We start from the raw sequence: 53,076 nt of genomic DNA on the forward strand, positions 1-53,076 counted from the left end.
GCCTGCTGGCCGAGGAAACCGGCCTGCCGGTGCTGGTGGCCGAAGACCCGCTGACCTGCGTGGTGCGCGGCTGCGGGATCGCCCTCGAGCGCATGGACCGCCTCGGGAGCATCTTCACCAGCGAGTGAAGGTCTGGCGGAGCCGGATCCGCCGCAATCCCCTTCAACCCTTCAAACAGCGCAGCTCTCGTGGCATAACGCGTCATGCCGCTCGGCACCCTGGACCGCACCGCTCCGCCCCTCTTCAACCAGGGGCCGTCGGCGCTGAGCAAGCTGATCTTCTTCAGCGCGCTGGCGCTGTTCCTGATGGTGGCCGATGCGCGCCTCCATATCGTGCAGCCGATCCGCCTCGCGATCGGCGCGGTGCTCTACCCGGTGCAATGGCTGGCCCTGAAGCCGGTGCAGCTGGTGGCCGCAGGTGGCCGCTACCTCGAAGACCTGCAGCTTGCGCAGGACCAGGAGGCCGCTGCCCGCAAGGCGCTCGCGCTTCAGTCCGAGCGCGCCAGCCAGGCCGACACGCTGGCCCAGGAGAACGCCCGGCTGCGCTCGCTGCTCGAACTGCGCCAGACCACTCAGACGCCGGGCCGGGCGGCCGAGGTGCTGTACGACGCCGCCGACCCCTACACCCGCAAGCTCGTGATCGACCAGGGCCTCGCGAACGGCATCGCGCCCGGCTCGCCGGTGATCGACGAGCACGGCGTGCTCGGCCAGGTGACGCAGGTGCAGCCCTTCTCGAGCGAGATCACGCTGGTGATCGACCGCGACCTCGCGATCCCGGTGCAGAACGTGCGCACCGGCGCCCGCAGCGTGGCTTTCGGCGACGCCAGCGCCCATGGCGGCGGGCTCGAACTGCGCTTCATGCAGGCCAATTCGGATGTGCAAGAGGGCGACGTGCTGACCACCAGCGGCGTCGACGGCGTCTATCCGCCGGGCCTGCCGGTGGCGAAGATCGATCGCATCGAGCGCCGCGCCGACTCCGCGTTCGCACGCATCCACTGCCAGCCGCTGGCGCACGTGAGCGCGGCGCGCTACGTGCTCGTGCTGGCGCCCAGCGGCTCGCAGGCGGTGCCCAAGCCGACGCCGCCCAACACGCCCTCGGCGGTCGCGGCCAAAAAGAAGGCCGACAAGGCGGATGCCAAGGCCGACGCCAAGGCCGAAGCCAAGGCCAGCAAGAAGACCGACAAGAAAGAGGCGGCCCCGCGATGATCATGCGTCCCGGCCAGCAGCAGCTCCTGCTGCCCGTCAGCCCGCTTTTCATGTGGGCCAGCCTGATCGTGGCGCTGCTGTTCAACATGGTGCCGCTGGGCCGCGCCGCCTGGACGCCCGACCTGCTGGCGCTGGTGATCGTGTTCTGGAGCGTCCACCAGCCGGCGCGCATCGGCATCGGCGCGGCCTTCGCGTTCGGCCTGCTGATGGACGTGCACCAGGCCGCGCTCCTCGGGCAGCACGCCCTGTCCTACACCACGCTGGGCTTCCTCGCGACCATGATCCACCGGCGGCTGCTGTGGTTCCCGCTGTTCTCGCAGGCGCTGCAGGTGCTGCCGCTGTTCGCGCTCTCGCACCTGATCGAGCTGGCCATCCGCATGATCGGCGGCGGCGTCTTCCCGGGCTGGTCGCTGCTGCTGGCCCCGGCGCTGGAGGCGGCCCTGTGGCCGCTGGTCAGCCTGGTTCTTTTGGCGCCGCAGCGCCGAACCCCGGAACCTGACGCCAACAGACCACTCTGACAGCGGCCCGCCCGCCCGACAGGCCCATTGCCTGCGGGCTTCGTGCGGCCTTAAGCTTCGCCCCCAATGACAGAGATCCGCAACGTCGCCGCCGACCTCTCCCGCTTCAGGCGGCGGGTGATCGTGATCGGCCTGGTCGTGCTCACGGCCTTCGGGCTGCTCTGCGCGCGGCTGGTCTACCTGCAGGTAGTGCGCCACGAGGACCTGGCCGAGCAGGCCGAGAGCAACCGCACGGCGATCGTGCCGGTGGTGCCCAACCGCGGCCTCATCCTCGACCGCAACGGCATCACGCTGGCCTCCAACTACTCGGCCTACACCCTCGAGATCACGCCTTCCAAGGCCGGCAACCTCGAGGAGACCATCGACGCCCTGACCGAAGTGCTCGAGATCTCGCCGCGCGACCGCCGCCGCTTCAAGCGGCTGCGCGAAGACTCCCGCAGTTTCGACTCGGTGCCGATCCGCACCCGCCTGAGCGATGAGGAAGTGGCCCGCTTCGCGGCCCAGCGCTACCGCTTCCCGGGCGTCGAGATCAAGGCCCGGCTGTTCCGCAACTACCCCCATGGCGAGCTCGCCAGCCACGTGCTGGGCTACATCGGCCGCATCAACCAGGCCGAGAAGACGGCCATGGAAGACTGGGAAGACGAAGACCTCGCCAACTACAAGGGCACCGAGTACATCGGCAAGCTCGGGATCGAGCAGAGCTACGAGAAGACGCTGCACGGCCAGACCGGCGTCGAGCAGATGGAGACCTCCGCCGGCGGCCGAGCGGTGCGCCGCCTCGCGGCCCATCCGGCGACACCCGGCAACACCGTCATGCTGTCGCTCGACATCAAGCTGCAGAAGCTGGTCGAGGACATGTACGGCGAGCGTCGCGGCGCCCTGGTCGCCTTCGATCCCAAGACCGGCGAGATCCTGGCTTTCGTCAGCAAGCCCACCTTCGACCCCAACCTGTTCGTCGAGGGCATCGACAGCGAGAGCTGGAAGGAACTCAGCGAGTCGCTCGACAAGCCGCTGCTCAACCGCGCGCTGCGCGGCACCTATCCGCCGGGCTCGACCTACAAGCCCTTCATGGCGCTGGCGGCACTGCAGACCGGCAAGCGCGGGCCCAGCGTGGTGGTCAACGATCCGGGCTACTTCAACTTCGGCGGCCACCGCTTCGGCAGTCCCGAAGGCAACATCGGCGGCGTCGACATGCGGCGCTCGATCCAGCTGTCGAGCAACATCTACTACTACTCGCTGGCCAACGAGATGGGCGTCGACCTGATCCACGATTCGATGAAGCCGCTGGGCTTCGGCCAGATCACCGGCATCGACATCAACGGCGAGGTGCGCGGCGTGCTGCCCAGCACCGAATGGAAGCGCAACGCCTACCGCCGGCCCGAGCAGAAGAAGTGGTATGCCGGCGAGACCATCTCGCTGGGCATCGGCCAGGGCTACAACACCTTCACGATGCTGCAGCTGGCGCAGGCGACCGCGATCGTGGCCGACGGCGGCATCAAGCACCGGCCGCACCTGGTGCTGGCGATCCGCGACACGGTCACGGGCGAAATCAAGCCGGTGGTGCAGCCGCCGGGCGAGAACCTCGGCTACAAGCCTTCCGACGTCGCCGTGATCCGCGAGGGCCTGACCGCGGTGGTCACCAGCGGCACGGCGCGCGGCGTGTTCGCGGGCGCCGGCTACCAGGCGGCCGGCAAGACCGGCACCGCGCAGGCGGTGGGGATGGCGCAGAACACCAAGTACAACGCCAAGGCGCTCGAGGAGCACCAGCGCGACCATGCGCTGTTCATGGCTTTCGCGCCAGCCAGCGATCCCAAGATCGCGGTGGCGCTGATCGTCGAGAACGCCGGCTGGGGCGCCGGCGCCGCGGCCCCGATCGCACGCCGCGTGTTCGACTACTGGCTCATGAACCAGTATCCGAGCGAGGCCGACATGGCGGCGATCCAGATCGGCAAGGCGACAGCGCCGATCGGCAAGCCGCGAGTCGCCAGCGAGGTCGCGTGGCCGCCCGCCGGCACGGCGGCGCAGGCCGCGGCCGCCCCCTAGCCTTCAGCGAAAGAACGCGTCGTAGGCGGTCTTCAGGATGAGGGCGCCGACGACGACGATGAACACCTTGCGCACGAAGACCGCGCCGTGCCTGATGGCGACGCGGGCGCCGATCACGCTGCCGGCCACGTTGGCGACCGCCATGGTCAGCGCCAGCGGCCACAGCACATGGCCCTTGAGCCCGAACAGCAGCAGCGCGCCGAGGTTCGTCATGGTGTTGAGCAGCTTGGCCGAGCCGGCCGCATTGAGGAAGTCGTAGCCCAGCCAGCGCACGAACAGGAACACGAAGAAGCTGCCGGTGCCGGGCCCGAAGAAGCCGTCGTAGAGGCCGAGCAGGACGCCGATCGAGCAGGTGGCCAGCAGTTCGGCGCGGCCGCTGAAGCGCGGCGCATGGTGGTGGCCGAGGTCCTTGCGTGCCAGCGTGTAGAGCAGCAGGGCGACCAGCACCAGCGGCAGCAGCTTGCGCAGGAAATCCCCCGGCACCACGGTCACGGCCCAGGCGCCCGCCAGCGAGCCCGCGAAGGCCAGGGCGCCGGCCGGCAGCAGGGTATGCCAGCGCAGCCCGACGCGATGGTGGAACTGGGCCGCGGCCGCGGCGGTGCCCCATACCGAGGCGCTCTTGTTGGTGCCCAGCAGGGTGGCGGGGGCGGTGCCCGGCAGCACGCTGAACAGCGCCGGCACCAGGATCAGGCCGCCGCCGCCGACGATGGAATCGATGAAACCCGCGAACAGCGAGGCGAGGGTCAGCACCAGAACTTCCATGGGGGCTGGATTGTCTCATTCCGGCTTGCTATCCATTTGATAGCGCTACCCCGGCGCCCCCGCTGGTGGATCGCCCAAAAGAAAAGGCGCCGACTTGCGGCGCCTTGTCAAAAAAACGGCATCTCGATCGGATGCCTTGTCTAGCTTGTTCTGGTTCTTGGAAAGATGTCTCCTCGGTCCCCCGCGCTGCGGGCAGGCCCGTTTGCGAGTGCCGAGACTTTAATTCGGCGCACCGTGCCAGTGCATCGGGGATTACCCGCCAACCAACACGAATTGATACATCACAGAGTCACAGTGCTGCTTCGCGCACCCATTCGGACGCCTTCTCGGCCAGCATCAAGGTCGGGCTGTTGGTGTTGCCGCTGGTGATCGTCGGCATGGCGCCGGCATCGACCACCCGCAGGCCCTGGATGCCGCGCACCCGCAGGCGCGAATCCAGCACCGCCATCGGATCGCCGTCGGCGCCCATCCGGGTGGTGCCCACCGGATGGAAGATGGTGGTCGCGATGTCGCCCGCCAGCCGCGCCAGTTCCTCGTCGCTCTGGTATTGCACGCCGGGCTTCCATTCCTCGGGCGCGTACTTCGCCAGCGCGGGCTGGGCCGCGATGCGGCGCGTGACGCGCAGCGAATCGGCCGCCACCTTGCGGTCCTCGTCGGTGCTCAGGTAGTTGGGCGCGATCGCCGGCGCGTCGCCGAACTTGCCGCTCTTGATGCGCACCGTGCCGCGGCTGGTCGGGTTCAGGTTGCAGACGCTGGCGGTGAAGGCCGGGAAGCTGTGCAGCGGCTCGCCGAAGGCGTCGAGCGACAGCGGCTGCACGTGGTACTCGAGGTTCGGCCATTCGAGTTCCGGCGAGCTGCGCGTGAAGGCGCCGAGCTGCGAGGGCGCCATGCTCATCGGCCCGCTGCGCTTGAACAGGTACTCCATGCCGATCTTCGCCTTGCCGTAGAGCGAGGAGGCCAGCACGTTGAGGGTCGGCGCGTCCTTGATCTTGTAGACCGCGCGGATCTGCAAGTGGTCCTGCAGGTTGGCGCCGACGCCCGGCAGGTCGGCCACCACCTCGATGCCATGCTGCGCGAGCAGGTCGGCCGGGCCGATGCCCGAGAGCTGCAGCAGCTGCGGCGAGCCGATGCTGCCGGCGCACAGCAGCACCTCGCGCGTGGCGTGCGCCGTGACCATCTCGTGGCCGTCCCAGACCTGCACGCCGGTGCAGCGCCGCGAGCCGTCGGGCTGGGTCTCGACGATCAGCTTCGTCACGTGGGCGTTGACCCACATCTCGAAGTTGGGCCGGCCATAGCAGGTCGGGCGCAGGAAGGCCTTGGCGGTGTTCCAGCGCCAGCCGTCCTTCTGGTTGACCTGGAAGTAGCCCACGCCCTCGTTGCTGCCGCGGTTGAAGTCGGTGCTGTGCGGGATGCCGGCCTCCTGCGCGGCCTGCGCGAAGGCATCGAGGATGTCCCAGCGCAGGCGCTGCTTCTCGACCCGCCATTCGCCGCCGGCGCCGTGCATCTCGTCGGCGCCGAGGTAGTAGTCCTCGTGCTTCTTGAAGGCCGGCAGCACGTTGCTCCAGCGCCAGGTGTCGTCGCCGGTGAGCGCGGCCCAGTTCTCGTAGTCGCGCGACTGGCCGCGCATGTAGATCATGCCGTTGATGCTCGAGCAGCCGCCCAGCGTCTTGCCGCGCGGGTAGCGCAGCGTGCGGCCGTTGAGCCCCGCGTCGGGCTCGGTGCTGTAGAGCCAGTCGGTGCGCGGATTGCCGATGCAGTACAGGTAGCCCACCGGGATGTGGATCCAGTGGTAGTCGTCCTTGCGGCCGGCCTCGATCAGCAGCGTGCGCTGCTGCTTGCTGCGGGTCAGGCGGTTGCACATCAGCGCGCCGGCAGTGCCGCCGCCGATCACGATGTAGTCGAAGGTGGTGTCGCTCATTCGGGTCTTGCTTGTCTCTTGTCGTTGTGGGTGATCGGCCACCGGATTGTGGCAAACCCCGGGGGATGCGCGGATCGCCTACGTCCGGGGGCGGTAATCCGGAGGGCCGGCGCAGACGCACCCGGTTACGATGTTGCGCTCGTTTTGCTTCACGACCCCTGCGCCGCCCTCATGCCGACCGATCTGCCGATGCCCGCCGAAGCGCCAGAAGCGCGGGGCGCGCAACCGCGCGTCGACGAACGCGAGCAGGAGGGCGGGCGATGGGCGGTCGCCAGCGGCCGCTGGACCGTGCTGGCGATGTCGTCGGCGCCGGCCTGGGCCGCACTGGCCGACAGCCTGAAGGGCGTCCCGGCGCGGAACGACCGGCCCTGGGACCTGCGGCCGATCGACCAGCTCGATCACATCGGCGCCCAGCTGCTCTGGAACCACTGGGGACAGGCCTGGCCGGCGCGGCTCGAAATGGACTCGCAGCACAAGGCGGTGCTCGACCAGGTCGCGCTGTACACCTGCAGTGCACCGGTCGAACCCCCGGTCACGCTGGCGCAGCGCTTCAAGGCCTTCGCCCACAACGGGCCGCGGATGATGATCGTGGCGCGCGATTTCCTGGCGCTCATCGGCCAGCTCACGCTCGACCTCGGCAAGCTGCTGCGCGCACCGCACCGCGGCCCCTGGCGCGACTTCTCCGGCCAGATCTACCAGTTCGGCACCACCGCGCTGCCGATCACCGCGCTGGTCGGGCTGCTGATCGGCGTCGTGCTGGCCTACCTGACCTCGCAGCAGCTGCGCCAGTACGGCGCCGAGACCTTCATCGTCAACATCCTGGGCCTGTCGCTGATCCGCGAGCTCGGGCCGGTGCTGGCGGCGGTGCTGATCGCCGGCCGCTCGGGCTCGGCGATCACGGCGCAGATCGGCGTCATGCGGGTCACCGAGGAACTCGACGCGATGCGCGTGATGGGCATCCCGCACGGCTTCCGGCTGGTGATGCCACGCGTGCTGGCGCTGGCGATCACGATGCCGCTGATCAGCATGTGGACCTCGATGGCGGCGCTGTTCGGCGGCATGATCGCGGCCGACCTGGCGCTCGACATCTCGCCGGCCTATTTCATCTCGGCGCTGCCGCGCGCGGTGCCGATGTCGAACCTGTACCTCGCGTTGTCCAAGTCGGCGGTGTTCGGCGTGCTGATCGCGCTGATCGGCTGCTACTTCGGCATGAAGGTCAAGCCCAACACCGAGAGCCTCGGCCGCGGCACCACCTCGTCGGTGGTGACCTCGATCACGGTGGTGATCCTGGTCGATGCGCTGTTCGCGGTGCTGTTCAAGGGCGTGGGGCTGCGCTGATGAGCGCCGCGCCGGGCCGCCCCAAGCAAGCTCGCGCCCCCTCGGGGGGCAGCGAGGACACGAAGTGCCGAGCGTGGGGGATCCAATGAACCACGAGTTCCCACCGGATGCCGAGCGCGTGGTCGAGATCCGCAAGCTCTGGACCGTCTTCAAGTCGCCCGACGGCGACCAGGTGGTGCACCGCGACCTCGATCTCACGATCGTGCGCGGCGAGGTGCTGTCGCTGGTGGGCGGCTCGGGCACCGGCAAGACCGTGCTGCTGCGCCAGATCCTCGGGCTCGAGCATCCGACGCGGGGCGAGGTCACGGTGCTCGGCCGGCCGCCGACGCAGCTCAGCGCGGCGGGCGCCGCCAACGTGGGCATGCTGTTCCAGCACGGCGCGCTGTTCTCGGCCTTCAGCGTGCTCGACAACATCGCCTTCCCGCTGCGCGAACTCAAGCTCCTGCCCGACGACCTGATCCGCGATGCCGCGCTGGTCAAGCTGCAGATGGTCGGGCTGAGTCCGCAGCAGGCGACCAAGAGCCCGGCCGATCTCTCGGGCGGCATGATCAAGCGGGTCGCGCTGGCGCGCGCGCTGATCATGGACCCGCCCCTGCTGCTGCTCGACGAGCCCACCGCCGGCCTCGATCCGGACAGCGCCGACGGCTTCTGCGACCTGCTGCGCGGCCTGCACCGCGAGCTCGGCCTGACGGTGGTGATGATCACGCACGACCTCGACACGCTGTTCGACCTCAGCAGCCGGATCGCGGTGCTGGCCGACCACAAGGTGATCGTCTCGGGGACCACGCGCGAGGTGATCGCCTATCCGCATCCGTTCATCCACGATTACTTCCTCGGCGGCCGCGGCCAGCGCGCCATGGAAGCACTGCACGAAGGGACGGCCAGCCGGCCGGCCCCGCTGTCTGAAAGGTAGCCGCCATGGAAAACAAGTCCCATGCCCTCGCCGCCGGAGCCTTCGTGCTCGGCCTGGTCGCGGTGCTGATCGCGCTGGTGGTCTGGCTCACGCGCGACAGCACCGTGCGCAACATCTACGAGCTTTCGACCCGCGACGCGGTGAGCGGCCTGCAGCCGCAGGCGATGGTGCGCTACCGCGGCATCGCGGTCGGCCGGGTCAGCTCGATCGACTTCGATCCCAAGGTGAAGGGCAATGTGCGGGTGCGCATCTCGGTCGACGAGAAGGTGCCGCTCACCACCTCGACCTTCGCGACACTGAGCTACCAGGGCGTGACGGGCCTGGCCTTCATCGCGCTCGACGACAAGGGCGAGTCGCAGGTCTCGCTGGTGCCCGACAACGACAATCCGCCGCGCATCCCGCTCAAGCCTTCGCTGCTGGCCCAGCTGCAGGACCGCGGCGAAATCATCATCGGCCGCGTCGAAGAGGTCACCAAGCGGGTCAACGCGGTGCTCGGCGACGACAACCAGAAGCGCATCGCCGACGCGCTCGAGAACATCTCGGCCGCCGCGGCGGGCGCCAACCAGCTCACGAAGTCGCTCGACAACACGGTCAAGACCGGGCTCAATCCGGCGCTCAAGGCGCTGCCGCCGCTGATCGACCGCACGCGCGAGACCATGGTCGCGGTCAAGGGCGCGGCCACGGATGTCTCGCGCGTATCCAACAACCTCAACGGCACCGTGACCCGCCTGAACGCCAAGGACGGTCCGCTCGACCGCCTCGGCGACGGCACCAAGGCGCTGTCGCAGGCGGTCGATTCGTTCAACAACGCGACGCTGCCGCGCGTGAACCGGGTCGCCGACGACACCTCGCGCGCGGTGCGCCGCCTCGGCCGCGCGGCCGACGGCATCAGCGACAACCCGCAGTCGCTGCTGTTCGGCAACGGCGGCGTGGTCGCAGGTCCCGGCGAAGCCGGCTTCTCTGCGCCGGCGGCCTCTGCAAGTCCGTGAAGGCCCATTCCATGATGTCAATGAACGCTCTCAAGCACTCCCTCGCCGGCCTGGCCGCCGCGCTGCTGCTGGCGGGTTGCGGCGCACTGCCCGACAAGCCGGCGCGCGCCGCCCTCTACGATTTCGGCCCCGGCAGCACGCCGACCGCGACCGCGGGAGCGGCGGCGCCGCGCGCGCTGCCGATGATCGCGCTGGCCGAGGTCGATGCCAACTCGCGGCTCGACGGCACCCAGCTGCTGTACCGGCTTGGCTATGCGGATTCGAACGAGCTGCGGCCCTACGGCCAGTCGCGCTGGAGCCAGCCGCCGGCGCAGCTGCTGCGCCAGCGCCTGCGCGAGGCGCTCTCGGCCGGCCACACGGTGCTCGGCCCGGAGGAGAGCGCCACCATCGCCCGTACCGAGGGCCGGCTGCCCGACACCTTGCGCGTCACGCTCGAGGAGTTCAGCCAGTACTTCGAGGCGCCCGACCGCAGCGTCGGCCTGGTGCGCGTGAGCGCCACGCTGACCCGCAGCCAGCCTGGCGGCGACAAAGTGCTGGCGCAGCGCAGCTTCACCGCGCGCAAGCCGGCGCCGACGCAGGACGGGCCCGGCGGCGTCAAGGCGCTGGCCGCATCCAGCGATGCGGTGGTGGCCGAGCTGGTGGCCTGGGTCGACCAGGCCCGCTGAACCCCGAGCCGTCGGCGACCGCATGCGCATCGGCGTGATCTCCGACACCCACGGGCTGCTGCGGCCCGAGGCGCTGGCCTTCCTGCAGGGCAGCGACCGGATCGTGCATGGCGGCGACATCGGCGGGCCCGAGATCCTCGACGCCCTGTCGGCGATCGCGCCGCTGACCGTGGTCCGCGGCAACAACGACGGCGCCGCCTGGGCCGATGGCGTGCCGGACACGGCGCTGCTGGAAGTGGGTGGCCTGCGGCTGTTCGCGATCCACGACTTGGCGCAGCTGCGCATCGACCCGGTCGCCGCAGGCATCCGCGTCGTGGTCAGCGGCCATTCGCACCGCCCGCTGGCCGAGCAGCGCGGCCCGGTGCTCTACCTCAATCCGGGCAGCGCCGGTCCGCGCCGCTTCAAGCTGCCGATCTCGGTCGCCGAACTGCGCATCGAGGGCGACGCGATCACGCCGCGGCTGGTCGCGCTGTAGTGTTTCAGTGCTCCACCGCGCGGTGCGGGACCACGACCTGTGAAACCGGCGCGGCCAAGGCCAGGGATTCCGCGGATCTGGCTTCGCCAGGCCGCTGGTATCGCCCCCCTCGAGGGGGGAAGCGCCGCAGGCGCTTCGGGGGGTGTTTCAATTCCCCCGGTGCAGCACCGGGAACAGGGTGCCCAGTCCGTCGGCCATCACCTCGACCGCCAGCGCCGCGAGGATCAGCCCCATCAGGCGCGTCATGACGTTGATGCCGGTCTTGCCGAGCACGCGCGCGATCGGCTCGGCCAGCGAGAAGGTGACGCCGGTCGCCAGGCCGATCACGATGCCGTAGCCGACCAGGATCGCCAGCTCCCAGACATGCTGCGTGCGGTCGGCGAAGATGACCACCGTCGACATAGTGGCCGGGCCGGTCAGCAGCGGGATCGTCAGCGGCACCACCGCGATCGAGGCGCCGAGCGAGGCCTTCACCTCGGTGGCGCGGATCTCGTCCTTGTTGGTCTTCGACTCGGCCGGCTCGGCGTTCAGCATCGCCAGCGAGCTGATCAGCAGCAGCATGCCGCCGCCGACCTGGAAGCTCGCGATCGAGATGCCGAAGAAGGACAGCAGCTGCAGCCCCAGCAGGGCGCTGACCGCGATCACCACGAAGGCGCTGAAGGCCGACACCCAGGCCGTGCGCTTGCGCTGGTGGTCGGTGCAGCCTTGCGTGTAGTGGATGAAGAAAGGCACGATCGCCAGCGGATTCACGATGGCCAGCAGCGTGATCAGCGGCTTGATCAGGTCCATCGTGGGTGTCGCCATCAGCGTCCGCCCGTGACGTCGAGGAAGGTGCCCGTGACGTAGCCGGCCTCGGCAGAGAGCAGCCAGATGATGCCGCTGGCCACTTCATCGGCCGTGCCGGTGCGCTTCATGGGCACGGTCGAGGCCAGCTGGAAGGCGCGGTCGGGCAGGCCGCCGGAGGCGTGGATCTCGGTGTCGATCAGGCCCGGGCGCACCGCGTTGACGCGGATGCCTTCGCCGGCCACCTCCTTGGCCAGTCCGACCGTGAAGCTCTCGATCGCGCCCTTGCTGGCGGCGTAGTCCACGTACTGGCCGGGCGAGCCGAGCCGCGCGGCCGCGCTCGACAGATTGACGATCGCGCCGCCGCTGCCGCCGTGCCTGGTGCTCATGCGCCGGACCGCCTCGCGGGCGCAGACGAAGCTGCCGATGACGTTGATGCGCAGCATGCGCTCGAGCCGCGCCACGCCGATCTCGTCGACCCGGGCCTGCATGTCGACCACGCCGGCGTTGTTGACCAGCCCCGTGAGGCGCCCCAGCTTGGCGTCGACCTTCTCGAACATCGCCAGCACCTGGGCCTCGTCGCCGACATCGGCCTGGACCGTGATCGCGGTGCCGCCGGCGGCGCGGATGCTGCGCACCACCTCGTCGGCGGCCAGCGAGTTGCTGGCGTAGTTGACCGCCACCGCCCAGCCGCGCCGCGCCGCCTGCAGCGCCGTCGCGGCGCCGATCCCGCGGCTGCCGCCGGTAATCAGGAGAACCTGGTCCAAATCCCACCTCCTGCACGAAAGCCGTGCCTCAGTTAAAACCGTCCGGGTCGGATTACATCATCGAGGAGACGCTCTTGAGCCGCACCATCGACTACTACTTCACGCCGCAAAGCCCCTGGACCTACCTCGGGCACGCGCGCTTCGCCGCCATCGCCAAAGCCGCGGGCGCCACGGTGCGCGTGCGGCCGATCGACTTCGGCGCCGTGTTCCCGGTTTCGGGCGGCCTGCCGCTCGGCAAGCGGGCGCCGCAGCGGCAGGCCTATCGCCTGGTCGACCTGGCCCGCTTCTCGAAGCACCTCGACATCGAACTCAATCCCAAGCCCAAGTTCTTCCCGGTCGCCAGCGACGATGCCGCGCGCCTCATCATCGCGGCCGACCTGCGCGACGGCAACGAGGCCGCGATGAAACTGTGCGGCGCGGTGTTCGCGGCGGTCTGGGTCCAGGAGCGCAACATTGCCGACCCGAAGGTGCTCGAGGCGTTGGCGGCAGAATGCGGGCTCGACGCCCGCCGCTGCGACCAGGCCCAGAGCCAGACCGTGCAGGAGCGCTACGAGGACTACACCCAGCAGGCCATCGACTGCAAGGTCTTCGGCGCCCCGAGCTACGTGATCGACGGCGAGATCTTCTGGGGCCAGGACCGGCTCGATTTCGTCGAACGCGCATTGAAGCAACAACCAATTCACCAAGGAGCATGACCATGGGTCAAGTTATCGATCTCACCGCCAAAGACGGTTTCACCTTTCCCGCCTACGTCGCCGAACCGGCGGGCAAGCCCAGGGGCGCGGTGGTCGTGGTGCAGGAGATCTTCGGCGTCAATTCGCACATCCGCTCGGTGGCCGACGGCTACGCGGCCGAGGGCTACCTGGCGGTCGCGCCGGCCACCTTCCACCGCGTGAAGCAGGGCGTCGAACTGGGTTACACCGATGACGACATGAAAGCCGGCTTCGCGCTCAAGACCGCGGTCGAGGCGCTGCCGGCGCCGGGCGTGCTGCAGGATATCCAGGCCGCGGTCGACTACGCGGCGCGCGCCGGCAAGGTCGGCATCGTGGGCTACTGCTGGGGCGGGCTCCTGACCTGGCGGGCGGCGGCCGAGGTGTCGGGCCTGGCGGCGGCCGCGCCCTATTACGGCGGCGGCATGACGACGCCGGAAGAAAGCGCGCGCCAGCCCAAGGTGCCGGTGCTGGTCCATTTCGGCAACAACGACCACTGGATTCCGCTCGATACGGTCGATGCCTTCAAGAAGGCGCACCCGGAGGTCGAGGTCCATGTCTACGAATGCGGCCACGGCTTCAACTGCGACCAGCGCGGTTCCTACGACGCGGCGGCCGCCAAGCTCGCCAAGGAGCGCACGCTGGCCTTCTTCGGCAAGCACGTCGGCTGAGCCGGGCGCCGTGGCGGCCGTTCGCCGGCGCATCGTCGCTGCCGCGCTGAGCGCGCTGGCCGCGATGCCCCTTGCCTGGTCGGCCGACTACGCCGGCCCGCTGTTCGACACCCACCTGCACTACAACCAGGAGGCCTGGGACGGCAACACCGGGCCCTATCCGCCGGCCGAAGCGCTGGCGCGGATGCAGCGCAACGGCGTCAAGGCGATCGTCGCCAACTCGCGCCCCAACGCCGGCACGCAGACGCTCGCGGCCGCCCGCGAAGCGCGCGATGCCGGCGTGGCAGTGGTGCCCTTCGTGCGGCTCTACCGCAATCGCGACGACTACGACAACTGGTTCCGCGACGACACCATCTACGAGATGGTGCTGGCCGAACTGGCCCGCGGCACCGCCAGCGGGCCCTACAAGGGGCTGGGCGAGTTCCACCTCTACGACAGCGCCAATGCGAACGGGCCGGTGGCCAGGAAGCTGATCGCGCTCGCCGACCAGAAGCAGCTCGCGGTGCTCGCGCACGTGGACGACAGGGCGATCGACCTGCTGATGGCGCATGCGCCGTCCCAGGGCAGGGCGCTGCGCCTGATCTGGGCCCACACCGGCATCGGCGGCCCCTCGATCGAGCGGGTCCAGGCGCTGCTGGAGCGCTACCCGCAGCTGATGGGCGAGCTGTCGTACCGGCCGGGGCTCACCTGCGAAGGCGGCAAGCTGTGCCCCGAATGGCGCGCGCTGATCCTCAAGTACCCGGGACGCTTCCTGGTGGGCTCCGACACCTGGGTGAACCAGCGCTGGAGCGCCTACGACGAGATCATGCGCGGCTACCGCGCGTGGCTGGGCGACCTGCCGCCGGAGGTCGCCCAGCGCGTTGCCTGGGGCAACGCGGCGGCGCTGTTCGGAATCAACTGACCGGCTCGGGGTCCCGCACCCGCGCCTCGAGAAAGTCCAGCAGGGCCCGCAGCGCCGCGCTGTTGTGGCGGCGCTGCGAATAAGCCGCATACAGCCACAGGTCGCGCGGCATGAACTCCCTCAGCACCGGCACCAGCGCGCCACGCTCGATGTGCGACTGCGCCATGATCATCGGCACGCAGACCGCCCCCAGCCCGGCCAGCGCCACCCCGACCAGCGGCGCCGCGTCGTTGGCGTCCATGCGGCTGGTGACCGGCACGCTGTAGGGCTGGCCGTCGACCTCGAACGGCAGTTGCGGCCCGCCGCCCGCCAGCGAGTACGTCAGGACATCGTGCCGGCGCATGTCGTCGGGCTTCTTCGGCATGCCGCGCCGGGCCCAGTAGGCCGGCGTCGCGCACAGGGCCAGGTCCATCAGGCGCAGCCGGCGCACGATCACGTTCTCGTCGCGGATGCGGCCCAGCCGCAAGGCCACGTCGACCCCTTCCTCGACCAGGTCGATCACCCGGTTGCTCAGGTGCAGGCTCACGTGCACGTCGGGGTAGGTGATCATGAACTCGCCGATCAGGCCCGCGAAACTGCTCTGGCCCAGCCCGTGCGGTGCCGTGACGCGCAGCCGTCCGCGCGGGTGTCCGGCGTGCCCCTGCAACTCCGATTCGGTCCGCTCGATCATCTCCAGCAAGGGCTTGCTGCGCTCCAGCAGCAGGTGGCCGGCGTCGGTCAGGCTGACCGAGCGCGTGGAGCGGTTCAGGAGGCGGACGCCGAAGCGGGTCTCGAGCAGCGCCACGTACTTGCTGGCGTTGGCCTTGGACATCCCGAGCGAGTTGGCGGCGCGGGAGAAGCTGCCGCGCAAGGCAACTTCACGAAAGGTTTTGAGCAGTTCCAGACCGTCCATGGCACTCCATTGTTTCCATTTGATGAACACCTTGGTTCTTTTTCCTAGGGTTTTTACCTAGAAATCCGAGGCAAACTCTATCCCACTGAGCCTCCTCACCAGACAACCAAAGGACATCCCAATGAAGACCTCGAAGATCATCGCCGCCGCCGCCCTCTCGATCCTGGCCGCCGCCGGTGCCCAGGCCGAGACCTACGAAGGCGTGCACGCTCCGGTCTCGACCCAGAGCCGGGCCGAAGTCAACGCCCAGGCCGTGGCCGCTGCCCGCAGCGAGAACCCCTACGCAGAAGGCGTGTCCTCGCGCGTCGCCCCGGCGCTGACCGCCTCGGCCGACCGTTCGGTGATCCGCTCGCAAGCCGTCGCCACCGCCCATGAAGCCAACCAGAACCTGGACCGCAAGGCGTTCGTGAACAGCGTGGTGCCCGCGCAGTACAACATCGCCCGCCCGGTGACGCAGCGCGCCGGCCTCTGATCCGGGTCTTGCGGCACGAAGAGCCGGCCGCGCGAAAGCGCGGGCCGGCTTCTTCTTTACGGGCTGTGGGAAAGCTCATTGTTTCGCTCCAGGAAACGCGGTGTCTCTTTTCTCGGTGTTTTCCCCTAGGGTTTTCGTTCGACACTCGCTCGCACAGGCCAGCGACCGCGAGCCTGGTTCGAAACCAACTCCGAAGAAATCAAAGGAACTGACATGAAGACCTCCCGCATCCTCGCCGCTGCCGCACTCTCCCTCCTCGCAGCCGCTGGCGCCCATGCCGAAAGCTATGACGGCGTCCACAGCAGCGTTTCGGCCAAGAGCCGCGACGAAGTTAACGCCGAAGCCGTCCGTACCGCCTCGGCGCCGAACCAGAACGTGACCCGCGGTTCGCGCGGCGCCGAGCCTTTCAACTCGGTCGCCAACCCGGAAGCCGTGCGCGCCCAGGCCATCGCCACCGCCAACGCACCCGACCAGAACGTGGTCGGCGGTTCGCGCGTCAACAGCCGCGTGATCTCGACCATGAACAAGGCCGAACCGCGCGTGCAAGCCCAGAAGGACGGCGCCGCCACGGCCAAGTAAGCCGGGCGCTGCCCGAAAGGAAGCCGGAAGGTGCGCGAGCGCCTTCCGGCTTTTTCATTGGGGGAGCGGGTCAGCGGGTGCGGGCCAGGTAGCGCTTGCGCCAGAAGACGACGATCAGGATCGCCGCAATCACCCCCATCGACCCCATGGCGATCCAGAAACCGTCGGCCTTGTGCACCAGCGGGATGAACTCGAAGTTCATGCCGAAGATGCCGGCGATCAGGTTCAGCGGCAGGAACACCGCGGTCAGCGCGGTCAGCACCCGCATGATGTCGTTGGCGCGGTGGCCCTGGACGCTGAAATGCATCTGGACCGCGGTCTCGGCGTTCTGCTCGAGGCGGCGCACGTGATGCACCACGCGCTCGATGTGCTCGAGCACGTCGCGGCTGCGCACCATGACGAGTTCCCGCTCGCGTTGCTCGGCGGCGCCGGTCGGCGTGGGCTGGGTCTCGAGCGAATCGATCCAGTCCTGGATCGCCCCGCGCTGGTCCTCGCAGATTTCGTCCAGGTGGTAGAGCGACTGGCGGGATTCCATCAGCGCGCTCCAGTTGGTGAAGCGGCTGTGCGGGTCGATCAGCTCGGCCTGCCAGTGGTCGAGCTGGCGGGTCAGGTCGCGCCGCAGGTCGAGGTAGGCGTCGACGATCTGGTTGATCACGCGCAGCATGAGGTCCGACGGGCCCGAGGGGATTCTCGAAGAGACCGCGCGCACGTCGAGCGCCGGGTCGGCGCTGCGGCCGCGCTCGCCCGGCGCCGCGGCGGCGAGCAGCTTGGCGGCGAAGGCGTCGCGCACCGTGCCGTCCTCGGGATGGACCGACAGCAGCACCCGGTCGAAGACCGCGAAGCCCACGGGCCGGGTGTCGACCCGGCGCAGCACGCTCGGACCGCCGCGGGCGGGGCCTTCGGCCTTGGGATGCGGCCCCTTGCCGTTGGATGCGGCCAGCCGCCGGAACACCAGCAGGTCGTACTGAGAGGTGTAGTCGTAGCGCGAGGGCAGCTGGTCGTTGAGCAGGTCGCTCACGTGCAGGTCGAGCAGCAGCGTGCCGCAGAGCGACTGCAGGACTTCCTGCACCTGCGCCAGCGAGGCCTGGAGCTCCGCGCGGGTCAGCGAAAGCCACAGGTAGCCGCGCTCGCAGGCGCCTGGCGCCGCCATCGGCGCCAGGGCGTCGTGCTCGGAGACCTGGGGGCCGTCGATCTTGAAGATGCGCATAGGGCGCGAGATTCCTTTAGTTCTTGTCTGTCCCGCAAGGTCTCACGCATTCAACAGCTTGGCGGCGTCCAGCGCGAAATAGGTGAGGATGCCGTCGGCCCCGGCGCGCTTGAAGGCCAGCAGGCTCTCGAGCATCACGGCGTCGTGGTCCAGCCAGCCGTTCTGCGCCGCCGCCTTCAGCATCGCGTATTCGCCGCTGACCTGGTAGGCGAAGGTCGGCACCCGGAACTCGTCCTTCACCCGCCGCACGATGTCCAGATAGGGCATGCCGGGCTTCACCATCACCATGTCGGCGCCCTCGGCGATGTCGATCCCGACCTCGCGCAGCGCTTCGTCGCTGTTGCCAGGGTCCATCTGGTAGACCTTCTTGTTGCTCTTGCCGAGGTTGGCGGACGAGCCGACCGCGTCGCGGAACGGGCCGTAGAACGCGCTCGCGTACTTGGCGCTGTAGGCCATGATGCGCGTATGGACGTCTCCGCGCGCTTCGAGCGCGCTGCGGATCGCGCCGATCCGGCCGTCCATCATGTCGCTCGGCGCCACGATGTCGACGCCGGCGCGCGACTGCGCCAGCGCCTGCCTGACCAGCACCTCGACCGTCGGGTCGTTGAGGATGTAGCCGCTGTCGTCGAGCAGCCCGTCCTGGCCGTGGCTGGTGTAGGGGTCCAGCGCCACGTCGGTCATCACGCCGAGTTCGGGAAAGCGCGACTTGAGCGCGGCCACCACGCGAGGAATCAGCCCGTCGGGGTTGAAGGCTTCGTCGCCGGCCGGCGTCTTGAGCCCGGCATCGATGACGGGGAACAGCGCCATCACCGGAATGCCGAGCGCCACGCACTGTTCCGCGACCGGCAGCAGCAGGTCGAGACTCAGCCTTTCCACCCCCGGCATCGAAGCCACGGCGTCGCGGCGCTTCTCGCCCTCCTGGACGAACACGGGATAGATCAGGTCATGGGCAGAGAGCGAATGCTCACGTACCAGGTTGCGCGTGAACGCGTCCCGGCGCAGCCGGCGCGGCCGACCCGCGGGAAAGGGGGCGTGGATGGTCATGTCGAAAATTGTGCCCCAAGAGTGTGCTGCTGCCGGAACGGGCCCGGCGTGGTCTTCGAAGAGTAACCAATCCGTTAGTACTAGGGGTTTTAACCATTAGTTCAAAAAAACGGCTCCGTTGCTTGATAGGTTGTTTTGCCTTTGTTAAATTCTGTCTTGGGCGGCTTGCCGCTCCCCGCTTTTCCTCCCTGAGCGGGTGCCTTGATGTGTGACAGCAAAAGGGCTTCCCAAGCCCGACGTTTTGACGTCGGGCTTTTTTTTGCGCGTCCGCCAGCGCAGCGACCGCGCGCTCGCGGCGTGGACGCGACCACTAAACTGCCGCCATGCTCTGGGTCAAATCGCTGCACATCGTCTTCATCGCCAGCTGGTTCGCCGGGCTGTTCTATCTGCCGCGCATCTTCGTCAACCTGGCGATGGTCGCCCCCGAATCGGTCGCCGAACGCAGTCGCCTGCTCCTGATGGCGCGCAAGCTCTTCCGCTTCACCACCTTCCTGGCGCTGCCGGCGCTCGGCTTCGGGCTCTGGCTCTGGCTCGGCTATGGCATCGGGCGCGGGCCGGGCAACGGCTGGATGCATGCCAAGCTGGCCCTGGTGCTGGTGGCGATCGGCTATCACCACGGTTGCGGCGTGCTGCTGCGCCGCTTCGTGGCCGGCACCGATCGCCGCAGCCATCGCTTCTACCGCTGGTTCAACGAGCTGCCGGTGCTGCTGCTGCTCGCGATCGTGGTGCTCGTGGTGGTCAAGCCGTTTTGAATGCGGTGGCCACCCAGCACAAGTCCATCGCCTTGCCCCTGGCGCTCGCCTATGCGGCCCTGATCGTCTACGCCAGCCTTTATCCCTTCGCCGACTGGCGCGACCAGGGGATCGCGCCCTGGGCCTACCTGGCGGCGCCCTGGCCCAAGTACTGGACCGCCTTCGACCTGGGCATCAATGTCGTCGGCTACATGCCGCTGGGCTTCCTGGCCGCGATCGCGGTGATTCGCAACCGTCCGGCGGTCGGCGTCGTGCACGCCGTGCTGCGCGCCACCGCGGTCGGGGCGGCGATCGCGTTCGCCATGGAAACGCTGCAAAGCTACCTGCCTGCGCGCATCCCTTCCAACGTCGACCTCGGGCTCAACATCGCCGGCGCACTCGCGGGCGCGGTGCTGGCGGCCGTGCTCGAACGGCTGGGCGCGGTGGCGCACTGGCACCGGACGCGCTCCAACTGGTTCGTCGACGATTCGCGCGGCGGCCTGGTGCTGCTGGCCCTGTGGCCGATCGCGCTGCTCTTCCCGGCGGCCGTGAGCTTCGGACTGGGCCAGGTGTTCGAACGGCTCGAGGCCGGCATCGCCGACTGGCTGGTCGACACGCCCTTCATCGACTGGATGCCGGTGCGCGAGTTCGAACTCGAGCCGCTGGTGCCGGGGGTCGAACTGCTTTGCGTCATGCTGGGCGCGCTGGTGCCCTGCCTGCTGGGCTTCCTGGTCACCCGTTCGGTCGCCCGGCGCGCGATCCTGCTGCCGACGATCCTGCTGGCGGGGGTGGCGGCTTCGGCCTTGTCGGCGGCGCTGAGCTACGGTCCGCCGCACGCCTGGGCCTGGCTCAGCCTGCCGGTGCAGATCGGGATCGCGGCGGCATTGTTCATCGGCGTGCTGCTGCTGGGCGCGCCCCGGCGCTTCTGCGCGGCCCTGCTGCTCATCGCGCTGGTGGTGCACCTGAGCCTGTTGAACCAGGCGCCCGAGAGCGCCTACTTTGCGCAGACGCTGGCGACCTGGGAGCAGGGGCGTTTCATCCGCTTCCACGGCCTGGCCCAATGGCTGGGCTGGGTCTGGCCTTTTGCAACCCTTGCTTACGTGCTGGCCGTGCTGTCGCGCAGGGCGCCGGCGGCGCCGGCTCAATAGAATGAGCCGATGTCGAGTTCCAGCATTCCCACGCCGGCGGGCTACTACGGCCGCCACATCTTCTTCTGCCTGAACGAACGCAAGGGCGACGAGGACTCCTGCTCCAAGCACGAGGCGCAGGCCGGCTTCGACCGCTGCAAATCGCGCGTGAGGGAGGCTGGACTGGCCGGGCCCGGCAAAGTCCGGGTCAACAAGGCCGGCTGCCTCGACCGCTGCGCGGGCGGACCGGTCGCCGTGGTCTATCCGGAGGCGGTCTGGTACACCTTCTTCGATGCCGACGACATCGACGAGATCGTCGAATCGCACCTGAAGAACGGCCAGGTGGTCGAGCGCCTGCTGCTGCCGCCCGATGTCGGCCGCTGAGGGTCGGTGCCCATGAATTCCCAGACCGAGAAGATCCAGATCAAGGGCGCGGCCGGCACCATCGACGTGCTGCGCGACCGCGCCGCGCAAGGCACGCCGGCGCTCGGCGTGGCCGTGATCGCGCATCCGCATCCGCTGTTCGGCGGCACCATGGACAACAAGGTGGTGCAGACGCTGGCGCGCGCCTTCGTCGCCTGCGGCTGGACCGCCGTGCGTTTCAACTTCCGCGGCGTCGGTGCCAGCGAGGGCGTGCACGATGAAGGGCGCGGCGAATGCGAGGACATGCGCGCGGTGGTCGAACAGCTGGCGCCCGAGGGGCCGCTGGCGATCGCCGGCTTTTCCTTCGGCGCCTTCGTCGCCAGCTGCGCGATCGAAAAACTCTGGGCCGTGCGCGACATCCGCCATGTGGTGCTGATCGGCACCGCGGCGGCACGCTTCTCGGTCGCGACGCTGCCCCTGGAAGCCCACGAGCGCGCGCTGGTGGTGCACGGCGAGCACGACGACACGGTCCCGCTGGCCGCGGTGATGGACTGGGCCCGCCCGCAGTCACTTCCTGTCACAGTCGTCCCCGGAGGCGGCCATTTCTTTCACGGACAATTGCCCCTCCTCAAGAATCTCGTGGTCCGCCATCTGCGCGCGGGCTAGTCTTTTCCGTCTTCTCGCTCCCCCATGAATCGTTTCGTCGAAGCGCTGCGCGCGTTCGCCGTGGCCGCAGCCGCATCTTTCTGCCTTGCCGCCGGGGCCCAGGTCCCGTCGCCGCCCGAGATCGCCGCCCGCAGCTTCCTGCTCATGGACATCACGGCCAACCAGATGCTGGCGCAGAAGGACATCGACAGCCAGGTCGAACCGGCCTCGCTGACCAAGCTGATGTCGGCCTACCTGGTGTTCGACGCCCTGCGCGCCAAGAAGATCACCCTGACGCAGACCCTGCCGGTCAGCACCCGGGCCTGGAAGATGCCCGGCTCGCGGATGTTCATCGATCCCAAGATGCAGGTGCCGGTCGAGGACCTGATCAAGGGCCTGATCGTGCAGTCGGGCAACGACGCCACGGTGGCCCTGGCCGAAGGCGTGGGCGGCACGGTCGAGCATTTCGTCGAACTCATGAACGAGCAGGCCAAGGCGCTCGGCATGAAGAACACGACCTACAAGAATCCGGAGGGCCTGACCGAACCGGGCCACACCACCACGGCGCGCGACCTGAGCATCCTGGCGACGCGCCTGATGCGCGACTTCCCCGAGTTCGTGCACTACTACGCGATCAAGAAGTACCGCTTTCCCGGCACGCCGTCGACCAACGACACCAACCGCAACCTGCTGCTGTTCCGCGACCCGACCGTCGACGGCCTGAAGACCGGCCACACCCAGGCGGCCGGCTACTGCATGATCGTCACCGCCAAGCGCGATTTCCCGAACCTGACGGGCGGCCGCCGCCTGCTGTCGATCGTGCTCGGTGCGTCCAGCGAGAACGTGCGCGCCAACGAGTCGCAGAAGCTCCTGAACTGGGGCTACACGGCCTTCGACGCGGTCCGCCTGTTCGAGGCCAACCAGGCCGTGGCGACGCCGGCGGTCTGGAAGGGCAAGGAGAACACCGTCAAGCTGGGCCGGCCCGAGGCCATCGTGGTCGCCGTCCCCGCCGGCTCGGCCAGCAAGATCAAGACCCAGGTGGTGCGCCCCGACCCGCTGGTCGCGCCCTTCACCAAGTTCCAGCCGATCGGCGCGCTGAAGATCACGCTGGGCGAGGAGCCCGTGACCGAGGTGCCGCTGGTGGCGCTGGATGCGGTGCAGCAGGCCGGTGTCCTCGGCCGCGCCTGGGACGCCGTCCGGCTCTGGATCAAGTAGCACCGGGTCGGGCTCATAAAGTTGGCCCAACCTGGCGGCGAGTGTTGTATACTCGTGGGCTTTTCGGAAATTCCGAAGGGATTCACGTTTTCGACCAATTCTTGGTCGTTTCCCCGTCCGGCCGGTTCACGCCTAGGGCCTTCGGGGCAGTTTTGGGACTTATTCATTCATGCCAACCATCAATCAACTGGTGCGTCAGGGTCGGACGGTCGAAAAGATCAATTCGAAGAGCCCTGCCATGCAGAACTCGCCGCAACGTCGCGGTGTCTGCACCCGGGTCTACACCACGACCCCGAAAAAGCCGAACTCGGCGCTGCGAAAGGTCGCCAAGGTGCGCCTGACCAACGGCTTCGAAGTCATTTCCTACATCGGCGGCGAAGGCCACAACCTGCAGGAACACAGCGTCGTGCTGGTTCGCGGCGGTCGTGTCAAGGACTTGCCCGGTGTTCGCTACCACATCGTGCGCGGTTCGCTCGACTTGCAAGGCGTGAAAGACCGCAAGCAGTCGCGTTCCAAGTACGGCGCGAAGCGTCCCAAGAAGGCCTAAGGCTTTCTGCAATTCATTCAGCGGTGTTCGGGTGCCCTGGCCGGCGCATCGAACGAAGTGACCCGATATTGGGTCGAGTAAGTGAGAGTTCTTGTTGGCTCTCGCGGTGCCTGCAAAGGCGCCAACTGAAGCAAAGAGGTTAGAAAAATGCCACGTCGTCGCGAAGTCCCCAAACGTGAAATCCTGCCGGATCCCAAGTACGGCAATGTCGAGCTGTCGAAGTTCATGAACGTGATCATGGAAGGCGGCAAGAAGGCTGTTGCCGAGCGCATCATCTATGGTGCGCTCGACCAGATCGAGAAGAAGAACCCGGGCAAGGACCCGCTGGAAGCTTTCACCATCGCCATCAACAACGTGAAGCCGATGGTCGAAGTGAAGTCGCGCCGCGTCGGTGGCGCGAACTACCAGGTGCCGGTCGAAGTCCGCCCGGTCCGTCGTCTGGCGCTGTCGATGCGCTGGATCAAGGAAGCCGCTCGCAAGCGCGGCGAAAAGTCGATGGCCCTGCGTCTGGCCAACGAACTCATGGAAGCCACGGAAGGCCGTGGCGGCGCCATGAAGAAGCGCGATGAAGTGCACCGCATGGCCGAGGCCAACAAGGCCTTCAGCCACTTCCGCTTCTAAGAGCTCGTCCCCCCAAATCAGACAGGCTGGAAGCCCGACCCACCGAGAGCGGTGGGCGGGCTTTCATCCGTTAACGGAGTAAATTTCATGGCACGCAAGACCCCCATCGAGCGCTACCGCAATATCGGTATCTCGGCGCACATCGACGCCGGCAAAACGACCACGACCGAACGCATCCTGTTCTACACCGGCGTGACCCACAAGCTGGGCGAGGTGCATGACGGCGCCGCGACCACCGACTGGATGGAGCAGGAACAAGAGCGCGGCATCACGATCACCTCGGCGGCCGTGACCTGCTTCTGGAAGGGCATGGACCACTCGATGCCCGAGCACCGCATCAACATCATCGACACCCCGGGCCACGTGGACTTCACGATTGAAGTCGAGCGCTCGATGCGCGTGCTCGACGGCGCCGTGATGGTGTACGACTCGGTCGGCGGCGTGCAGCCCCAGTCCGAAACCGTCTGGCGCCAGGCCAACAAGTACCAGGTGCCCCGCCTCGCGTTCGTCAACAAGATGGACCGCGTCGGCGCCAACTTCTTCCGCGTGCGCCAGATGATGGTCGACCGCCTGAAGGCCAACCCCGTGCCGATCGTGATCCCGATCGGTGCCGAAGACAAGTTCCAGGGCGTGGTCGACCTTCGCAAGATGAAGGCCATCTACTGGGATGAAGCCTCGCAAGGCATGAAGTTCGACTACCGCGAAATCCCGGCCGAACTGCTCGAGTCCGCCAAGGAATGGCGCGAGAAGATGGTCGAGAGCGCTGCCGAAGCTTCGGAAGAGCTCATGAACAAGTACCTCGAAGAGGGCGACCTCACCGAGGCAGAGATCACGTTCGGCCTGCGCACCCGCACCATCGCCGGCGAGATCCAGCCGATGATGTGCGGCAGCGCGTTCAAGAACAAGGGCGTGCAGCGCATGCTCGACGCCGTGATCGAGCTGATGCCCTCGCCGATGGACATCCCGCCGGTCGAAGGCACCGACGACGACGAGAAGGAAACCAGCCGCAAGCCCGCCGACGAGGAGAAGTTCTCGGCGCTGGCATTCAAGCTCATGACCGACCCCTACGTCGGCCAGTTGACCTTCGTGCGCGTCTATTCGGGCGTGCTGAGCAAGGGCGACACCGTCTACAACCCGGTCAAGGGCAAGAAGGAACGCATCGGCCGTATCGTGCAGATGCACGCCAACGAGCGCCTTGAAATCGACGAAATCCGCGCCGGCGACATCGCCGCCTGCGTGGGCCTGAAGGACGTCACGACCGGCGAAACGCTGTGCGACCCCGACGCGATCATCACGCTCGAGCGCATGGAATTCCCCGAGCCCGTGATCTCGCAGGCCGTCGAGCCGAAGACCAAGGCCGACCAGGAAAAGATGGGCATCGCGCTGCAGCGCCTGGCTTCCGAAGATCCGTCGTTCCGCGTGCGTTCGGACGAAGAATCCGGCCAGACCATCATCTCCGGCATGGGCGAGCTTCACCTCGAAATCATCGTCGACCGCATGAAGCGCGAGTTCGGCGTCGAAGCCAACGTCGGCAAGCCGCAGGTGGCCTACCGCGAAACCATCCGCAAGACGGTCGAAGATGCCGAAGGCAAGTTCGTTCGCCAGTCGGGCGGCAAGGGCCAGTACGGCCACGTGGTGCTCAAGCTCGAGCCGAACGAAGCCGGCAAGGGCTTCGAGTTCGTCGACGCGATCAAGGGCGGCGTGGTGCCGCGCGAGTACATCCCGGCGGTCGAAAAGGGCGTGATCGAAGCGCTGACGCAAGGCGTGCTGGCCGGCTACCCGGTCGTCGACGTCAAGGTCACGCTGCACTTCGGTTCGTACCACGACGTGGACTCGAACGAAATGGCCTTCAAGATGGCCGCGATCTTCGGTTTCAAGGAAGGCGCCCGCAAGGCTTCGCCGGTGATCCTCGAGCCGATGATGGCCGTGGAAGTCGAAACGCCCGAAGACTACGCCGGCAACGTGATGGGCGACCTCTCGTCGCGTCGCGGCATGGTGCAGGGCATGGACGACATGATCGGCGGCGGCAAGCTCATCAAGGCTGAAGTCCCGCTGTCGGAAATGTTCGGCTACTCGACCACGCTGCGCTCGGCCACGCAAGGCCGCGCCACGTACACGATGGAATTCAAGCACTACTCCGAAGCACCGCGCAACGTGGCCGAAGCCATCGTGGCCTCGCGCTCGAAGTAATCCCGATCTGTCTGCGACCCTGTGCCTCTCGTTGCCCGTGGCGAGAGAAGCAGCAACAGGGTGCAGACGTTAAACCTCACACGGGCAATGCTCTTTCAAGGATAGAAAATGGCAAAAGGAAAATTCACCCGCACGAAGCCGCACGTCAACGTGGGCACGATCGGTCACGTGGACCATGGCAAGACGACGCTGACGGCGGCGATCGCCACCGTGCTGTCGGCCAAGTTCGGCGGCGAAGCGAAGGCCTACGACCAGATCGACGCGGCTCCTGAAGAAAAGGCACGCGGCATCACGATCAACACCGCGCACGTCGAGTACGAAACGGCCAACCGCCACTACGCACACGTCGACTGCCCCGGCCACGCCGACTACGTGAAGAACATGATCACCGGCGCCGCCCAGATGGACGGCGCGATCCTGGTGTGCTCGGCCGCTGACGGCCCGATGCCCCAGACCCGCGAGCACATCCTGCTGGCGCGCCAGGTGGGTGTGGGCTACATCATCGTGTTCCTGAACAAGTGCGACATGGTCGACGACGCCGAACTGCTCGAGCTGGTCGAAATGGAAGTTCGCGAACTCCTCGACAAGTACGAGTTCCCTGGCGACGACACCCCGATCATCCATGGCTCGGCCAAGCTCGCTCTCGAAGGCGACAAGGGTCCCCTGGGCGAACAAGCCATCATGAAGCTGGCCGAAGCGCTGGACACCTACATCCCGACGCCCGAGCGCGCCGTGGACGGTACCTTCCTGATGCCGGTCGAAGACGTGTTCTCGATCTCGGGCCGTGGCACGGTGGTGACGGGCGCGGTCGAACGCGGCGTGATCAAGGTCGGTGAAGAAATCGAAATCGTGGGCATCCGCCCGACGGTCAAGACCACCTGCACCGGCGTGGAAATGTTCCGCAAGCTGCTGGACCAAGGTCAAGCGGGCGACAACGTGGGCGTGCTGCTGCGCGGCACGAAGCGCGAAGAAGTCGAGCGTGGCCAAGTCCTGTGCAAGCCGGGCTCGATCAAGCCGCACACGCACTTCACCGCCGAGGTGTACGTTCTGTCGAAGGACGAAGGCGGCCGTCACACGCCGTTCTTCAACAACTACCGTCCGCAGTTCTACTTCCGCACGACCGACGTCACGGGCGCGATCGAGCTGCCGAAGGACAAGGAAATGGTCATGCCGGGCGACAACGTGTCGATCACGGTCAAGCTGATCAACCCGATCGCGATGGAAGAAGGCCTGCGCTTCGCCATCCGTGAAGGCGGCCGCACCGTGGGTTCGGGCGTCGTGGCAAAGATCCTCGACATCTGATTCGAAGCAGCGAAGGAATCACCATGGCTACCAAGCAAAAAATCCGCATCCGCCTGAAGGCGTTCGACTACAAGCTGATCGACCAGTCGGCAGCCGAGATCGTCGATACCGCCAAGCGCACCGGCGCGATCGTCAAGGGCCCGGTGCCCCTGCCGACCCGCATGAAGCGTTTCGACATCCTGCGTTCGCCGCACGTCAACAAGACCAGCCGCGACCAGTTCGAGATCCGCACGCACCAGCGCCTGATGGACATCGTCGACCCGACCGACAAGACCGTGGACGCGCTGATGAAGCTCGACCTGCCGGCCGGCGTCGACGTCGAGATCAAGCTGCAGTAACGCCTCGTTGCTTCAGGTAAAGCCCGCTCGCAGCAGTGCGAGCGGGCTTTGTTTTTAGGCCGTCTGCTGGCATTCTCGGCGCACGGCACATCGTCGCCGGACTTTGGTGATAGGTACAAGTAAATGCAGGGAACGTGGTTTTGGCGCGGCGTGGGGTCGCTGGGAATCTTGCTGGTGGGCGCGTGTGGCGGTGGTGGCGGAGGCGGCGGCGGGTCCGGCTTCGCGTCAGTGGCCGGTGTTCCCGGCGCGACCACCGTGACACTGAGCGGCACGGCAACCTACGTGTCCATTCCCAATGTCAACGGCGCCCTGCTCTACGCGGCCAGCACGCCCAAGCCGATCCGCGGCGCCAGCGTCGACATCGTCAACAGTGCCACTTCGGCTGTGATCGCGACCGCCAACACCGACGCCAACGGCGCCTATTCGGTGTCCCTGCCTTCGAGTACCCAGATTTTCGTGCGGATCAAGGCGCAGATGGTCCAGGACGGGTCCGGCCCGAGCTGGAACGTGACGGTGCGCGACAACACGCAATCCGACGCCATCCATGCGCTCGAGACGCAGGCCTTCTCCACCGGCGTCGCGGCGGGCACGCGGGACATCCAGGCGCCGTCGGGCTGGGACGGAACCCGCTATGCCTCGACGCGGGTCGCGGCGCCCTTCGCGGTGCTCGACACCGTCTACACGGCGCAGGCGAAGATGCTCTCGGTTGCGCCTGCCACGGTGTTCCCGCCGCTGCGCGTCTACTGGAGCGCCAACAACGTCCCGGCCGCCGGCAATGCCGCGCTCGGGCAGATCGGCACGACGTCGTTCAGCATGGACAGCAACGGCCGCGCCATCTATGTGCTGGGCAAGGAAGGTGTCGACACCGACGAATACGATGCTTCGGTGGTCGCCCATGAATGGGGCCACTACTACCAGTCGGCCTTCAGCCGCGACGACTCTCCGGGCGGCAGCCATGCCACCACCGACCGGCTCGACCGGCGCGTCGCCTTCTCGGAAGGCTGGGGCAACGCCTGGTCCGGCATCGCCCTGGCGCGCAGCAACTACACCGACTCGGTCGGCCCGGGCCAGGGGCCCGGCCTCAACATCGACCTGGCGAGCGACGGCGCCGCGGGTCCCGGATGGTTCCGCGAAGGATCCATTCATTCGATCCTGTGGCGCCTGAACAGCCAGGTCGGCTTCAAGCCGATCAACGACACGCTGACCAGCGCGGCGTTCAAGAATGGCGTGGCCGTGACTTCCATCCATCCCTTCACGGCGGCTTTCGGCACCGCCGCTCCGGGCAGTGCCTCGGCCCTGGCCGGCTTGCTGGCCGAAGCGCAGATCAGCGCCGCGCCCAACGACCCCTTCGGCGCTGCCGAGCTGAACAACGGCGGCATGTCCGGCGTGCTGCCGCTGTACCAGCCGGCGACGGTAGGCGGCACGACGGTCGCCTGCGTGACCAACGCGGCCGGTGCCGGAAACAAGCTCGGCAGCTACGTCTACCTCCGGTTCTCGTTGCCGAGCGCCAGCAGCCACACCATCACGGTCTCCGGTCCGCCGGCGGCCGACCCGGACTTCGCGGTCTATGCCGGCGGCCTGATCGACGAATCCATGGGATTCGGCGCCAGCGAAACCAAAGTTGTCGGCTTGCGGGCCGGCGACAACGTTCTGGTGATCAACGACTACAACAACTCCTCGGCCAACTCATGTTTCAACGTCAGCATCCAGTGAGAATCGCCGCCGCCCTGGCCTGTGCCCTGGCCCTGACCGCTGCTCAGGTGGCGAGCGCAGCCGGCGCCGCGATGGTGACCGCGCCGATGAAGGGCAGTGGCGCCGGCGTCGGGGTGCAGTACCGGGTCGACGGCACGCCCGAGGTGGGCCGACCCGTGTCGGTGCTGCTCAGCTTCGATGGCATCACCGATCCGGCCGGCGCCTCGGTCCGGCTGTCGACCCAGGGCGGCCTGTCGCTCGTGGGCACCGAATCGACCCGCAGCCTGCCGACGGCGCAGACGAGCACCTGGACAGTGCAGGTGGTGCCGGCCGCAGACGGCCTCGGCTACCTGAACGTCTTCACCACCCAGGGCGGCGCGACGAGCGCGACCTCGGTGCCGGTGCCGGTGGGCAAGCCATCGGCCGCCCTGCCGGCCAGCCAGGATCTCAAGCGCTCCGCCGACGGCGAAAAGATCCTGCCGATGCAGGTCAAATAGGCGCCTGGGCCCCCGCCCAGGCGCCTGCTTGCGCCGATCGCGCTTTGCGGGCTATAATCTTCGGCTCTGCCTAACTTGCGTTCAATTTGGACGCACTTGGTGGCGGAACTTTATCAACCCTCGTTCGTGGGCTTTGCAGCGTCAGGCGTGAAAACGCCGAAGCGTGAAGAGGTCCAACGCTGTCGCCAATTGAAGTGGCAGCGGCGGGCGAGGACTTCCATTTTTGGAGAAAACAAATGAGTCTGAGCAACTCCCTCGGGTTGCTGGGCCGCAAGGTGGGGATGATGCGTCTCTTCACCGATGACGGGGACGCAGTTCCTGTCACGGTGGTGGATGTGTCCAACAACCGCGTGACCCAGATCAAAACCCAAGAGACCGATGGCTACGTCGCCCTGCAAGTGACGTTCGGTTCGCGCAAAGCATCGCGCGTGACCAAGCCGGCAGCAGGCCACCTCGCCAAGGCGGGTGTCGAAGCCGGTGAAATCATCCAGGAATTCCGCGTGACCGCCGATACGGCCGGTCAGCACAAGGCCGGTGGCGTCATTGCCGCGGCCAGCGTGTTCGCGGTGGGCCAGAAGGTCGACGTGCAAGGCACCTCGATCGGCAAGGGCTACGCTGGCACCATCAAGCGCCACAACATGTCGTCGCAGCGGGCATCGCACGGTAACAGCCGTTCGCACAATGTCCCCGGCTCGATCGGCATGGCGCAGGATCCCGGTCGCGTGTTCCCCGGCAAGCGCATGACGGGCCACCTCGGCGACGTCACCGTGACGACCCAGAACCTCGACGTGATCCGCATCGACGAAGCACGTCAGCTGCTCCTGATCAAGGGCGCGATCCCCGGCTCGAAGGGTGGCTTCGTCACCGTGCGTCCGGCCGTCAAGGCCAAGCCGCAAGCCGCTGAAGGAGCCAAGTAATGGAACTCGAACTCCTGAACGAACAAGGCCAGGCCGCGTCGAAGTACGACGCCCCCGAGACCGTGTTCGGCCGTGACTACAACGAAGACCTGGTTCACCAGATCGTCGTCGCATTCCAGGCCAACGCCCGCCAAGGCACGCGCGCCCAGAAGGACCGCGAGCAGGTCAAGCACTCGACCAAGAAGCCTTTCAAGCAAAAGGGAACGGGCCGCGCCCGTGCCGGTATGACGTCCTCGCCGCTGTGGCGCGGGGGTGGCCGGATCTTCCCGAACATGCCTGACGAAAACTTCTCGCAGAAGATCAACAAGAAGATGTACCGCGCCGGCATGGCGTCGATCTTCTCGCAGCTCGCTCGCGAAGGCCGTCTGGCCGTGGTCGATTCGTTGACCGTCGATTCGCCCAAGACCAAGGCGCTGGCCGCCAAGTTCAAGGCGATGAACCTCGAGTCCGTGCTCGTGATCGCCGAAGAAGTCGACGAGAACCTGTACCTGGCCTCGCGCAATCTCGTCAACGTGCTCGTGGTCGAACCGCGCTACGCCGATCCGGTGTCGCTGGTCCACTACAAGAAGGTGCTGGTCACCAAGGGTGCGGTCGACAAGCTCAAGGAGATGTTCGCATGAGCCGCATGAACCCTACGCCCAAGCAGCGTCAGTTCGACGAAGGTCGCCTGATGAACGTGCTGGTCGCCCCGGTCGTGTCCGAAAAGGCCACGATGGTCGGCGAGAAGTCCAATGCCGTCACCTTCAAGGTGCTGCAGGACGCCACCAAGCCTGAGATCAAGGCCGCTGTTGAACTGATGTTCAAGGTCGAAGTCAAGGGCGTGTCGGTGCTCAATACCAAGGGCAAGTCCAAGCGCTTCGGCAAGTCCATGGGTCGCCGCGACAACGTTCGCAAGGCCTATGTCACGCTGAAGGCTGGTCAAGAGCTCAACCTCGTCGGGGAAGGCGCTTAATCATGGCCGTCATCAAGATGAAACCCACTTCGCCGGGCCAACGCGGCGCGGTGAAGATCTCGCGGGACCACCTGTACAAGGGTGCTCCTCACGCCCCCCTGCTGGAACCGCAATTCCAGAAGGCCGGCCGCAACAACAACGGTCACATCACGACCCGTCACAAGGGTGGTGGCCACAAGCACCACTACCGCGTGGTGGACTTCGTGCGCAACAAGGACGGCATCCCGGCCAAGGTCGAACGCATCGAGTACGACCCGAACCGCACCGCCCACATCGCGCTCGTGTGCTATGCCGACGGCGAACGCCGCTACATCATCGCCCCGCGCGGTCTTGAAGCCGGTGCAACGCTGCTGAGCGGTTCGGAAGCCCCGATCCGCGCCGGCAACACGCTGCCGATCCGCAACATCCCGGTCGGCTCGACCATCCACTGCATCGAACTGCAACCCGGCAAGGGCGCGCAGATCGCTCGCTCGGCGGGTACGTCCGCAACGCTGCTGGCCCGCGAAGGCGTCTACGCCCAGGTCCGCATGCGCTCGGGTGAAGTGCGCCGCGTGCACGTCGAATGCCGCGCGACCATCGGTGAAGTCGCCAACGAAGAACACAGCCTGCGCCAGCTCGGCAAGGCCGGTGTGAAGCGCTGGATGGGTATCCGCCCGACCGTTCGCGGCGTGGTGATGAACCCGGTCGACCACCCGCACGGTGGCGGCGAAGGCAAGACCGGCGAAGGCCGTCATCCTGTCGACCCATGGGGCAATCTGACCAAGGGTTATCGCACCCGTAACAACAAGCGCACGCAAGTCTTCATCGTGTCGCGTCGCAAGAAGTAAGGGTTAGCACATGACTCGCTCTCTCAAAAAGGGTCCGTTCGTCGACCACCACCTCGTGGCCAAGGCCGACAAGGCCGTGACGACCAAGGACAAGAAGCCGATCAAGACCTGGTCGCGTCGCTCGATGGTCCTGCCCGAGTTCATCGGCCTGACCATTGCCGTGCACAACGGCAAGCAGCACGTGCCCGTGTACATCACCGACCAGATGGTCGGCCACAAGCTCGGCGAATTTGCGCTCACGCGCACGTTCAAGGGGCACCCCGCGGACAAGAAAGTCCAGAAGAAGTAAGGAACGACCATGTCTGAAACACGTGCAGTCCTCCGCGGCGTCCGCCTCTCGGTCGACAAGGGCCGTCTGGTCGCTGACCTGATCCGCGGCAAGAAGGTCGATCAAGCGCTCAACGTTCTGCAGTTCACGCAGAAGAAGGCCGCTGTGATCATCAAGAAGGTGCTCGAGTCGGCGATTGCCAACGCCGAGCACAACGACGGTGCCGACATCGACGAACTGAAGGTCAAGACCATCTACGTCGAGCAAGGCGCCACGCTCAAGCGCTTCACCGCGCGCGCCAAGGGTCGCGGCAATCGCATCAGCAAGCCCACGTGCCATGTGTACGTGACGGTTGGCAATTAAGGCTGGAAGAAATATGGGACAGAAAATCCACCCAACCGGCTTCCGCCTCGCGGTCAGCCGTAACTGGTCCAGCCGCTGGTACGCAAGCAACAAAGACTTCGCCGGCATGCTGGCCGAAGACATCAAGGTGCGCGAGTACCTGAAGAAGAAGCTCAAGAACGCATCGGTTTCGCGCGTGCTGATCGAGCGTCCCGCCAAGAACGCCCGCATCACGATCTACTCGGCACGTCCGGGCGTCGTGATCGGCAAGAAGGGCGAAGACATCGAGAACCTCAAGCGTGAACTCGGCCGCCAGCTCGGCGTGCCGGTCGCGGTCAACATCGAAGAAGTGCGCAAGCCCGAAATCGATGCCCAGCTGATCGCCGACAGCATCACGCAGCAGCTCGAGAAGCGGATCATGTTCCGCCGTGCCATGAAGCGCGCCATGCAGAACGCCATGCGTCTGGGTGCCCTCGGCATCAAGATCATGTCGTCGGGCCGCCTGAACGGCATCGAAATCGCTCGTTGCGAGTGGTACCGCGAAGGTCGCGTGCCGCTTCACACGCTGCGCGCCGACATCGACTACGGCACCTCGGAAGCCAAGACCACCTACGGCGTCATCGGCGTCAAGGTCTGGGTCTACAAGGGCGACACGCTGGGTCGCAACGACCTGCCGGCCGTCGAAACGCCGCGTCCCGACGACGAGCGCCGCCCCCGCGGTCCGCGTCGCGATGGCCGCCCGGGTGGCGACCGTCCGGGTTCGGACCGTCGCGGTCCTGGCCCGCGCGCCGGTGCCCGTGGCCCGATCGGTGGCAACACCGCGCCGGCCGATGGCAGCGACAAGCCCGCAGAAGCCACTGGTGGAGCTCCGGCTCAACCGGGTGCAGACTCGAAACCCGCCGTTAAGCGCGTACGCAAAGCCGCGCCAGCTGCAGCAGCTGACGGTGCCAAGACCGAGTGATCGGTCTTAGAACTACGGAGTAACAAAAATGCTGCAACCTGCACGCAGAAAGTTCCGCAAGGAACAAAAGGGCCGCAACACCGGCATCGCGACGCGCGGCAACGCAGTGTCGTTCGGTGACTTCGGCCTGAAGTCGATCGACCGCGGCCGCCTGACGGCCCGCCAGATCGAAGCCGCACGTCGCGCGATCTCGCGCCACGTCAAGCGCGGTGGCCGCATCTGGATTCGTGTGTTCCCCGACAAGCCGATTTCCCACAAGCCCGCAGAAGTGCGGATGGGTAACGGCAAGGGCAACCCCGAGTACTACGTCGCCGAAATCCAGCCTGGCAAGGTGATCTACGAGATCGTCGGCGTGCCCGAAGAACTCGCTCGCGAGGCCTTCCGTCTGGCCGCTGCCAAACTGCCGCTGCGCACGACCTTCGTCGCACGCCAGCTCGGCGCCTGATCGAGGACAACACCATGGCAACACGTAAAAAGAAGGAAGTCGCGGCTCCGGCCAAGACTTCGAAGGCCGCAGTGCTTCGCGACAAGGACGTCGCCGGCCTGCAAACCGAAATCAAGGACCTGCAGAAGGCCCATTTCGGCCTGCGCATGCAGAAGGCCACGCAACAGCTGTCGAACACCTCGACGCTGCGCGTCACCCGCCGCGACATCGCGCGCGCCAAGACCATTCTTGCTCAGAAGCAGCAAGAAGCCGCCAAGTAAGGAGTGACCATGACGGAAGCTAAAAAATCCCTCAAGCGCACCTTGATCGGCAAGGTGGTCAGCGACAAGCGCCAGAAGACCGTGACCGTGCTGGTCGAGCGTCGTGTCAAGCACGAGCTCTACGGCAAGATCGTGGCCAAGACCAGCAAGTACCACGCCCATGACGAAAATGGCGAGTACAAGCTGGGCGACACCATCGAGATCACCGAAAGCCGGCCGATCTCGAAGTCGAAGAACTGGGTCGTGACCCGCCTGGTGCAGAAGGCCGTTCTGGTCTGATCGCCCCCGGTCGTACCAGCGTGTACGTCCAACCCGAAAGCGGCCCACAATGTGGGCCGTTTTTCTTTTTCTGGAGCACACACATGATCAAAGTCGGCGATTCCCTTCCTTCGGCCACCCTGCAGGAGTATTCCGAGGTGGAAGGCGAGGGCTGCAGCATCGGACCGAACCCGGTCGACGTCACCAAGGCCGCCGCGGGCAAGACCATCGCCTTGTTCGCGCTGCCCGGCGCCTTCACGCCCACCTGCTCGGCCAAGCACGTGCCGGGCTACGTGCAGCACTACGATGACTTCAAGGCCGCCGGCGTCGACGAGATCTGGTGCGTGAGCGTCAACGATGCCTTCGTGATGGGCGCCTGGGCGCGCGACCAGAACACCGGCACCAAGGTCCGGATGCTGGCCGACGGCAGCGCGGCCTTTGCCACCGCCACCGGCCTCACGCTCGACCTGACCTCGCGCGGCATGGGCGTGCGCAGCAACCGCTACTCGATGCTGGTCAAGGACGGCAAGGTCGCGAGCCTCAACGTCGAAGGCCCTGGCAAGTTCGAAGTCAGCGACGCCGACACCCTGCTGGCCCAGGCCAAGGGCTAAAGATCCACCTTGAGGTAGTGCGACCCTGCAATGGGGTTGTGATAGTAGGGCGGTACCTCGGCGAAGCCCAGGTCCTCGTAGAGGGCCCGGGCCGACTCCATGTCGTCCAGGGTGTCGAGCAGCACGCAGGCATAGCCGGCGCCGCGCGCGGCATCCAGGATGGCTTCGGCAAGCTGGCGGCCGAGCCCGACCCCGCGGAACTGGGGCCGCACGTAGAGCCGCTTCATCTCGGCCGCGTTGGGGTAGTCGGCGGTGTCCAGCGGCCGAAGCGCGCAGCAGCCGGCCACATGCGCGAGTTGGCCGTTGGCGCGCTGCAAGGGTGCGGCATCGACCGGGACCGCGACCTCGCCGACGTCCACCAGCGCCAGCAGCAGGACACCGCGCGGCTCCGCGTATTCGCCCGGCAGGTCGGCCAACTCGTGGTCGAAATTCTGGAAGCCGAGGTCGATGCCGAGCGAAGCCGCGTAGTCGCGGAAGATCGCCCGGGTCGCGTCGAGTTCGTGCGGCTCGTCCGGCGTGATCATGACGATCTCCGGCGTGTCTGCCAGCGGCAGCGGTCGTGACAGGGAATGGCTCATAGGCGCAGCGATGCGATCCAGCTGGCGAAGGCGGCACAGACCGCGAACACCGCCATCGCCAGCAGGCGCGAGGCGGCGTCGTCGCGGCTCGGCATGGCGGCGGCGGCGGCGGGGACCAGCGCCTTGTCGCCGGTGATCATCGGCCGCACCAGCCGCTGGCGGCGGACCAGCACGTAGAAGAGCACGGCCAGCAGGTGCAGGCTGATGAGGGCGATGACGATCCACAGGCCCTGCACCGCATGCCAGCGCGTCGCCGCGCCGACGATGCCGCCGGAGACGAAACGCGTCAGGGGCCCGGCGGTGGAGATCTCGTCGTCCGCCACCAGGCCGGTCGCGACCTGGACCGCCAGCAGCCCGAGCAGGGCGAACACCGACAGCGCGCCAAGCGGCGAATGGCCCACCAGCTGTTCGGGGCGGGCGCGTCCGCGCAAATAGTCGACCACCGACCGGGGTGAATAGAGGAAGGCCGCGAAACGCGACCAGCGGCCGCCCACGAAACCCCAGACGCAGCGGAACAGCAGCAGCGAAAGCACGGCGTAGCCGATTCGAAAATGCCATTCCATGGCGCCGCCGAGGCCGGTCGCGATCTGGGCGATCACGGCGACTGCCAGGGCCCAGTGGAAGACGCGCGTCGGCAGGTCCCAGATCCGCGTGAGCTGCGCGGGCGCACCGGCCGGCCCCGCGCGGTGCGTGTGGGACTCGGGAGAGGCGGTCATCGGGGCAGTGGGCGAAAAGGACGGAAGGCGCAGATTAGCAAACTTCCAGGGAGATGGGTCCTGCGGGTTGTCTCTAGCCCCGGGAGGCGGTGAATCCCTACACTGGCTCGCCGAGGCGTTTTGCCCGCGGCTTCAACAAGAAAAGGACCACGTATGAAAAGTCCCGCTTTGTTCGCCCTCGCGGCCGCCTGCACCGCGCTGTGGCTCCCGATGCCCGCAGCCGCCCAGTTCGCCAAGACCGAGGACGCCATCAAGTACCGCCAGAGCGCGATGTTCATCCAGAGCCAGCATCTCGCGCGCCTGGGCGCCATGGCCAATGGCCGGGTGCCCTTCGACGCCACGGCGGCGGTGGTCAATGCCGAAGTCATCGCCCAGATTTCGAAGCTGCCGTGGAGCGGCTTCGGTCCTGGGACCGAAGGCGGCAAGGCCAAGCCGGAGATCTGGACGGAGCAGGCCAAGTTCAAGGAACTGGGCGACCGGCTGGTGACCGAGAGCGACAAGCTCGTGGTCGCCGCCAAGTCCGGCAACCTGGACACGCTGAAAGCGGCAGTCGGGGCGGTCGGCGAAACCTGCAAGGCCTGCCACGACACCTTCCGCAGCCGATGAGGCGCGGCGCTACGCCTCGGCGAGCAGCTTCTCGATCAGCTTGTGCAGTTCGGCGAAGTCGGGTTCGCCGACGTAGCGCTTGACGATCTCGCCGCGCTTGTTCACCACGTAGGTGGTGGGCGTCAGCTGCACGTCGCCCCAGGCCTTGGCGACCGCCCCGGTGTTGTCGATCGCCACCTTGAACGGCAGCTTGCGGGTCTCGGCGAAATTGACCACGTAGCTCGGCGGGTCGTAGCTCATGGCCACGGCCAGCGTGTCGTAGCCGCGGCCCTTGTACTTGTCGTAGGTGGCGATCACCTTGGGCATCTCGGCGACGCAGGTGACGCAGCTGGTGGCCCAGAAATTCACCAGCGTCACCTTGCCCTTGAGGTCCTCGGTGCTTTTCTTGCTGCCGTCGAGCAGCACGAAAGTCGAGGCCGGGGCCGCCGACACGCCGGTGTTCAGGTAGACGCCCACACCAATGGCCAGGGCGAGCGCGATGGCGGCGGTGAAGATGACTTTTTTCATGGACGAGGGATGGAGCGGACCCCGGGATTTTAGTTCCTGCCGGGCCGCGGTTCGATAATGGGCTGCCGATGCCCCCCATGACCCGTCCCCGCCTTGCCGCCCTTGCCTTGGCCGTTGCCAGTGTGCTTGCCGGCTGCAGTCCGACCTTCAATTGGCGCGAAGTGCCGATCGGGAAAGACGGCGTCGTCGCGCTGCTGCCCTGCAAGCCGGACCGGGCGACGCGCGCGCTGCCGCTTGGCGCCGAAGCTGTGACCGTGGACATGGCGGGCTGCGAGACCGGCGGCGCCACCTTCGCGGTGGCCCACGCGGTCGCCGGCAGCCCGCTGCAGGCCGAGGGCTGGATCCGCGCCTGGCGGGCGGCCACGCGCAGCCAGCTGGCGGGTGCGCCGGCGACCGAGGCCGCGGCCGTCCTGCCGCGGGCGGCGGCCACGCCGGCGCCGGTCCGGCTCGACACCCCGGAGGCCGAGGGCGCGGCGGCGGCCAAGGCGCTGCACGTGCTGTGGTTCGCCCAGCAGCGTCCGGACGGCGTCTCGCTCTACCAGGCGACCGTGATCGGAAAGCCGTCATCGGCGGATGCGCTTCCCACGTTCTTCGAGGGCTTGCGCGTTCCCTGAGCCCGCCCCGCATAATCGACAGGCCGTCCCGATCCGCACATGAACAGCATCCTCATCATCGCCCACTCGCCGCTCGCGCAGGCGATGCGGCAGTGCGCGCTGCATGTGTTTCCCGACAGCGAGGCATCGATCGTCGCCCTCGACGTGCTGCCCAACGTGTCGCCGGACGAAACCCTCGCCGCCGCGCGCATCATGCTGGCCCAACTGCAACTCGCTCCGCGCTCGCAGGTGCTGGTGCTGGCCGACGTGTTCGGCGCCACGCCCTGCAACGTGGCGCAGAAGCTGGTCGATGGCGTCCGGTCGCGGCTGGTGGCCGGCGTCAACCTGCCGATGCTGCTGCGCGCGGTGAGCTACCGCAACGAGCCGCTCGACACGCTGGTGCAGCGCGCCGTCACCGGCGGCACGGCGGGCGTGATGCAGGTGGCGGTGGCGGCTCCGCAGAATCAGGCAAGAAGAAAGCACAGTGACCAAGACATCCGTGACCATCAGCAATAAGCTGGGCCTGCATGCACGCGCCTCGGCGAAACTCACCAAGCTCGCGGGCAGCTTCCCCTGCGAGGTCTGGCTATCGCGCGGCGACCGCCGCGTCAACGCCAAGAGCATCATGGGCGTGATGATGCTGGCTGCGGGGCTGGGGGTCACGGTCGAGGTCGAGACCATCGGCGAGCGCGAGCAGGAGGCGCTCGATGCGATCGTCGCGCTCATGAACGACAAGTTCGGCGAGGGCGAGTGACTTTCGTCGTCCACGGCCTCCCGGTCGCCCGCGGCATCGCCATCGGGCGGGCGGTGCTGGTGGTCTCGAGCCGCATCGACGTTGCCCACTACTTCATCAAGCCGGAGCAGATCGAGACCGAGATCGACCGCGTGCGGATGGCGCGCAACGCGGTGGCCGAGGAGCTGCAGAAGCTGCAGGCCAGCGTGGCGCTGATGGGGCCCAACGACGCGCCGCACGAACTGGCTGCGCTGCTCGAGGTGCACCAGATGCTGCTGCAGGACGAGGTGCTCACCGGCGGCGTCAAGCACTGGATCGTCGAGCGGCTCTACAACGCCGAATGGGCGCTGACCACCCAGCTCGAGGTGGTGGCGCGCCAGTTCGACGAGATGGAGGACGAATACCTGCGCGAGCGCAAGGCCGACCTCGAGCAGGTGGTGGAGCGGCTGCTGCACCGCATGAAGGGCACGGCCGCGGTGCTGGCGCCGACGCCGCCGCGGCGCAAGCGCACCGCCGAGGACGACGACCAGGACCTGACCGCCGCCGACGCCTTCGATGCGCCGCTGGTGCTGATCGCGCACGACCTGTCGCCGGCCGACATGCTGCAGTTCAAGAAGAGCGTGTTCGCCGGCTTCGTGACCGATGTCGGCGGCCGCACCTCGCACACCGCGATCGTCGCGCGCAGCATGGACATCCCGGCCGTGGTCGGGGCCCGCAGCGCCAGCCAGCTGGTGCGCCAGGACGACTGGGTCATCATCGACGGCGATGCCGGCGTGATGATCGTCGACCCGTCGCCGATCATCCTCGCCGAGTACGGCTTCAAGCAGCGCCAGGGCGACCTCGAGCGCGGGCGCCTGTCCCGGCTGCGGCACAAGCCGGCCGTGACGCTCGATGGCCAGCGGGTCGACCTGCTGGCCAACATCGAGATGCCCGAGGACACGCTCGGCGCGGTCAAGGCCGGCGCGGTGGGCGTCGGCCTGTTCCGCAGCGAGTTCCTCTTCATGGGCCGCGAATCGCACAACCTCGCACGGCTGCCCGACGAGGAGGAGCAGTACCAGGCCTACAGGCGCGCGGTCGACGGCATGAAGGGCATGCCGGTGACGATCCGCACCATCGACGTCGGTGCCGACAAGCCGCTGGACGGGAAGTCGCAGCGCGAGGAGTTCCACCTGAACCCGGCGCTGGGCCTGCGCGCGATCCGCTGGAGCCTGGCCGACCCGGCGATGTTCCTGACCCAGCTGCGCGCCATCCTGCGGGCCGCGGCGCATGGCGAGATCCACCTGCTGATCCCGATGCTGGCGCACGTCAGCGAGATCCGCCAGACGCTGTCGCTGATCGACTTCGCGCGCGCCGAGCTCGACAACCGGGGCGCGGTGCACGGCAACGTGAAGCTCGGCGCCATGATCGAGATCCCGGCCGCGGCGCTGACCCTCAAGACCTTCCTGAAGTACTTCGACTTCCTGTCGATCGGCACCAACGACCTGATCCAGTACACGCTGGCGATCGACCGCGCCGACGAGTCGGTGGCGCATCTCTACGACCCGGCGCACCCGGCCGTGCTGCGGCTGGTGGCCGACACCATCGCCGAGTGCCGGCGCCAGGGCAAGGGCGTCAGCGTCTGCGGCGAGATGGCCGGCGACGTGGTCTTCACGCGGCTGCTGCTGGGCCTGGGGCTGCGCAGCTTCTCGATGCATCCCTCGCAGATCCTGGCGGTCAAGCAGGAGGTGCTGCGGGCCGACACCAGCAAGCTCGAAGGCTGGGCGCAGGAGGTGCTCGAGATGGAGAACCCGGCGGCGGCGCTGGTGCGAACCTAGAGCGCAGGGCGAGCCAGGCCGGCGCCGGGCCGCCCCAAGGCGGCCTGCGGCCCCCTCGGGGGGCAGCGACACACGCAGTGAGGAGCGTGGGGGCCATTGCAGCAATAAAACGAAACACGCCGAAACCGCGGCGAAAGGACTTCGGCGGGCCCAACGCCGAGCATCGAGTCTTCCGGATCACCCCGATCCCCACTCAAGGAAGACTCTCATGAAACCCTGGTTCAAACGCTCGCTTTTCGGCTTCGCCGGTGCCGCGCTCCTGGCCGGCAGCCTGGCCGGATGCTCGGGCCATCGCCATGGCTGGAGCGGCTCGGAGCAGGACCGCGCCGAGTTTCGCGCCCGCATGGTCGAGCGCGTGGGCAGCAAGCTCGATCTCGACGCCGTGCAGAAGCAGAAGCTCGGCGTGCTGGCCGAGAAGCTGCAGGCGCAGCGCACGGCGCTGCGTGGCGGCGGCGATCCGCGGGCCGAGTTCCGCAGCCTGTTCGCGGGCGCGAAGCTCGACCAGGATCGGGCGAAGAAGCTGGTCGACGAAAAGGCGTCGGTGGTGCAGGCGGGCAGCCCCGAAGTGATCGCCGCGGCGGCCGACTTCTTCGACAACCTGAATCCGGCGCAGCAGCAGAAGGTGCGTGACTTCATGGAACGCGGCGGCCGCCGCTGGGGCCGCGGATGACGACGCCGCCTGCCGGCGTGCGCACGCTGCTGCGGCTCGAAGGGCTGGCCGTGCTGATCGCGGCGCTGCTGGCCTATGCGCAACTGGGCGCCGGCTGGGGTGCCTTCGCGCTGCTGTTCCTGCTGCCCGACCTGTCGCTGCTCGGCTTCCTGGCGGGGCCGCGGGTGGGGGCTGCGGCCTACAACGCGGCGCACTCCTACCTCGGGCCGGTGGCACTGCTCGCTGCCGCTGCGCTGGGCGAATGGCCGGTGGCCCTTGCCGTGGGCCTGATCTGGTGCGCCCACATCGGCTTCGACCGCCTGCTGGGCTTCGGGCTGCATGGGGCCAGCGGCTTCGGCGCCACGCACCTGGGGCGCATCGGGCGCGCCGATCCGTGGTGAGGCCGCGGCTGCCGCTGGCGCCCGAATGCACAATCGCCGCATGCCTCGCATCCTGCTGATCGACGACGACGAACACCTCGGCGCGCCGCTGGCGAGCTACTTCGCGCGCTTCGACTTCCAGCTCGACAGCGCGAGCCGGCCGAGCGAAGGGCTGGCCAGGCTGCGCGCCGAGCGCTACGACGCCGCGATCCTCGACGTCATGCTGCCCGAGATGGACGGCTTCGCGCTGTGCCGCGAGATCCGCAAGGAGAGCGACATTCCGATCGTGATGCTGACCGCGCGCGGCGATGTCATGGACCGCGTGGTCGGCCTCGAGCTGGGCGCCGACGACTACCTGCCCAAGCCCTTCGAGCCGCGCGAGCTGGTGGCGCGGGTGCAGACCATCCTGCGCCGCCAGCGGGCCGTGCCGCCGCCGGCCGCGCCGTCGCAGCTGCGCAGCTTCGAAGGCCTGAGCATCGACCTCGACCGGCGCGAAGTGCTGCGCAACGGCGAAAGGGTCGACCTCACGGGCACCGAGTTCGAGCTGCTGGCGCTGCTGGCCGACCAGCCCGGCCGGGTCTGGAGCCGCGACGACATCCTGAACCGCCTGCGCGGCCACGAGGCCGAGCTCTACACGCGTGCGGTCGACATCGTCGTCAGCCGGCTGCGCAAGAAGCTGGAGCCGCTGGACTGCATCAAGACGCTGCGCAATGCCGGCTACGCCCTGGCGGTGGGCCGGAGCGCCTCATCGTGAGAGGCGCAGTCCCGGGCCGCTCGCGCCGCTGGCGCCACAGCCTGCGCCATTCGCTGCGGGTGCGCCTGATCGTGGTCTTCGTGCTGCTGGCGCTGGCCATGGCGGCGGTGTTCCTCGGCGGCATGCAGCGCGCCTTCTCGACCGGCTGGCGCGACGCCGCGCGGCCGCTGGTCACGGACTACATGGACCGCATCGTCACCGAGCTCGGCACGCCGCCCGACGTGGCGCGGGCCCAGGCGCTGGTGGCGCGGCTGCCGATCTCGATCCGCATCGAGGGCCCGAGCGTGCGCTGGGATTCGCATCCCGACCGCGGCAGGCATGGCTTCGGCCCGCGCAACAGCGACTGGTTCAGCCGCGTCACGGCCGACGGCCACCGCGTGAGTTTCGGCATCGGCACCTTGCCGTGGCAGCGCGAGCCCCAGGGCATCGGCTGGATCACGCTGGCGCTGCTGCTGCTGCTGATCGCATTGGCCTACGCCTACGTGCGCAGGCTGCTGCGGCCGCTCGACGACATCCGCGCCGGTGCCGAGCGTTTCGGCCGCGGCGCCTTCGACACGCCGATCCCGCTGCGCCGCCGCGACGAGCTCGGCGACCTCGCGCAGCGCATCAACACGATGGCGCACGACATCCAGGGCATGCTCGACGCCAAGCGCGGCCTGCTGCTGGCGCTGAGCCACGAGCTGCGCTCGCCGCTGACCCGGGCCCGGCTCAACGCCGAACTGCTGCCGGCGACGCCGGAGGGCGCGGCCGAGCGCGCCGCGCTGCTGCGCGACCTGGCCGAGATGCGCGACCTGATCAGCGACCTGCTCGAGAGCGAGCGGCTGGCAAGCCCGCATGCGGCGCTGCAGCGCGAGCCGGTCGATCTGGCGGCGCTGGTGCGCGAGGTGGCGCTCGAGCATCCCGAGGGCGGGCGCGCCGCGCTCGACCTCGAGGCCGGGCTGCCGGCCTTCCCGGTGGACCGCTCGCGGCTGCGGCTGCTGGTGCGCAACCTGCTCGACAACGCGCTGCGCCATGGCGCCGACGCCGCGCAGCCGCCGCGTGTGCTGCTGCGGCGCGGCGGCCAGGGCGTGGAACTGGAGGTGCGCGACTTCGGGCCCGGTGTAGCTCCGGCCCAGCTCGCGCACCTGACCGAGCCCTTCTACCGCACCGACGGTGCGCGCCAGCGCAGCACCGGCGGGGTCGGCCTCGGCATGTACCTGTGCCGGCTGGTGGCCGAGGCGCACGGCGGCACGCTGGCGGTGCGCAATGCCGAACCGGGGCTGGCCGTCAGCGTCGCGCTGCCTGTCGCCTGAAGTCGCTCGGACTGCCGCCGGTGTGCTCGCGGAACACCCGGCTGAAGTGCGACAGGTTGGAAAAGCCCGAGGCCAGCGCGATGTCGGTGATGGGGCGCGCCGCGTTCGCCGGGTCGAGCAGCTCGCGGATGCTGCAGGCCAGCCGCTGCTGCAGGATGTAGCCGGTCAGCGTGTCCTCGTCGCCGGCGAAGGCGTTGTGCAGGTGCCGCTTGCTGCAGCGCAGCGCGTGGGCGATGCCGTCGATCGACAGCGAAGGGTCGCGCAGGTGCCGGGCGACGTGCTGGCGGATGCGGTCCCTCAGGGCTTCGCGCTGGGTGCGCGGCGTCTCCTGCCCGGCCAGTTCCATCAGCGACAGCCGCACCAGCTGGATGATCAGTTCGCCGGCGCCGCGTGCCGCCGCCTCGCTCATGTGGGGCAGCTCCTGGTAGGTGTTGCGCATGGTCTCGAGCGCCACGCGCGAGATGCCGCTGCCGCCGCCGACGCGGCGTGCCACCAGGTCGCCGAGCGGCAGGCCGGGGGCCGCGAGCTGCTCCTTGGGCAGCATCACGATCAGGTGGTCGCTGCGCTCGGGGTTGGCGACGGTGTAGTCGGTGGTGGTGTCGTAGAGCGTCCAGCCGCCGGCGCGCACCGAGGCCTCGCGGCCGCGCTGCGCGACCTCGGCCGAGCCCTGCCATGGCGCCACGATCTTGAGGTAGGCGGCTTCGCTGCCACGCACCATCTGCGGCGTGCGCAGCACCCGGTGCCGATTGGCCTCGAGCCGCGTGAGGATCACGTCGCCGGCGTGGGAGGCCGCGATGTGGCCGTCGAACTCGCTGTCGCCGTAGAGGTCGGACTCGAGGCCGCCGAAGTGGCGCCAGACCCACTCGCGCCAGACCGGCGCGCGCTCGCGCGCAGGGACTTCATCGGTGGACAGGCGCATGGACACGGTCATGGGAAGGGCTCGGGAATCTGCATGTATTTTCCGGCCCGCCGCCGGGGCCGGGCCTTGCGGGTTAACCACTAGCGGCGTGCACGCTGCGACAAGCGCTTTGTGCGCAGCGGGCACAGCGCGCGGGCGCGCCGTTTCCTACGATGGCGGCACCGGACGCAGCTCGACGCCCGGAAGGAGACCCGCATGCAACATCTCGCCAATCGCCGCCGCTGGATCCAGGGCACCGCCACCGCGCTGGGCGCCGCCGCCGTCGCTCCCCGCCTGTGGGCGCAGGGCGCACCGGTGCGCATCGGCTACGCGATCGCCCGCACCGGCCCGTGGGCCGCCGGCGCCCAGGTCAGCCAGGAGCCCAACTACCTGCTGTGGGCCGAGCAGGTCAATGCCGCGGGCGGGCTCTCGGTCAAGGGCGCCAAGCGGCAGATCGAGTTGATGGGCTATGACGACCGCAGCGAGACCGAGACCTGCGTGCGCACCTTCGAGAAGCTCATGGGCAGCGACAAGGTCGACCTGATCCTGCCGCCCTGGGGCTCGGGCGCGAATTTCGCGGTCGCGCCGCTGGCCAACCGCTTCGGCTATCCGCTGCTGGCGCCGACCGCGCTGTCGCGCAAGCTGATCGACATGCACCTGCCGTATTTCTTCTCGCTGTTGCAGCAGCCCGACAAGATGATGGGCGCGCTGGTCGACATGATGGTCGCCAATGGCGTGAAGACCATCGCGATCGTCTACATGGACGACCTGTTCGGGCTCGAGAATTTCGCCGCGCTCAACAACGCGCTCAAGAAGACCTCGATCCAGGTGGTCGACCGCAAGAGCTATCCGCTCGGCGTGAAGGACCTGGCGCCGGTGCTGCGCACCATGAAGGATCTGAATCCCGACGCCTTCATCGGCATCACCTACCCGCCGGACACCATCCTCGCGAGCCGCCAGTCGCGCGAGGTGGGCTTCAACCCGAAGTACTTCTACGCCTCGGTCGGCACCGCCTTCCAGCTCTACAAGAACGTGATGGCGGGCAATGCCGAGGGCGTGATCGGCATGGGCTCGTGGAACGCCAACACCAGCCCCGAGGCCAAGGCCTATTTCGAGGCCCACAGCAAGAAGTTCGGCAAGGAGCCCGACCGCTGGGCCAGCGGCCATGCGTGGGCCGGGCTCGAGATCCTGCAGCAGTCGGTGGGCAAGGTGGGGCTCGACCGCAAGGCGCTGCGCGACCACATCGCCAAGAGCGAGTTCAAGACCATCCTCGGGCCGATCCGCTTCGACGGCAGCGAGAACGCCTCGATCCCCGGCACCGTCGCCCAGTGGCAGAACGGCGAGTTCGAGGTGGTCTGGCCCAAGGACCGCGCCACCGCCCAGCTGAAGCCGAAGCCGGCCTGGAAATAGCGTGTCGCTGACTGGATGGGCCGAGCTGCTGGCCGGCGGCTTGATCACGGGCGGCATCTATGCGCTGGTGGCGATCGGGCTGAATCTGCAGTACGGCCTGATGCGCATCATGAACATCTCGCACGGCGAGTTCCTGATGCTCGGCGCATTCGTCACCTGGTGGGCCCATACCGCGCTGGGCATTTCGCCGCTGCTGTTCCTGCCGGTGGCCTTCGCGCTGCTGATGGCGCTCGGCATGGCGGTGCACTGGCTGTGCTTCCGGCAGGTGGCGGCCCGCGCGCCGAATGTCGAGGTGTTCGAGGCCCGCAGCCTGATGGTCGGCTTCGGCCTGATGTTCTTCGTCCAGAACACGGCGCTCCTGATCTGGGGCGGCGACCTGCGCGGCTACGACTACCTGGCCGAGCCGGTGCAGTTCGGCGAGATGCGCTTCACCGCCAACAAGCTGGTGCTGTTCGGTGTCGCACTGGCACTCAGCCTGGCGCTGATCGCGCTGCTGAAACTCACCCTGCTGGGCAAGGCGGTGCGGGCGCTGATGCAGTCGCCGGTGGGTGCGCAGCTGGTGGGCATCAACACCCGGCGGCTGCATCCGCTGATGTTCGGCATCGGCCTCGGGCTGTCGGGCGTCGCCGGCGCGCTGCTGTCGATGACCTACGAGATCTCGCCCTCGATGGGCGAGCCCTACACCGTGACCGCGCTGATCGTGATCACGCTGGGCGGTTTCGGCAGCATCGCCGGCAGCCTGGTGGGCGGCCTGCTGCTGGGGGTGGTCGAGGCGCTGGGCATGCACTTCAGCAGCCCCTCGCTCAAGATGCTGCTGTCCTACGCAGTCTTCATCGGCGTCCTGATCTGGCGCCCCAACGGATTGTTCTCTCGATGAAAAAGCGCATGGCCGACAAGCCCTGGCTGCTGCTGGGCATCGGGATGGTGCTGGCAGCCTGCGTGCCATGGATCGCCTCCGAATTCCTGGCCTCGGTGGCGCTCAGCTGCCTCATGTACATCGCGCTGGCGACCAGCTGGTCGCTGTTCTGCGGCGCGACGCGCTACCTGTCGCTCGCGACCTCGGCCTTCTTCGGGCTCGGCGCCTATGCCAGCGCGACGCTGCTCGAGGTGCTGCCCTGGCCGCTGGTGATCCTCAGCGGCGCGGCGATCGCGAGCGCGGTGGCGGTGCTCATGGGCGCGGCCGTGCTGCACCTGCGCGGCACCTATTTCGCGGTGCTGACCTTCGGCATGACCGAGCTGATCCGCCATGCCGTCACCTTCGTCGAGAAGCAGGTCTCGGGCACGGTGGGCCGCGTGCTCGCGGTGGTGCCGTCGAACGAGACGGTGTACCTCACGGTGCTGGCGATCGCCGGCGCCGCGATCGCCACCGCGATCGCCGTCAAGCGCAGTCGCTTCGGCCTGGCGCTCTCCGGCATCGGCGCCGACGAGCAGCGCGCGCAGACGCTGGGCGTCGACACCCGGCGCGCGAAGATCGCGGGCTTCGCGCTCACCGCCGCCTTTGCCGGCGCGATCGGTGCCGCGATGGCGGTGCGCTGGACCTACATCGAGCCGGCCGCGGTGTTCAGCCCCTTCATCGGCTTCCAGACCGTGCTGATCGCGCTGATCGGCGGCGCCGCGAGCATCGGCGGACCGGTGCTGGCAGCCGTCGTCTTCAGCCTGCTGGCCGAGACGCTGCGGCTGCAATTGCCCTACGGCTACATGATGGTGCTGGGCCTGCTGCTGATCCTCTGCGTGATGTACCTGCCGAACGGGCTGGCGTCGCTGTGGCAGCGCAAGCGGGCCGCGTCCCGGGAGCACGGCCATGACTGAAGCGCAGCTGAAAGCCGCGATCCCCTTGCTCGAAGCCCGCGAGCTGACGGTGCGCTTCGGCGGGCTGACGGCCGTGGATGCCGTGAGTGCGCGCCTGTACGCGGGCGAACTGGTGGGCATCATCGGGCCCAACGGCGCCGGCAAGACCACCTTCTTCAATGCCATCTCCGGCGTGGTCGCGCCGACCTCCGGCAAGCTGCTGGTCCAGGGCGCGGTCGACCTCACGGGGCGCGGGCCGCATCGCTATGCCGCGCACGGCATCGCGCGCACCTTCCAGACGCCGCGCGTGATGGCCGAGATGACGCTCGCCGACAACGTGCGATTCGGCATGCAGTTCGCGGGCCGCCACCGTACGCCGGTCGCCGGCCTGCGCACCGAGGGCGACATCCTCGCGATGCTGGGCCTGTCGGGCCTGGCCGACCGCCTGGCAGCCGATGTCACGCCCTCGCAGCAGCGGCTGCTGGAGATCGGCATGGCGCTCGGGACCCGGCCGCGCGTGCTGCTGCTCGACGAGGTCGCGGCCGGGCTGACCGAGTCCGAGGTCGATGCGATGGCGCGCCGCATCCGCGCGCTGCGCGACGACCACGGCCTCACGGTGGTCTGGATCGAACACGCCGTGACCACGCTCCTGAGGTACGTCGAGCGTGTGCTGGTGCTGCACCAGGGCCGCAAGATCGCCGACGGCACGCCGGCCGAGGTGGTGCGCAATGCCGAAGTGGTCGAGGCCTACCTGGGCGACGAGATGGAGGCCGCAGCATGAGCGCCAGCACACTGACGGTCCGCGGACTCGCGGCCGGCTACCACGGCTTCCAGGTGCTGCAGGGCCTCGACCTCGACGTGCTGCCGGGCATCACGGTGGTGCTGGGCCCCAACGGCGCCGGCAAGACCACGCTGCTCAAGGCGCTCGCCGGGCTGCTGCCGCGCGCCGGCGAAGCGGTGCTCGATGGCGTGGCGCTGCCCCCGGGCGAGGCCACGGCCTGCGTGCGCCAGGGGCTGGCGCTGGTGGCCGAGGGCCGGCAGCTCTTTCCGCAGATGACGGTCACCGAGAACCTCGAGCTGGGAGGCTGGCTCACGCCCGCGCGCCTGCGCAGCGAGCGCCTGGCCCGCGCCTTCGAGGACTTCCCGCGGCTCAGGGAGCGCGCCAGGCAGCTGGCCGGCACCATGAGCGGGGGCGAGCAGCAGATGGTCGCGGTCGCGCGCGCCATGATGAGCGGGCCGCGCCTGCTGATGCTCGACGAGCCTTCGCTCGGCCTGGCGCCGCGCATGGTCGACGAGCTGCTCGCGATCGTGCGCCGCATCGCGGCCCAGGGCGTGACCGTGCTGATGGTCGAGCAGAACGTGCGCAAGGCGCTGCAGTCTGCGGACCGCGGCTACGTGCTCGAGCGCGGCCGCATCGTCGCTTCGGGCGACGCGCAGACGCTGCTCCATTCCGACGTCATCCGGCAGGCCTACCTCGGCGTCGCCTGAACCCCTTCTTCATTCGAGGATCTTTCATGACCACCATTTCCATGCTCATCGACGGCGAGCGCCGCCAGGCCGCGAACGGCGCCAGCTTCGAGCGCCGCAACCCGCTCGACGGCAGCGTCGCCACCCGCGCGCCGGCCGCCACGCCGGGCGATGCCGTCGCCGCGGTCGAGGCAGCCCAGCGCGCCTTCGCCGCCTGGTCGCAGACCGGGCCCGGCGAACGCCGCGCACTGCTGCAGAAGGCGGCGCACGCGCTCGAGGCGCGCAGCGAGGCCTTCGTGCAGGCGATGGCGCGCGAGACCGGGGCCTCGGCGATGTGGGCCGGCTTCAACGTGCACCTGGCGGCCGGCATCCTGGCCGAAGCCGCTGCCCTGACCACGCAGATCGGCGGCGAGATCATTCCTTCGGACGTGCCCGGCAGCCTCGCGATGGGCGTGCGGCAGGCGGCCGGCGTGGTGCTCGGCATCGCGCCCTGGAACGCGCCCGTGATCCTGGCCACGCGTGCCATCGCGACGCCGCTGGCCTGCGGCAACACGGTGGTGCTCAAGGGCTCGGAGCTGTGCCCCGAGACGCATGCGCTGATCATCGAGGCGCTCGATGACGCCGGCCTGCCGCCCGGGGTGGTCAACTTCGTCACCAACGCACCGGCCGATGCGGGCGCCGTGGTCGAGGCGATGGTCGCGCATCCCGCGGTGCGGCGGGTCAACTTCACGGGCTCGACGCGGGTCGGCCGGCTGATCGCGCAGACCTGCGCCAGGTACCTCAAGCCGGTCGTTCTCGAACTCGGCGGCAAGGCGCCGCTGGTGGTGCTGGACGACGCCGACATCGACGCTGCGGTGAATGCCGCCGCCTTCGGCGCCTTCGCGAACTCGGGCCAGATCTGCATGTCGACCGAGCGCATCGTGGTGGATGCTGCTGTCGCCGACGACTTCGTCTCCAGGTTCGCGGCCAAGGCGGCGAGCCTGCCGGTCGGCGATCCGCGCCAGGGCCCCGTGGTGCTCGGCTCGGTGGTCGACATGGCGACGGTGGAGCGCTGCAACGCGCTGATCGACGATGCGCTCGCCAAGGGCGCCCGGCTGGTCTGCGGCGGCCGCGCCGACAGCACGCTGATGGGCGCCACGGTGCTCGACCACGTGACGCCCGAGATGCGCATCTATCGCGAGGAATCCTTCGGCCCGGTCAAGGCGGTGGTGCGGGTCAGCGACGTCGAGGCCGCCATCGCCACGGCCAACGACAACGAGTTCGGCCTGTCGTCGGCGGTGTTCGGCCGCGACATCGCGCGCGCCTGGAACGTCGCGCGGCGCATCGAGGCCGGCATCTGCCACGTCAATGGGCCGACCGTCCATGACGAGGCCCAGATGCCCTTCGGCGGCGTCAAGGATTCGGGCTACGGGCGCTTCGGCGGCAAGGCCGGCGTCGAGGCCTTCACCGAGCTGCGCTGGATCACGCTGCAGACCGCGCCGCGCCACTATCCCTTCTGAGCGACGCGGGCGTTGTCGCCTGCGCTACCGCCTCGCGCGCGAGTCGGGGCTACGATGCGCCGGCATCAGTTACCCCAAGGAGACACGCGCATGAGCAGCCCCCTCAGCAACCGCCAGGTCCGCCTCGCCAAACGACCCGAAGGCGCGGCCACGCGCGACAACTGGCAGTTCACCACCGAACCGGTCGCCGAGCCCGCCGAAGGCGGCGTGCTGGTCAAGACCCTGTCGCTCTCGCTCGACCCCGCCATGCGCGGCTGGATGAACGAGGGCAAGAGCTACATCGCGCCGGTCGAGATCGGCGCCGTGATGCGTGCCGGCGGCGTCGGCCGCGTGGCGGCCTCGCGCAATCCGGCCTTCGCGGTCGGCGATACGGTGTACGGCACGCTCGGCGTGCAGGAGTACGCGCTGGTCCCGCAGGAGGAGATCAAGCGCAACGGCCTCGCCAGGATCGACCTGCGCGCCGGCACCATCGGTCAATGGCTCAACGTGCTGGGCATGCCCGGCATGACCGGCTACTTCGGCCTCATGGACGTCGGCCAGCCGAAGCCCGGCGAGACCGTGGTGGTGTCTGGCGCGGCCGGCGCGGTCGGCCAGACCGTGGGCCAGCTGGCGAAGATCAAGGGCTGCCGCGTGGTCGGCATCGCGGGCGGCGCCGCCAAGTGCGACTGGGTCGTGAAGGAGCTCGGCTTCGACGCCTGCATCGACTACAAGGCCGGGCCCTCGGCGGTGCGCGAGGGCCTGAAGGCCCACTGCCCCAAAGGCGTGGACATCTACTTCGACAACGTCGGCGGCGACATCCTCGACACCGTGCTCGCGAAGCTGGCGCGCGGCGCCCGCATCATCATCTGCGGCGCCATCAGCCAGTACAACAACACGACGCCGGTGCAGGGCCCGAAGAACTACCTGAGCCTGCTGGTCAACCGCGCGCGCATGCAGGGCATCGTGGTATTCGACTACGCCGACCGCTACGGCGAGGCGGTGGCCGAGCTGTCGGGTTACCTGAAGGACGGCCGCATGAAGAGCCGCGAGGATGTCGTCGAAGGCATCGACACCTTCCCGGAGGCGCTCACTCGCCTGTTCACGGGCGAGAACTTCGGCAAGCTGGTGCTCAAGGTCAGCGACTGACCGCCGCTAGCGCGCCCGCGTGCCCATCACGGCGGCCGAGATGATCAGCACTGCGGCCAACGCGATGCTCCAGCTCGGCGGCCGCCCCGTGACGAGCAGCAGCAGCGCGGTCGATGCCAGCGGCGTGATGTAGCTCAGGATGCCGATCTGCCGCGCGTCGCCGCGCTTGAGCGCCAGGTCCCAGAAGAAGAAGGCGGCGCCCAAGGGGCCCAGCCCGCACAGCGCGACCAGCATCCAGTCGCGCGTCGACAGCAGCGCCGAGGGTTCGAGCAGCGCGTGGCACAGCAGCGCCAGCGCGCCCGACAC

At 68.1% G+C, this 53,076-nt stretch carries 65 protein-coding genes (2 of these 65 only partly in view); 53 read left to right on the plus strand and 12 right to left on the minus strand.

What is annotated here, in order from left to right; all coding sequences use genetic code 11:
- The 4 genes from QTI45_RS06460 to mrdA all read left to right on the plus strand — a co-directional run.
- On the plus strand, positions 1–128 hold the end of the coding sequence (locus tag QTI45_RS06460) for a rod shape-determining protein (protein WP_077002382.1). It extends 916 nt beyond the left edge of the window; 128 of the gene's 1,044 nt are visible here — the last part of the coding sequence; the start codon falls outside the window, past its left edge; it ends in the stop codon at positions 126–128.
- 75 nt (positions 129–203) lie between these two features.
- Positions 204–1,205: a rod shape-determining protein MreC gene (gene mreC / locus QTI45_RS06465; RefSeq protein ID WP_286370918.1), complete on the plus strand. Its 1,002-nt coding sequence runs from the start codon at positions 204–206 to the stop codon at positions 1,203–1,205.
- Positions 1,202–1,723, plus strand: a complete 522-nt coding sequence (gene mreD / locus QTI45_RS06470; protein ID WP_286370919.1) for a rod shape-determining protein MreD — start codon at positions 1,202–1,204, stop codon at positions 1,721–1,723. Before mreC ends, mreD begins: the two co-directional genes overlap by 4 nt.
- A 66-nt stretch (positions 1,724–1,789) precedes the next feature.
- Positions 1,790–3,766 (plus strand): penicillin-binding protein 2, encoded by a 1,977-nt coding sequence (mrdA, locus tag QTI45_RS06475; protein ID WP_286370920.1) that lies wholly within the window; start codon positions 1,790–1,792, stop codon positions 3,764–3,766.
- Between the two features lie 3 nt (positions 3,767–3,769).
- On the opposite strand, the gene QTI45_RS06480 is transcribed toward mrdA, so the two are convergent.
- A complete protein-coding gene (locus QTI45_RS06480; protein WP_286370921.1) occupies positions 3,770–4,528 on the minus strand; it encodes a sulfite exporter TauE/SafE family protein in 759 nt (252 codons plus the stop codon).
- 289 nt (positions 4,529–4,817) lie between these two features.
- On the minus strand, positions 4,818–6,446 hold the full coding sequence (locus QTI45_RS06485) for a GMC family oxidoreductase (protein WP_286653824.1): 1,629 nt from the start codon (positions 6,444–6,446) through the stop codon (positions 4,818–4,820).
- Between the two features lie 171 nt (positions 6,447–6,617).
- Between QTI45_RS06485 and QTI45_RS06490 the strand changes: the two genes are divergently transcribed.
- From QTI45_RS06490 to QTI45_RS06510, 5 genes are all read left to right on the plus strand, one after another.
- Complete coding sequence (locus QTI45_RS06490; protein ID WP_286653825.1) at positions 6,618–7,784, plus strand: MlaE family ABC transporter permease; 1,167 nt, start codon at positions 6,618–6,620, stop codon at positions 7,782–7,784.
- A gap of 85 nt (positions 7,785–7,869) precedes the next feature.
- Complete coding sequence (locus QTI45_RS06495; RefSeq protein ID WP_286653826.1) at positions 7,870–8,697, plus strand: ABC transporter ATP-binding protein; 828 nt, start codon at positions 7,870–7,872, stop codon at positions 8,695–8,697.
- Between the two features lie 5 nt (positions 8,698–8,702).
- Positions 8,703–9,686, plus strand: coding sequence for an MlaD family protein (locus QTI45_RS06500; protein ID WP_286653827.1), 984 nt, complete (start codon positions 8,703–8,705; stop codon positions 9,684–9,686).
- A 20-nt stretch (positions 9,687–9,706) separates the two neighbouring features.
- Positions 9,707–10,351, plus strand: a complete 645-nt coding sequence (locus tag QTI45_RS06505) for an ABC-type transport auxiliary lipoprotein family protein (protein ID WP_286653828.1) — start codon at positions 9,707–9,709, stop codon at positions 10,349–10,351.
- Between the two features lie 22 nt (positions 10,352–10,373).
- Positions 10,374–10,826: a metallophosphoesterase family protein gene (locus QTI45_RS06510; protein ID WP_286653829.1), complete on the plus strand. Its 453-nt coding sequence runs from the start codon at positions 10,374–10,376 to the stop codon at positions 10,824–10,826.
- 147 nt (positions 10,827–10,973) lie between these two features.
- Here QTI45_RS06510 and QTI45_RS06515 read toward each other — a convergent pair whose 3' ends face one another.
- Positions 10,974–11,615 carry a MarC family protein gene (locus QTI45_RS06515; protein ID WP_286371175.1) on the minus strand — a complete coding sequence of 214 codons (642 nt, stop codon included), beginning with the start codon at positions 11,613–11,615 and terminating at the stop codon, positions 10,974–10,976.
- A gap of 14 nt (positions 11,616–11,629) precedes the next feature.
- On the minus strand, positions 11,630–12,376 hold the full coding sequence (locus QTI45_RS06520) for an SDR family oxidoreductase (protein ID WP_286370928.1): 747 nt from the start codon (positions 12,374–12,376) through the stop codon (positions 11,630–11,632).
- Positions 12,377–12,450: 74 nt separating this feature from the next.
- Here QTI45_RS06520 and QTI45_RS06525 point away from each other — a divergent pair, with 74 nt between their 5' ends.
- The 3 genes from QTI45_RS06525 (at position 12,451) to QTI45_RS06535 (ending at position 14,658) form a co-directional block, all read left to right on the plus strand.
- Positions 12,451–13,071, plus strand: coding sequence for a 2-hydroxychromene-2-carboxylate isomerase (locus QTI45_RS06525; protein WP_286653830.1), 621 nt, complete (start codon positions 12,451–12,453; stop codon positions 13,069–13,071).
- A 2-nt stretch (positions 13,072–13,073) separates the two neighbouring features.
- Positions 13,074–13,757 carry a dienelactone hydrolase family protein gene (locus QTI45_RS06530; RefSeq protein ID WP_286653831.1) on the plus strand — a complete coding sequence of 228 codons (684 nt, stop codon included), beginning with the start codon at positions 13,074–13,076 and terminating at the stop codon, positions 13,755–13,757.
- Positions 13,758–13,821: 64 nt separating this feature from the next.
- Positions 13,822–14,658: an amidohydrolase family protein gene (locus QTI45_RS06535; protein WP_286654304.1), complete on the plus strand. Its 837-nt coding sequence runs from the start codon at positions 13,822–13,824 to the stop codon at positions 14,656–14,658.
- Here the strand turns inward: QTI45_RS06535 and QTI45_RS06540 are convergent.
- Positions 14,651–15,550, minus strand: a complete 900-nt coding sequence (locus QTI45_RS06540; protein ID WP_286653832.1) for a LysR family transcriptional regulator — start codon at positions 15,548–15,550, stop codon at positions 14,651–14,653. The genes QTI45_RS06535 and QTI45_RS06540 overlap by 8 nt on opposite strands.
- 121 nt (positions 15,551–15,671) lie before the next feature.
- On the opposite strand from QTI45_RS06540, the gene QTI45_RS06545 reads away from it, so the two are divergent.
- Positions 15,672–16,022 carry an alpha/beta hydrolase gene (locus QTI45_RS06545; RefSeq protein WP_286370932.1) on the plus strand — a complete coding sequence of 117 codons (351 nt, stop codon included), beginning with the start codon at positions 15,672–15,674 and terminating at the stop codon, positions 16,020–16,022.
- 213 nt (positions 16,023–16,235) lie between these two features.
- The gene (locus tag QTI45_RS06550) at positions 16,236–16,601 is read left to right on the plus strand and encodes a DUF4148 domain-containing protein (RefSeq protein WP_286370933.1); all 366 of its coding nucleotides are present in this window, start codon (positions 16,236–16,238) and stop codon (positions 16,599–16,601) included.
- A gap of 70 nt (positions 16,602–16,671) precedes the next feature.
- Here QTI45_RS06550 and QTI45_RS06555 read toward each other — a convergent pair whose 3' ends face one another.
- Positions 16,672–17,808: a magnesium transporter CorA family protein gene (locus tag QTI45_RS06555; RefSeq protein WP_286653833.1), complete on the minus strand. Its 1,137-nt coding sequence runs from the start codon at positions 17,806–17,808 to the stop codon at positions 16,672–16,674.
- A 42-nt stretch (positions 17,809–17,850) separates the two neighbouring features.
- Positions 17,851–18,852 (minus strand): porphobilinogen synthase, encoded by a 1,002-nt coding sequence (gene hemB, locus QTI45_RS06560; RefSeq protein WP_286653834.1) that lies wholly within the window; start codon positions 18,850–18,852, stop codon positions 17,851–17,853.
- Positions 18,853–19,175: 323 nt separating this feature from the next.
- Here hemB and QTI45_RS06565 point away from each other — a divergent pair, with 323 nt between their 5' ends.
- From QTI45_RS06565 to QTI45_RS06675, 23 genes are all read left to right on the plus strand, one after another.
- Entirely contained in the window at positions 19,176–19,604 is a 429-nt protein-coding gene (locus tag QTI45_RS06565; protein WP_286653835.1) for a CopD family protein, read from the plus strand.
- A 5-nt stretch (positions 19,605–19,609) separates the two neighbouring features.
- The gene (locus QTI45_RS06570) at positions 19,610–20,731 is read left to right on the plus strand and encodes a VanZ family protein (protein WP_286370937.1); all 1,122 of its coding nucleotides are present in this window, start codon (positions 19,610–19,612) and stop codon (positions 20,729–20,731) included.
- A 9-nt stretch (positions 20,732–20,740) separates the two neighbouring features.
- Positions 20,741–21,094 carry a (2Fe-2S) ferredoxin domain-containing protein gene (locus tag QTI45_RS06575; RefSeq protein WP_286370938.1) on the plus strand — a complete coding sequence of 118 codons (354 nt, stop codon included), beginning with the start codon at positions 20,741–20,743 and terminating at the stop codon, positions 21,092–21,094.
- Between the two features lie 12 nt (positions 21,095–21,106).
- The gene (locus QTI45_RS06580; RefSeq protein WP_286370939.1) at positions 21,107–21,739 is read left to right on the plus strand and encodes an alpha/beta hydrolase; all 633 of its coding nucleotides are present in this window, start codon (positions 21,107–21,109) and stop codon (positions 21,737–21,739) included.
- A gap of 24 nt (positions 21,740–21,763) precedes the next feature.
- Positions 21,764–22,933 (plus strand): D-alanyl-D-alanine carboxypeptidase family protein, encoded by a 1,170-nt coding sequence (locus tag QTI45_RS06585; protein WP_286370940.1) that lies wholly within the window; start codon positions 21,764–21,766, stop codon positions 22,931–22,933.
- Positions 22,934–23,102: 169 nt separating this feature from the next.
- Positions 23,103–23,480: a 30S ribosomal protein S12 gene (gene rpsL, locus QTI45_RS06590; protein WP_013543948.1), complete on the plus strand. Its 378-nt coding sequence runs from the start codon at positions 23,103–23,105 to the stop codon at positions 23,478–23,480.
- Between the two features lie 147 nt (positions 23,481–23,627).
- Positions 23,628–24,101 (plus strand): 30S ribosomal protein S7, encoded by a 474-nt coding sequence (rpsG, locus tag QTI45_RS06595; RefSeq protein WP_077002363.1) that lies wholly within the window; start codon positions 23,628–23,630, stop codon positions 24,099–24,101.
- Between the two features lie 87 nt (positions 24,102–24,188).
- Entirely contained in the window at positions 24,189–26,291 is a 2,103-nt protein-coding gene (gene fusA, locus QTI45_RS06600) for an elongation factor G (protein WP_286370941.1), read from the plus strand.
- A gap of 108 nt (positions 26,292–26,399) precedes the next feature.
- On the plus strand, positions 26,400–27,593 hold the full coding sequence (gene tuf, locus QTI45_RS06605) for an elongation factor Tu (protein ID WP_286370942.1): 1,194 nt from the start codon (positions 26,400–26,402) through the stop codon (positions 27,591–27,593).
- Between the two features lie 23 nt (positions 27,594–27,616).
- Positions 27,617–27,931, plus strand: coding sequence for a 30S ribosomal protein S10 (gene rpsJ, locus QTI45_RS06610; protein WP_028250951.1), 315 nt, complete (start codon positions 27,617–27,619; stop codon positions 27,929–27,931).
- A 282-nt stretch (positions 27,932–28,213) separates the two neighbouring features.
- Entirely contained in the window at positions 28,214–29,644 is a 1,431-nt protein-coding gene (locus tag QTI45_RS06615; protein WP_286653836.1) for a hypothetical protein, read from the plus strand.
- A complete protein-coding gene (locus QTI45_RS06620; RefSeq protein WP_286653837.1) occupies positions 29,641–30,120 on the plus strand; it encodes a hypothetical protein in 480 nt (159 codons plus the stop codon). The genes QTI45_RS06615 and QTI45_RS06620 overlap by 4 nt, the downstream gene beginning before the upstream one ends.
- A gap of 236 nt (positions 30,121–30,356) precedes the next feature.
- Positions 30,357–31,037, plus strand: coding sequence for a 50S ribosomal protein L3 (gene rplC / locus QTI45_RS06625; RefSeq protein WP_286370945.1), 681 nt, complete (start codon positions 30,357–30,359; stop codon positions 31,035–31,037).
- Positions 31,037–31,657, plus strand: a complete 621-nt coding sequence (gene rplD, locus QTI45_RS06630; RefSeq protein WP_286370946.1) for a 50S ribosomal protein L4 — start codon at positions 31,037–31,039, stop codon at positions 31,655–31,657. The genes rplC and rplD overlap by 1 nt, the downstream gene beginning before the upstream one ends.
- 5 nt (positions 31,658–31,662) lie before the next feature.
- A complete protein-coding gene (gene rplW / locus QTI45_RS06635) occupies positions 31,663–31,989 on the plus strand; it encodes a 50S ribosomal protein L23 (protein WP_286371177.1) in 327 nt (108 codons plus the stop codon).
- Between the two features lie 2 nt (positions 31,990–31,991).
- Entirely contained in the window at positions 31,992–32,816 is an 825-nt protein-coding gene (gene rplB, locus QTI45_RS06640) for a 50S ribosomal protein L2 (RefSeq protein ID WP_286370947.1), read from the plus strand.
- A 10-nt stretch (positions 32,817–32,826) separates the two neighbouring features.
- Positions 32,827–33,105 carry a 30S ribosomal protein S19 gene (rpsS, locus tag QTI45_RS06645; RefSeq protein WP_007838132.1) on the plus strand — a complete coding sequence of 93 codons (279 nt, stop codon included), beginning with the start codon at positions 32,827–32,829 and terminating at the stop codon, positions 33,103–33,105.
- A 9-nt stretch (positions 33,106–33,114) separates the two neighbouring features.
- Positions 33,115–33,447 carry a 50S ribosomal protein L22 gene (gene rplV, locus QTI45_RS06650; protein ID WP_007838134.1) on the plus strand — a complete coding sequence of 111 codons (333 nt, stop codon included), beginning with the start codon at positions 33,115–33,117 and terminating at the stop codon, positions 33,445–33,447.
- A gap of 13 nt (positions 33,448–33,460) precedes the next feature.
- Positions 33,461–34,387 (plus strand): 30S ribosomal protein S3, encoded by a 927-nt coding sequence (gene rpsC / locus QTI45_RS06655; RefSeq protein WP_286371178.1) that lies wholly within the window; start codon positions 33,461–33,463, stop codon positions 34,385–34,387.
- A gap of 28 nt (positions 34,388–34,415) precedes the next feature.
- On the plus strand, positions 34,416–34,832 hold the full coding sequence (gene rplP / locus QTI45_RS06660) for a 50S ribosomal protein L16 (RefSeq protein ID WP_028250943.1): 417 nt from the start codon (positions 34,416–34,418) through the stop codon (positions 34,830–34,832).
- A gap of 14 nt (positions 34,833–34,846) precedes the next feature.
- Positions 34,847–35,092, plus strand: a complete 246-nt coding sequence (gene rpmC, locus QTI45_RS06665; RefSeq protein WP_286370948.1) for a 50S ribosomal protein L29 — start codon at positions 34,847–34,849, stop codon at positions 35,090–35,092.
- Between the two features lie 9 nt (positions 35,093–35,101).
- Entirely contained in the window at positions 35,102–35,371 is a 270-nt protein-coding gene (rpsQ, locus tag QTI45_RS06670) for a 30S ribosomal protein S17 (RefSeq protein ID WP_286370949.1), read from the plus strand.
- An 83-nt stretch (positions 35,372–35,454) separates the two neighbouring features.
- Entirely contained in the window at positions 35,455–35,961 is a 507-nt protein-coding gene (locus tag QTI45_RS06675; protein WP_286653838.1) for a peroxiredoxin, read from the plus strand.
- Here QTI45_RS06675 and QTI45_RS06680 read toward each other — a convergent pair.
- Both QTI45_RS06680 and QTI45_RS06685 read right to left on the minus strand, forming a co-directional pair.
- Positions 35,958–36,539, minus strand: a complete 582-nt coding sequence (locus tag QTI45_RS06680) for a GNAT family N-acetyltransferase (protein ID WP_286370951.1) — start codon at positions 36,537–36,539, stop codon at positions 35,958–35,960. The two genes, QTI45_RS06675 and QTI45_RS06680, sit on opposite strands and share 4 nt — an antisense overlap.
- Positions 36,536–37,255, minus strand: coding sequence for a cytochrome b/b6 domain-containing protein (locus tag QTI45_RS06685; protein ID WP_286653839.1), 720 nt, complete (start codon positions 37,253–37,255; stop codon positions 36,536–36,538). The genes QTI45_RS06680 and QTI45_RS06685 overlap by 4 nt, the downstream gene beginning before the upstream one ends.
- 153 nt (positions 37,256–37,408) lie before the next feature.
- On the opposite strand from QTI45_RS06685, the gene QTI45_RS06690 reads away from it, so the two are divergent.
- On the plus strand, positions 37,409–37,861 hold the full coding sequence (locus QTI45_RS06690) for a c-type cytochrome (protein ID WP_286653840.1): 453 nt from the start codon (positions 37,409–37,411) through the stop codon (positions 37,859–37,861).
- Between the two features lie 9 nt (positions 37,862–37,870).
- On the opposite strand, the gene QTI45_RS06695 is transcribed toward QTI45_RS06690, so the two are convergent.
- The gene (locus tag QTI45_RS06695) at positions 37,871–38,368 is read right to left on the minus strand and encodes a TlpA disulfide reductase family protein (protein ID WP_286370954.1); all 498 of its coding nucleotides are present in this window, start codon (positions 38,366–38,368) and stop codon (positions 37,871–37,873) included.
- Between the two features lie 77 nt (positions 38,369–38,445).
- On the opposite strand from QTI45_RS06695, the gene QTI45_RS06700 reads away from it, so the two are divergent.
- The 8 genes from QTI45_RS06700 to QTI45_RS06735 all read left to right on the plus strand — a co-directional run bounded on the left by QTI45_RS06700 (position 38,446) and on the right by QTI45_RS06735 (position 44,583).
- The gene (locus QTI45_RS06700; protein ID WP_286653841.1) at positions 38,446–38,982 is read left to right on the plus strand and encodes a hypothetical protein; all 537 of its coding nucleotides are present in this window, start codon (positions 38,446–38,448) and stop codon (positions 38,980–38,982) included.
- Positions 38,983–39,021: 39 nt separating this feature from the next.
- The gene (locus tag QTI45_RS06705) at positions 39,022–39,477 is read left to right on the plus strand and encodes a PTS sugar transporter subunit IIA (protein ID WP_286370956.1); all 456 of its coding nucleotides are present in this window, start codon (positions 39,022–39,024) and stop codon (positions 39,475–39,477) included.
- A complete protein-coding gene (locus QTI45_RS06710; protein ID WP_286370957.1) occupies positions 39,446–39,715 on the plus strand; it encodes an HPr family phosphocarrier protein in 270 nt (89 codons plus the stop codon). Before QTI45_RS06705 ends, QTI45_RS06710 begins: the two co-directional genes overlap by 32 nt.
- On the plus strand, positions 39,712–41,508 hold the full coding sequence (ptsP, locus tag QTI45_RS06715; RefSeq protein ID WP_286653842.1) for a phosphoenolpyruvate--protein phosphotransferase: 1,797 nt from the start codon (positions 39,712–39,714) through the stop codon (positions 41,506–41,508). Before QTI45_RS06710 ends, ptsP begins: the two co-directional genes overlap by 4 nt.
- Before the next feature lie 208 nt (positions 41,509–41,716).
- Complete coding sequence (locus QTI45_RS06720) at positions 41,717–42,178, plus strand: Spy/CpxP family protein refolding chaperone (RefSeq protein ID WP_286370959.1); 462 nt, start codon at positions 41,717–41,719, stop codon at positions 42,176–42,178.
- A complete protein-coding gene (locus tag QTI45_RS06725) occupies positions 42,175–42,558 on the plus strand; it encodes a DUF4260 family protein (RefSeq protein ID WP_286653843.1) in 384 nt (127 codons plus the stop codon). Before QTI45_RS06720 ends, QTI45_RS06725 begins: the two co-directional genes overlap by 4 nt.
- 40 nt (positions 42,559–42,598) lie before the next feature.
- Positions 42,599–43,291, plus strand: coding sequence for a response regulator transcription factor (locus QTI45_RS06730; RefSeq protein ID WP_286653844.1), 693 nt, complete (start codon positions 42,599–42,601; stop codon positions 43,289–43,291).
- On the plus strand, positions 43,288–44,583 hold the full coding sequence (locus QTI45_RS06735) for a HAMP domain-containing sensor histidine kinase (RefSeq protein WP_286653845.1): 1,296 nt from the start codon (positions 43,288–43,290) through the stop codon (positions 44,581–44,583). Before QTI45_RS06730 ends, QTI45_RS06735 begins: the two co-directional genes overlap by 4 nt.
- Here the strand turns inward: QTI45_RS06735 and QTI45_RS06740 are convergent.
- Positions 44,558–45,514: an AraC-like ligand-binding domain-containing protein gene (locus QTI45_RS06740; protein WP_286370963.1), complete on the minus strand. Its 957-nt coding sequence runs from the start codon at positions 45,512–45,514 to the stop codon at positions 44,558–44,560. The two genes, QTI45_RS06735 and QTI45_RS06740, sit on opposite strands and share 26 nt — an antisense overlap.
- A 183-nt stretch (positions 45,515–45,697) precedes the next feature.
- Here QTI45_RS06740 and QTI45_RS06745 point away from each other — a divergent pair, with 183 nt between their 5' ends.
- The 7 genes from QTI45_RS06745 (at position 45,698) to QTI45_RS06775 (ending at position 52,770) form a co-directional block, all read left to right on the plus strand.
- Positions 45,698–46,891 (plus strand): amino acid ABC transporter substrate-binding protein, encoded by a 1,194-nt coding sequence (locus QTI45_RS06745; protein ID WP_286653846.1) that lies wholly within the window; start codon positions 45,698–45,700, stop codon positions 46,889–46,891.
- Position 46,892: 1 nt separating this feature from the next.
- Complete coding sequence (locus QTI45_RS06750) at positions 46,893–47,768, plus strand: branched-chain amino acid ABC transporter permease (RefSeq protein ID WP_286370965.1); 876 nt, start codon at positions 46,893–46,895, stop codon at positions 47,766–47,768.
- Complete coding sequence (locus QTI45_RS06755; RefSeq protein ID WP_286370966.1) at positions 47,765–48,700, plus strand: branched-chain amino acid ABC transporter permease; 936 nt, start codon at positions 47,765–47,767, stop codon at positions 48,698–48,700. The genes QTI45_RS06750 and QTI45_RS06755 overlap by 4 nt, the downstream gene beginning before the upstream one ends.
- Entirely contained in the window at positions 48,693–49,460 is a 768-nt protein-coding gene (locus tag QTI45_RS06760) for an ABC transporter ATP-binding protein (RefSeq protein WP_286653847.1), read from the plus strand. Before QTI45_RS06755 ends, QTI45_RS06760 begins: the two co-directional genes overlap by 8 nt.
- Positions 49,457–50,167 (plus strand): ABC transporter ATP-binding protein, encoded by a 711-nt coding sequence (locus tag QTI45_RS06765; protein ID WP_286653848.1) that lies wholly within the window; start codon positions 49,457–49,459, stop codon positions 50,165–50,167. The genes QTI45_RS06760 and QTI45_RS06765 overlap by 4 nt, the downstream gene beginning before the upstream one ends.
- A gap of 26 nt (positions 50,168–50,193) precedes the next feature.
- On the plus strand, positions 50,194–51,645 hold the full coding sequence (locus QTI45_RS06770; RefSeq protein ID WP_286653849.1) for an aldehyde dehydrogenase: 1,452 nt from the start codon (positions 50,194–50,196) through the stop codon (positions 51,643–51,645).
- A gap of 90 nt (positions 51,646–51,735) precedes the next feature.
- The gene (locus tag QTI45_RS06775) at positions 51,736–52,770 is read left to right on the plus strand and encodes an NADP-dependent oxidoreductase (RefSeq protein WP_286653850.1); all 1,035 of its coding nucleotides are present in this window, start codon (positions 51,736–51,738) and stop codon (positions 52,768–52,770) included.
- A 6-nt stretch (positions 52,771–52,776) separates the two neighbouring features.
- On the opposite strand, the gene QTI45_RS06780 is transcribed toward QTI45_RS06775, so the two are convergent.
- Positions 52,777–53,076: the 3' portion of a DMT family transporter gene (locus QTI45_RS06780; RefSeq protein WP_286370971.1), read on the minus strand. Its footprint extends 546 nt past the window's final position; the window shows 300 of its 846 coding nt (coding positions 547–846); its start codon lies beyond the right edge, outside the window; the stop codon is at positions 52,777–52,779.

This window comes from Variovorax saccharolyticus, from assembly GCF_030316765.1.
GTDB lineage: Bacteria > Pseudomonadota > Gammaproteobacteria > Burkholderiales > Burkholderiaceae_C > Variovorax > Variovorax saccharolyticus.

Bases quoted from the DNA above. Each gene is read 5' to 3' on its own strand.
- rpsQ (WP_286370949.1), top strand. From the start codon at position 35,102: ATGACGGAAGCTAAAAAATCCCTCAAGCGCACCTTGATCGGCAAGGTG.
- QTI45_RS06510 (WP_286653829.1), top strand. From the start codon at position 10,374: ATGCGCATCGGCGTGATCTCCGACACCCACGGGCTGCTGCGGCCCGAG.
- mreD (WP_286370919.1), top strand. From the start codon at position 1,202: ATGATCATGCGTCCCGGCCAGCAGCAGCTCCTGCTGCCCGTCAGCCCG.
- QTI45_RS06675 (WP_286653838.1), top strand. From the start codon at position 35,455: ATGATCAAAGTCGGCGATTCCCTTCCTTCGGCCACCCTGCAGGAGTAT.
- rpsS (WP_007838132.1), top strand. From the start codon at position 32,827: ATGACTCGCTCTCTCAAAAAGGGTCCGTTCGTCGACCACCACCTCGTG.
- QTI45_RS06505 (WP_286653828.1), top strand. From the start codon at position 9,707: ATGAACGCTCTCAAGCACTCCCTCGCCGGCCTGGCCGCCGCGCTGCTG.
- QTI45_RS06580 (WP_286370939.1), top strand. From the start codon at position 21,107: ATGAATTCCCAGACCGAGAAGATCCAGATCAAGGGCGCGGCCGGCACC.
- rplC (WP_286370945.1), top strand. From the start codon at position 30,357: ATGAGTCTGAGCAACTCCCTCGGGTTGCTGGGCCGCAAGGTGGGGATG.
- QTI45_RS06705 (WP_286370956.1), top strand. From the start codon at position 39,022: ATGAACAGCATCCTCATCATCGCCCACTCGCCGCTCGCGCAGGCGATG.
- QTI45_RS06555 (WP_286653833.1), bottom strand. From the start codon at position 17,808: ATGCGCATCTTCAAGATCGACGGCCCCCAGGTCTCCGAGCACGACGCC.
- QTI45_RS06730 (WP_286653844.1), top strand. From the start codon at position 42,599: ATGCCTCGCATCCTGCTGATCGACGACGACGAACACCTCGGCGCGCCG.
- QTI45_RS06745 (WP_286653846.1), top strand. From the start codon at position 45,698: ATGCAACATCTCGCCAATCGCCGCCGCTGGATCCAGGGCACCGCCACC.
- rplV (WP_007838134.1), top strand. From the start codon at position 33,115: ATGTCTGAAACACGTGCAGTCCTCCGCGGCGTCCGCCTCTCGGTCGAC.
- QTI45_RS06480 (WP_286370921.1), bottom strand. From the start codon at position 4,528: ATGGAAGTTCTGGTGCTGACCCTCGCCTCGCTGTTCGCGGGTTTCATC.
- rplB (WP_286370947.1), top strand. From the start codon at position 31,992: ATGGCCGTCATCAAGATGAAACCCACTTCGCCGGGCCAACGCGGCGCG.
- rpmC (WP_286370948.1), top strand. From the start codon at position 34,847: ATGGCAACACGTAAAAAGAAGGAAGTCGCGGCTCCGGCCAAGACTTCG.
- rpsL (WP_013543948.1), top strand. From the start codon at position 23,103: ATGCCAACCATCAATCAACTGGTGCGTCAGGGTCGGACGGTCGAAAAG.
- rpsC (WP_286371178.1), top strand. From the start codon at position 33,461: ATGGGACAGAAAATCCACCCAACCGGCTTCCGCCTCGCGGTCAGCCGT.
- QTI45_RS06585 (WP_286370940.1), top strand. From the start codon at position 21,764: ATGAATCGTTTCGTCGAAGCGCTGCGCGCGTTCGCCGTGGCCGCAGCC.
- QTI45_RS06725 (WP_286653843.1), top strand. From the start codon at position 42,175: ATGACGACGCCGCCTGCCGGCGTGCGCACGCTGCTGCGGCTCGAAGGG.
- QTI45_RS06490 (WP_286653825.1), top strand. From the start codon at position 6,618: ATGCCGACCGATCTGCCGATGCCCGCCGAAGCGCCAGAAGCGCGGGGC.
- QTI45_RS06755 (WP_286370966.1), top strand. From the start codon at position 47,765: ATGAAAAAGCGCATGGCCGACAAGCCCTGGCTGCTGCTGGGCATCGGG.
- QTI45_RS06700 (WP_286653841.1), top strand. From the start codon at position 38,446: ATGACCCGTCCCCGCCTTGCCGCCCTTGCCTTGGCCGTTGCCAGTGTG.
- QTI45_RS06775 (WP_286653850.1), top strand. From the start codon at position 51,736: ATGAGCAGCCCCCTCAGCAACCGCCAGGTCCGCCTCGCCAAACGACCC.
- QTI45_RS06760 (WP_286653847.1), top strand. From the start codon at position 48,693: ATGACTGAAGCGCAGCTGAAAGCCGCGATCCCCTTGCTCGAAGCCCGC.
- QTI45_RS06495 (WP_286653826.1), top strand. From the start codon at position 7,870: ATGAACCACGAGTTCCCACCGGATGCCGAGCGCGTGGTCGAGATCCGC.
- rpsJ (WP_028250951.1), top strand. From the start codon at position 27,617: ATGGCTACCAAGCAAAAAATCCGCATCCGCCTGAAGGCGTTCGACTAC.
- QTI45_RS06535 (WP_286654304.1), top strand. From the start codon at position 13,822: ATGCCCCTTGCCTGGTCGGCCGACTACGCCGGCCCGCTGTTCGACACC.
- mreC (WP_286370918.1), top strand. From the start codon at position 204: ATGCCGCTCGGCACCCTGGACCGCACCGCTCCGCCCCTCTTCAACCAG.
- QTI45_RS06500 (WP_286653827.1), top strand. From the start codon at position 8,703: ATGGAAAACAAGTCCCATGCCCTCGCCGCCGGAGCCTTCGTGCTCGGC.
- QTI45_RS06565 (WP_286653835.1), top strand. From the start codon at position 19,176: ATGCTCTGGGTCAAATCGCTGCACATCGTCTTCATCGCCAGCTGGTTC.
- rplD (WP_286370946.1), top strand. From the start codon at position 31,037: ATGGAACTCGAACTCCTGAACGAACAAGGCCAGGCCGCGTCGAAGTAC.
- QTI45_RS06740 (WP_286370963.1), bottom strand. From the start codon at position 45,514: ATGACCGTGTCCATGCGCCTGTCCACCGATGAAGTCCCTGCGCGCGAG.
- QTI45_RS06765 (WP_286653848.1), top strand. From the start codon at position 49,457: ATGAGCGCCAGCACACTGACGGTCCGCGGACTCGCGGCCGGCTACCAC.
- rpsG (WP_077002363.1), top strand. From the start codon at position 23,628: ATGCCACGTCGTCGCGAAGTCCCCAAACGTGAAATCCTGCCGGATCCC.
- QTI45_RS06545 (WP_286370932.1), top strand. From the start codon at position 15,672: ATGAAGACCTCGAAGATCATCGCCGCCGCCGCCCTCTCGATCCTGGCC.
- QTI45_RS06540 (WP_286653832.1), bottom strand. From the start codon at position 15,550: ATGGACGGTCTGGAACTGCTCAAAACCTTTCGTGAAGTTGCCTTGCGC.
- QTI45_RS06530 (WP_286653831.1), top strand. From the start codon at position 13,074: ATGGGTCAAGTTATCGATCTCACCGCCAAAGACGGTTTCACCTTTCCC.
- QTI45_RS06515 (WP_286371175.1), bottom strand. From the start codon at position 11,615: ATGGACCTGATCAAGCCGCTGATCACGCTGCTGGCCATCGTGAATCCG.
- QTI45_RS06720 (WP_286370959.1), top strand. From the start codon at position 41,717: ATGAAACCCTGGTTCAAACGCTCGCTTTTCGGCTTCGCCGGTGCCGCG.
- fusA (WP_286370941.1), top strand. From the start codon at position 24,189: ATGGCACGCAAGACCCCCATCGAGCGCTACCGCAATATCGGTATCTCG.
- QTI45_RS06680 (WP_286370951.1), bottom strand. From the start codon at position 36,539: ATGAGCCATTCCCTGTCACGACCGCTGCCGCTGGCAGACACGCCGGAG.
- tuf (WP_286370942.1), top strand. From the start codon at position 26,400: ATGGCAAAAGGAAAATTCACCCGCACGAAGCCGCACGTCAACGTGGGC.
- QTI45_RS06770 (WP_286653849.1), top strand. From the start codon at position 50,194: ATGACCACCATTTCCATGCTCATCGACGGCGAGCGCCGCCAGGCCGCG.
- QTI45_RS06575 (WP_286370938.1), top strand. From the start codon at position 20,741: ATGTCGAGTTCCAGCATTCCCACGCCGGCGGGCTACTACGGCCGCCAC.
- QTI45_RS06695 (WP_286370954.1), bottom strand. From the start codon at position 38,368: ATGAAAAAAGTCATCTTCACCGCCGCCATCGCGCTCGCCCTGGCCATT.
- QTI45_RS06550 (WP_286370933.1), top strand. From the start codon at position 16,236: ATGAAGACCTCCCGCATCCTCGCCGCTGCCGCACTCTCCCTCCTCGCA.
- QTI45_RS06690 (WP_286653840.1), top strand. From the start codon at position 37,409: ATGAAAAGTCCCGCTTTGTTCGCCCTCGCGGCCGCCTGCACCGCGCTG.
- rplP (WP_028250943.1), top strand. From the start codon at position 34,416: ATGCTGCAACCTGCACGCAGAAAGTTCCGCAAGGAACAAAAGGGCCGC.
- QTI45_RS06485 (WP_286653824.1), bottom strand. From the start codon at position 6,446: ATGAGCGACACCACCTTCGACTACATCGTGATCGGCGGCGGCACTGCC.
- QTI45_RS06685 (WP_286653839.1), bottom strand. From the start codon at position 37,255: ATGACCGCCTCTCCCGAGTCCCACACGCACCGCGCGGGGCCGGCCGGT.
- mrdA (WP_286370920.1), top strand. From the start codon at position 1,790: ATGACAGAGATCCGCAACGTCGCCGCCGACCTCTCCCGCTTCAGGCGG.
- rplW (WP_286371177.1), top strand. From the start codon at position 31,663: ATGAACCCTACGCCCAAGCAGCGTCAGTTCGACGAAGGTCGCCTGATG.
- hemB (WP_286653834.1), bottom strand. From the start codon at position 18,852: ATGACCATCCACGCCCCCTTTCCCGCGGGTCGGCCGCGCCGGCTGCGC.